The sequence below is a fragment of the Rhizobium sp. 21-4511-3d genome, assembly GCF_053522545.1.
The window spans coordinates 55,441-110,316 of the sequence record NZ_JBNWCF010000019.1 but is presented as its reverse complement, the minus strand read 5'-3'; the positions used below and the strand labels follow the sequence as shown (position 1 = coordinate 110,316).

General features: G+C 61.4%; 51 protein-coding genes, 1 tRNA gene and 3 pseudogenes (1 of these 55 only partly in view). 34 read left to right on the top strand and 21 right to left on the bottom strand.

Features of this window, described 5'->3' with window-relative positions:
• Positions 1 to 13 precede the first annotated feature (13 nt).
• From ACQZ5H_RS29695 to ACQZ5H_RS29650, 10 genes are all read left to right on the top strand, one after another.
• Positions 14 to 90 (top strand) — tRNA-Met (locus ACQZ5H_RS29695).
• Positions 91 to 801: 711 nt separating this feature from the next.
• Positions 802 to 1,794 carry an MsnO8 family LLM class oxidoreductase gene (locus ACQZ5H_RS29690; protein WP_449099849.1) on the top strand — a complete coding sequence of 331 codons (993 nt, stop codon included), beginning with the start codon at positions 802 to 804 and terminating at the stop codon, positions 1,792 to 1,794.
• A gap of 21 nt (positions 1,795 to 1,815) precedes the next feature.
• The gene (locus ACQZ5H_RS29685; RefSeq protein ID WP_449099848.1) at positions 1,816 to 3,165 is read left to right on the top strand and encodes an LLM class flavin-dependent oxidoreductase; all 1,350 of its coding nucleotides are present in this window, start codon (positions 1,816 to 1,818) and stop codon (positions 3,163 to 3,165) included.
• 17 nt (positions 3,166 to 3,182) lie between these two features.
• The gene (locus ACQZ5H_RS29680; RefSeq protein ID WP_449099847.1) at positions 3,183 to 4,382 is read left to right on the top strand and encodes a M20 aminoacylase family protein; all 1,200 of its coding nucleotides are present in this window, start codon (positions 3,183 to 3,185) and stop codon (positions 4,380 to 4,382) included.
• A 7-nt stretch (positions 4,383 to 4,389) separates the two neighbouring features.
• Positions 4,390 to 4,935 carry a GNAT family N-acetyltransferase gene (locus ACQZ5H_RS29675; RefSeq protein ID WP_449099846.1) on the top strand — a complete coding sequence of 182 codons (546 nt, stop codon included), beginning with the start codon at positions 4,390 to 4,392 and terminating at the stop codon, positions 4,933 to 4,935.
• A 19-nt stretch (positions 4,936 to 4,954) separates the two neighbouring features.
• The gene (locus tag ACQZ5H_RS29670; RefSeq protein WP_449099845.1) at positions 4,955 to 6,733 is read left to right on the top strand and encodes an amino acid ABC transporter permease/ATP-binding protein; all 1,779 of its coding nucleotides are present in this window, start codon (positions 4,955 to 4,957) and stop codon (positions 6,731 to 6,733) included.
• A gap of 89 nt (positions 6,734 to 6,822) precedes the next feature.
• A complete protein-coding gene (locus ACQZ5H_RS29665; protein WP_449099844.1) occupies positions 6,823 to 7,767 on the top strand; it encodes an ABC transporter substrate-binding protein in 945 nt (314 codons plus the stop codon).
• Positions 7,768 to 7,879: 112 nt separating this feature from the next.
• Positions 7,880 to 8,770 carry an ABC transporter substrate-binding protein gene (locus ACQZ5H_RS29660; protein WP_449099852.1) on the top strand — a complete coding sequence of 297 codons (891 nt, stop codon included), beginning with the start codon at positions 7,880 to 7,882 and terminating at the stop codon, positions 8,768 to 8,770.
• Between the two features lie 9 nt (positions 8,771 to 8,779).
• Positions 8,780 to 9,853, top strand: coding sequence for an LLM class flavin-dependent oxidoreductase (locus tag ACQZ5H_RS29655; RefSeq protein ID WP_449099843.1), 1,074 nt, complete (start codon positions 8,780 to 8,782; stop codon positions 9,851 to 9,853).
• A gap of 2 nt (positions 9,854 to 9,855) precedes the next feature.
• A complete protein-coding gene (locus tag ACQZ5H_RS29650) occupies positions 9,856 to 10,452 on the top strand; it encodes a DsbA family protein (protein ID WP_449099842.1) in 597 nt (198 codons plus the stop codon).
• Positions 10,453 to 10,561: 109 nt separating this feature from the next.
• Here ACQZ5H_RS29650 and ACQZ5H_RS29645 read toward each other — a convergent pair.
• The 3 genes and pseudogenes from ACQZ5H_RS29645 to ACQZ5H_RS29635 form a co-directional block, all read right to left on the bottom strand.
• Positions 10,562 to 11,054, bottom strand: a pseudogene (locus ACQZ5H_RS29645) (Lrp/AsnC family transcriptional regulator).
• Between the two features lie 3 nt (positions 11,055 to 11,057).
• Complete coding sequence (locus ACQZ5H_RS29640; RefSeq protein ID WP_449099841.1) at positions 11,058 to 12,128, bottom strand: LLM class flavin-dependent oxidoreductase; 1,071 nt, start codon at positions 12,126 to 12,128, stop codon at positions 11,058 to 11,060.
• A gap of 44 nt (positions 12,129 to 12,172) precedes the next feature.
• Positions 12,173 to 13,018 carry an NADPH-dependent oxidoreductase gene (locus tag ACQZ5H_RS29635; RefSeq protein WP_449099840.1) on the bottom strand — a complete coding sequence of 282 codons (846 nt, stop codon included), beginning with the start codon at positions 13,016 to 13,018 and terminating at the stop codon, positions 12,173 to 12,175.
• Positions 13,019 to 13,190: 172 nt separating this feature from the next.
• Between ACQZ5H_RS29635 and ACQZ5H_RS29630 the strand changes: the two genes are divergently transcribed.
• The 5 genes from ACQZ5H_RS29630 to ACQZ5H_RS29610 are packed head-to-tail and all read left to right on the top strand — an operon-like array spanning position 13,191 to position 18,111.
• Positions 13,191 to 14,543, top strand: a complete 1,353-nt coding sequence (locus ACQZ5H_RS29630; protein ID WP_449099839.1) for an LLM class flavin-dependent oxidoreductase — start codon at positions 13,191 to 13,193, stop codon at positions 14,541 to 14,543.
• Between the two features lie 7 nt (positions 14,544 to 14,550).
• A complete protein-coding gene (locus ACQZ5H_RS29625) occupies positions 14,551 to 15,387 on the top strand; it encodes an ABC transporter ATP-binding protein (protein ID WP_112711294.1) in 837 nt (278 codons plus the stop codon).
• A gap of 18 nt (positions 15,388 to 15,405) precedes the next feature.
• Positions 15,406 to 16,482 (top strand): ABC transporter substrate-binding protein, encoded by a 1,077-nt coding sequence (locus ACQZ5H_RS29620; RefSeq protein ID WP_449099838.1) that lies wholly within the window; start codon positions 15,406 to 15,408, stop codon positions 16,480 to 16,482.
• A 36-nt stretch (positions 16,483 to 16,518) separates the two neighbouring features.
• Positions 16,519 to 17,343 carry an ABC transporter permease gene (locus tag ACQZ5H_RS29615; protein WP_449099837.1) on the top strand — a complete coding sequence of 275 codons (825 nt, stop codon included), beginning with the start codon at positions 16,519 to 16,521 and terminating at the stop codon, positions 17,341 to 17,343.
• 3 nt (positions 17,344 to 17,346) lie between these two features.
• On the top strand, positions 17,347 to 18,111 hold the full coding sequence (locus ACQZ5H_RS29610; protein WP_449099836.1) for an ABC transporter permease: 765 nt from the start codon (positions 17,347 to 17,349) through the stop codon (positions 18,109 to 18,111).
• A 58-nt stretch (positions 18,112 to 18,169) separates the two neighbouring features.
• Here the strand turns inward: ACQZ5H_RS29610 and ACQZ5H_RS29605 are convergent, their stop codons facing one another.
• Positions 18,170 to 18,733 (bottom strand): TetR/AcrR family transcriptional regulator, encoded by a 564-nt coding sequence (locus tag ACQZ5H_RS29605; protein WP_449099835.1) that lies wholly within the window; start codon positions 18,731 to 18,733, stop codon positions 18,170 to 18,172.
• Positions 18,734 to 18,845: 112 nt separating this feature from the next.
• Here ACQZ5H_RS29605 and ACQZ5H_RS29600 point away from each other — a divergent pair, with 112 nt between their 5' ends.
• Positions 18,846 to 20,252 (top strand): amidase, encoded by a 1,407-nt coding sequence (locus tag ACQZ5H_RS29600; RefSeq protein ID WP_449099834.1) that lies wholly within the window; start codon positions 18,846 to 18,848, stop codon positions 20,250 to 20,252.
• A gap of 237 nt (positions 20,253 to 20,489) precedes the next feature.
• Entirely contained in the window at positions 20,490 to 21,497 is a 1,008-nt protein-coding gene (locus tag ACQZ5H_RS29595; RefSeq protein WP_449099833.1) for an alpha/beta fold hydrolase, read from the top strand.
• A gap of 46 nt (positions 21,498 to 21,543) precedes the next feature.
• On the opposite strand, the gene ACQZ5H_RS29590 is transcribed toward ACQZ5H_RS29595, so the two are convergent.
• Positions 21,544 to 21,927 carry a tautomerase family protein gene (locus ACQZ5H_RS29590; RefSeq protein ID WP_449099832.1) on the bottom strand — a complete coding sequence of 128 codons (384 nt, stop codon included), beginning with the start codon at positions 21,925 to 21,927 and terminating at the stop codon, positions 21,544 to 21,546.
• Between the two features lie 109 nt (positions 21,928 to 22,036).
• Here ACQZ5H_RS29590 and ACQZ5H_RS29585 point away from each other — a divergent pair, with 109 nt between their 5' ends.
• Positions 22,037 to 22,435 carry a MarR family winged helix-turn-helix transcriptional regulator gene (locus ACQZ5H_RS29585; protein ID WP_449099831.1) on the top strand — a complete coding sequence of 133 codons (399 nt, stop codon included), beginning with the start codon at positions 22,037 to 22,039 and terminating at the stop codon, positions 22,433 to 22,435.
• Positions 22,436 to 22,485: 50 nt separating this feature from the next.
• Here ACQZ5H_RS29585 and ACQZ5H_RS29580 read toward each other — a convergent pair whose 3' ends face one another.
• Entirely contained in the window at positions 22,486 to 23,085 is a 600-nt protein-coding gene (locus ACQZ5H_RS29580) for a TetR/AcrR family transcriptional regulator (RefSeq protein ID WP_449099830.1), read from the bottom strand.
• Between the two features lie 141 nt (positions 23,086 to 23,226).
• On the opposite strand from ACQZ5H_RS29580, the gene ACQZ5H_RS29575 reads away from it, so the two are divergent.
• Entirely contained in the window at positions 23,227 to 24,249 is a 1,023-nt protein-coding gene (locus tag ACQZ5H_RS29575; protein ID WP_449099829.1) for an NADP-dependent oxidoreductase, read from the top strand.
• 42 nt (positions 24,250 to 24,291) lie between these two features.
• The gene (locus ACQZ5H_RS29570; protein WP_449099828.1) at positions 24,292 to 25,878 is read left to right on the top strand and encodes an MFS transporter; all 1,587 of its coding nucleotides are present in this window, start codon (positions 24,292 to 24,294) and stop codon (positions 25,876 to 25,878) included.
• Between the two features lie 169 nt (positions 25,879 to 26,047).
• On the opposite strand, the gene ACQZ5H_RS29565 is transcribed toward ACQZ5H_RS29570, so the two are convergent.
• The 4 genes from ACQZ5H_RS29565 to ACQZ5H_RS29550 form a co-directional block, all read right to left on the bottom strand.
• Entirely contained in the window at positions 26,048 to 26,500 is a 453-nt protein-coding gene (locus tag ACQZ5H_RS29565; RefSeq protein ID WP_449099827.1) for a hypothetical protein, read from the bottom strand.
• A 25-nt stretch (positions 26,501 to 26,525) separates the two neighbouring features.
• A complete protein-coding gene (locus tag ACQZ5H_RS29560; protein ID WP_449099826.1) occupies positions 26,526 to 27,113 on the bottom strand; it encodes a TetR/AcrR family transcriptional regulator in 588 nt (195 codons plus the stop codon).
• Between the two features lie 15 nt (positions 27,114 to 27,128).
• Complete coding sequence (locus ACQZ5H_RS29555; RefSeq protein WP_449099825.1) at positions 27,129 to 28,331, bottom strand: serine hydrolase domain-containing protein; 1,203 nt, start codon at positions 28,329 to 28,331, stop codon at positions 27,129 to 27,131.
• A 351-nt stretch (positions 28,332 to 28,682) separates the two neighbouring features.
• Entirely contained in the window at positions 28,683 to 29,339 is a 657-nt protein-coding gene (locus ACQZ5H_RS29550) for a TetR/AcrR family transcriptional regulator (protein ID WP_449099824.1), read from the bottom strand.
• Positions 29,340 to 29,408: 69 nt separating this feature from the next.
• On the opposite strand from ACQZ5H_RS29550, the gene ACQZ5H_RS29545 reads away from it, so the two are divergent.
• Positions 29,409 to 30,161: an SDR family NAD(P)-dependent oxidoreductase gene (locus tag ACQZ5H_RS29545; protein WP_449099823.1), complete on the top strand. Its 753-nt coding sequence runs from the start codon at positions 29,409 to 29,411 to the stop codon at positions 30,159 to 30,161.
• A 2-nt stretch (positions 30,162 to 30,163) separates the two neighbouring features.
• A pseudogene (locus tag ACQZ5H_RS29540) lies at positions 30,164 to 30,424 on the top strand (hypothetical protein); the annotation flags it as partial.
• Positions 30,425 to 30,497: 73 nt separating this feature from the next.
• On the opposite strand, the gene ACQZ5H_RS29535 reads toward ACQZ5H_RS29540, so the two are convergent.
• Positions 30,498 to 31,532 (bottom strand): LacI family DNA-binding transcriptional regulator, encoded by a 1,035-nt coding sequence (locus ACQZ5H_RS29535; RefSeq protein ID WP_449099822.1) that lies wholly within the window; start codon positions 31,530 to 31,532, stop codon positions 30,498 to 30,500.
• 163 nt (positions 31,533 to 31,695) lie between these two features.
• Between ACQZ5H_RS29535 and ACQZ5H_RS29530 the strand changes: the two genes are divergently transcribed.
• The 11 genes from ACQZ5H_RS29530 to ACQZ5H_RS29480 all read left to right on the top strand — a co-directional run bounded on the left by ACQZ5H_RS29530 (position 31,696) and on the right by ACQZ5H_RS29480 (position 43,526).
• Positions 31,696 to 33,255 carry a sugar ABC transporter ATP-binding protein gene (locus tag ACQZ5H_RS29530; RefSeq protein ID WP_449099821.1) on the top strand — a complete coding sequence of 520 codons (1,560 nt, stop codon included), beginning with the start codon at positions 31,696 to 31,698 and terminating at the stop codon, positions 33,253 to 33,255.
• Positions 33,252 to 34,256 carry an ABC transporter permease gene (locus tag ACQZ5H_RS29525; RefSeq protein WP_449099820.1) on the top strand — a complete coding sequence of 335 codons (1,005 nt, stop codon included), beginning with the start codon at positions 33,252 to 33,254 and terminating at the stop codon, positions 34,254 to 34,256. The genes ACQZ5H_RS29530 and ACQZ5H_RS29525 overlap by 4 nt, the downstream gene beginning before the upstream one ends.
• Positions 34,257 to 34,361: 105 nt before the next feature.
• Positions 34,362 to 35,285, top strand: coding sequence for a sugar ABC transporter substrate-binding protein (locus tag ACQZ5H_RS29520; protein ID WP_449099819.1), 924 nt, complete (start codon positions 34,362 to 34,364; stop codon positions 35,283 to 35,285).
• A 75-nt stretch (positions 35,286 to 35,360) separates the two neighbouring features.
• Positions 35,361 to 36,305, top strand: coding sequence for a sugar phosphate isomerase/epimerase family protein (locus ACQZ5H_RS29515; protein WP_449099818.1), 945 nt, complete (start codon positions 35,361 to 35,363; stop codon positions 36,303 to 36,305).
• Positions 36,306 to 36,328: 23 nt separating this feature from the next.
• Complete coding sequence (locus ACQZ5H_RS29510; protein WP_449099817.1) at positions 36,329 to 37,363, top strand: Gfo/Idh/MocA family protein; 1,035 nt, start codon at positions 36,329 to 36,331, stop codon at positions 37,361 to 37,363.
• Between the two features lie 27 nt (positions 37,364 to 37,390).
• Positions 37,391 to 38,296, top strand: a complete 906-nt coding sequence (locus ACQZ5H_RS29505) for a sugar phosphate isomerase/epimerase family protein (RefSeq protein WP_449099816.1) — start codon at positions 37,391 to 37,393, stop codon at positions 38,294 to 38,296.
• Between the two features lie 21 nt (positions 38,297 to 38,317).
• Positions 38,318 to 39,343: a Gfo/Idh/MocA family oxidoreductase gene (locus ACQZ5H_RS29500; protein WP_449099815.1), complete on the top strand. Its 1,026-nt coding sequence runs from the start codon at positions 38,318 to 38,320 to the stop codon at positions 39,341 to 39,343.
• Between the two features lie 86 nt (positions 39,344 to 39,429).
• Positions 39,430 to 40,353 carry a sugar ABC transporter substrate-binding protein gene (locus ACQZ5H_RS29495; protein ID WP_449099814.1) on the top strand — a complete coding sequence of 308 codons (924 nt, stop codon included), beginning with the start codon at positions 39,430 to 39,432 and terminating at the stop codon, positions 40,351 to 40,353.
• Positions 40,354 to 40,792: 439 nt separating this feature from the next.
• The gene (locus tag ACQZ5H_RS29490) at positions 40,793 to 41,767 is read left to right on the top strand and encodes an aldo/keto reductase (protein ID WP_449099813.1); all 975 of its coding nucleotides are present in this window, start codon (positions 40,793 to 40,795) and stop codon (positions 41,765 to 41,767) included.
• On the top strand, positions 41,764 to 42,453 hold the full coding sequence (locus ACQZ5H_RS29485; RefSeq protein ID WP_449099812.1) for a creatininase family protein: 690 nt from the start codon (positions 41,764 to 41,766) through the stop codon (positions 42,451 to 42,453). The genes ACQZ5H_RS29490 and ACQZ5H_RS29485 overlap by 4 nt, the downstream gene beginning before the upstream one ends.
• A 56-nt stretch (positions 42,454 to 42,509) precedes the next feature.
• The gene (locus tag ACQZ5H_RS29480; protein ID WP_449099811.1) at positions 42,510 to 43,526 is read left to right on the top strand and encodes a sterol desaturase family protein; all 1,017 of its coding nucleotides are present in this window, start codon (positions 42,510 to 42,512) and stop codon (positions 43,524 to 43,526) included.
• Positions 43,527 to 43,602: 76 nt separating this feature from the next.
• On the opposite strand, the gene ACQZ5H_RS29475 is transcribed toward ACQZ5H_RS29480, so the two are convergent.
• The 6 genes from ACQZ5H_RS29475 to ACQZ5H_RS29450 form a co-directional block, all read right to left on the bottom strand.
• Complete coding sequence (locus ACQZ5H_RS29475) at positions 43,603 to 44,781, bottom strand: Gfo/Idh/MocA family protein (RefSeq protein ID WP_449099810.1); 1,179 nt, start codon at positions 44,779 to 44,781, stop codon at positions 43,603 to 43,605.
• A gap of 80 nt (positions 44,782 to 44,861) precedes the next feature.
• Positions 44,862 to 45,836: a substrate-binding domain-containing protein gene (locus ACQZ5H_RS29470; RefSeq protein WP_449099809.1), complete on the bottom strand. Its 975-nt coding sequence runs from the start codon at positions 45,834 to 45,836 to the stop codon at positions 44,862 to 44,864.
• Positions 45,837 to 46,188: 352 nt separating this feature from the next.
• Positions 46,189 to 46,998, bottom strand: a complete 810-nt coding sequence (locus ACQZ5H_RS29465; RefSeq protein ID WP_449099808.1) for an ATP-binding cassette domain-containing protein — start codon at positions 46,996 to 46,998, stop codon at positions 46,189 to 46,191.
• Positions 46,999 to 47,006: 8 nt separating this feature from the next.
• The gene (locus tag ACQZ5H_RS29460) at positions 47,007 to 48,062 is read right to left on the bottom strand and encodes an ABC transporter permease (protein ID WP_449099807.1); all 1,056 of its coding nucleotides are present in this window, start codon (positions 48,060 to 48,062) and stop codon (positions 47,007 to 47,009) included.
• Between the two features lie 112 nt (positions 48,063 to 48,174).
• Positions 48,175 to 49,020 carry a TIM barrel protein gene (locus tag ACQZ5H_RS29455; protein ID WP_449099806.1) on the bottom strand — a complete coding sequence of 282 codons (846 nt, stop codon included), beginning with the start codon at positions 49,018 to 49,020 and terminating at the stop codon, positions 48,175 to 48,177.
• A 28-nt stretch (positions 49,021 to 49,048) separates the two neighbouring features.
• Complete coding sequence (locus ACQZ5H_RS29450; RefSeq protein ID WP_449099805.1) at positions 49,049 to 50,056, bottom strand: Gfo/Idh/MocA family oxidoreductase; 1,008 nt, start codon at positions 50,054 to 50,056, stop codon at positions 49,049 to 49,051.
• Between the two features lie 224 nt (positions 50,057 to 50,280).
• Between ACQZ5H_RS29450 and ACQZ5H_RS29445 the strand changes: the two genes are divergently transcribed.
• Positions 50,281 to 51,324, top strand: coding sequence for a LacI family DNA-binding transcriptional regulator (locus ACQZ5H_RS29445; RefSeq protein ID WP_449099804.1), 1,044 nt, complete (start codon positions 50,281 to 50,283; stop codon positions 51,322 to 51,324).
• Positions 51,325 to 51,405: 81 nt separating this feature from the next.
• Here the strand turns inward: ACQZ5H_RS29445 and ACQZ5H_RS29440 are convergent.
• The 4 genes and pseudogenes from ACQZ5H_RS29440 to ACQZ5H_RS29425 all read right to left on the bottom strand — a co-directional run.
• Positions 51,406 to 52,913, bottom strand: a pseudogene (locus ACQZ5H_RS29440) (tripartite tricarboxylate transporter permease).
• Positions 52,914 to 52,922: 9 nt separating this feature from the next.
• Positions 52,923 to 53,387, bottom strand: coding sequence for a tripartite tricarboxylate transporter TctB family protein (locus ACQZ5H_RS29435; RefSeq protein ID WP_449099803.1), 465 nt, complete (start codon positions 53,385 to 53,387; stop codon positions 52,923 to 52,925).
• Positions 53,387 to 54,343, bottom strand: coding sequence for a tripartite tricarboxylate transporter substrate binding protein (locus ACQZ5H_RS29430; RefSeq protein ID WP_449099802.1), 957 nt, complete (start codon positions 54,341 to 54,343; stop codon positions 53,387 to 53,389). Before ACQZ5H_RS29430 ends, ACQZ5H_RS29435 begins: the two co-directional genes overlap by 1 nt.
• A 79-nt stretch (positions 54,344 to 54,422) precedes the next feature.
• A protein-coding gene (locus ACQZ5H_RS29425; RefSeq protein ID WP_449099801.1) for an RraA family protein crosses the window boundary here: on the bottom strand, positions 54,423 to 54,876 show its 3' portion. The gene runs 230 nt beyond the window's last position; 454 of the gene's 684 nt are visible here — the last part of the coding sequence; the start codon falls outside the window, past its right edge; it ends in the stop codon at positions 54,423 to 54,425.

Below are 54,876 nucleotides of genomic sequence, written 5' to 3'. Positions count from 1 at the left end.
GTTTTGCGCTGGACGCGGGGTGGAGCAGCCCGGTAGCTCGTCAGGCTCATAACCTGAAGGCCGCAGGTTCAAATCCTGCCCCCGCAACCAAATCTCCCCAGAATCCTATCGACCTATCGATGGCGCAAAAGCTTCGCTTTCCCCGGCGATCGTAGCTCATCGTCCTACGGACCATAACCTCAAGGCAGAAGGTTCAAAGCCTCACCCCGAAACCAAATTCTTCCCGACACACATCGCAGCCCGCCATCAGGCGCGTTTTGCGTTTCTGGGCTAGATAAACCGCAGCCTCACTCCTCCCGAAACGCCCAGCTCAACCGATCCGTCAATGGCTGCATCAAGAACGACAGCGCCGTCCGCTCATGTGTGCCGGCATCGTGCTGGTGTGCCTTGGCATCAGACTTCTGTTATCGGTCGGCCCTCCATCGGCGCCATCCCTATGGAGATAAGGCTCAGTTCATCGGCCGCCGCTAGAGGTGCGTGATCGATTTTCGGCGGATGACGTGAATTGCCCCGTGGGAGGTCTACGCTATCTACAGCCACGCTGCGGATAGCGTAGACCTTCGTAGAGATTCGCGCGTGACCGGCCCGGACTTCGGTCGATCCATGCCGCCCACATCTCGATGACCGGTCGAGACCTGACATTCGCAGGCAGCGGTTCCTCCTGCTGAACGGTATCGTCATCCCACCCCCGCAGCACGGTGGTTTTTTCCCCTTGTTCAACTCCAAAGAGAAAGCGGTTCCTTACTGTGTAATTTGTCTACTGATTTTATAGACAATATAGAAATATGACGAGGCACCGTGATGACTTATCTTCTCAGCTTGCTCGACAAGGCCCCGATCGAAGCGGGCGTGAGCGCGACGGAAGCGCTTGCGGCGGCCGTCAAGCTCGCCATTGCGGCGGATGAGCTCGGTTACCACCGATTCTGGGTCGCCGAACATCATAGCATGACTAACCTCGCAAGTTCCGCACCAGAGGTGCTGATCTCCTATCTTCTGGCGCGCACGCGCTCGATCCGCATTGGCTCGGGCGGGGTAATGCTGCAGCACTATAGCGCCTACAAGGTCGCCGAGATTTTCAATGTCCTGTCGTCCCTCGCGCCGGGCAGGGTCGATCTTGGCGTTGGCAAGGCGCCGGGCGGCTTTCCCTATTCGACGCGCGCCTTGCAGGTCGCGGTCGATCCTGCGTTGAAGCCGGGCTTTGCCGAACAGCTCTCCGAGTTGAATGCCTACCTTTCGTTCGAACCGCGCGACGACCAGGCGGTGGCAACGCCGATCCCACCGGTCAAGCCCGAGCGCTTCCTGCTCGGCGCCAGCGTCGACAGCGCTCTGCTTGCCGCGGAGAAGGGGTGGCGGCTGGTCTTTGCCGGACACCTGAACGGCGATCCCGAAAATCTTCGCAAGACCTTCGAGGCCTACGCGCAGGCGACCGGCGGCGATGTTCCGATCCTGGCGCTGGCGGCTTTCGCCGCCGAAAGCGCAGAGCAGGCTAGAGCCCGCGTCGGCGATCTGCGCATCGTCAAGGTGTTCCTGCCGAACGGCCAGACGGTGAATGTCGGCAATGAAGAGCAGGCGGCCGAATATGCCCGGCAGGCCGGTGTTGCCGACTACCGCACCGAGGAAAGGACCCCGAGCGTTCTCCACGGTACCGCACGTCAGGTGCGGGATGCGCTCGACGACCTTCACGCGCGCTACGGCGTCCAGGAATTCGTGCTCGACACGCCGGCCCTGACGCCGGGCGAGCGCCTCGCCTCCATCGAGCTGCTGGCAAAAGAACGCCTTTCACTCGCTGCCTAATTCCCACTCCGGAGACAGATCATGGCTCAGAAACACGTCATTTTCGGCATCATGCTGCAGGGCCCGGGCGGCCACATGAACGCCTGGAAGCATCCGAGCGGTCCGGCGGACGCCTCGACCAACCTCCAGTTCTTCGTCGATACCGCCCGCAAGGCCGAGGATGTCGGCATAGCCTTCGCGTTCGTTGCCGACGGCCTCTACATCAACGAGCAATCGATTCCCCATTTTCTCAACCGCTTCGAGCCGCTGACGATCCTCTCGGCGCTGGCCGCCTCGACATCGAAGATCGGTCTGGTGGGCACGGTATCGACTTCCTACAGCGACCCCTTCACCATCGCCCGGCAGTTCGCGTCGCTCGACCTGATCAGCGGCGGCCGCGCCGGCTGGAACGCCGTCACCTCGCCTCTGGAGGGATCCGGGCGCAATTACGGGCGCGAACATCCCGAACATGAGCTGCGATACGAAATCGCCGAGGAATATATCGACGCGGCCAAGGGCCTTTGGGATTCCTGGGATGACGACGCCTTCATCCGCGATCGCGACAGCGGGCGATATGCCGACTTCGACAAGATGCACCGGCTCGATCACAAGGGGCGGTTCTTCCGGATCGAAGGGCCGCTCAATATCCGCCGCTCGAAACAGGGCCAGCCGGTGGTCTTCCAGGCGGGCGCCTCGGATTCCGGCATCAAGCTCGCCGGCAAGCATGCCGATGCCGTCTTCACCAATGGCGGTCCGATCGAGGATGCGAAGACCTTCTACAAGCAACTGAAGCAGAGCGCGGTCGCCCAGGGGCGCAGCGCCAGAGAGATCGGCGTCTATCCCGGCATCGGCCCGATCGTCGGTGCGACGGTGGAGGAGGCGGAAGCCAAGTATCAGGCGATCCGCGGCCTCGTTACCATCGAAGAGGCCTTGCGCTATCTCGGCCGCTTCTTCGATCACCATGATTTCAGCGTCTATCCGCTGGATGAGCAATTTCCCGAACTCGGCGATATCGGCCGCAACAATTTCCGCGCCACGACCGACCGGATCAAGAAAACGGCGCGCGAGCAGGGGCTGACCTTGCGCCAGGTTGCACTCGATGCAGCCACGCCGCGCACAGCGTTTATCGGCACGGCCGATCATATCGCTGACGAGATCATCCGCTGGATCGATGGTGAAGCCGCCGACGGCTTCATTCTCGGTTTTCCGGTGATTGCCGAAGGCTTCGACGACTTCGCGCATCACGTTCTGCCCATCCTGCAGCGCCGCGGTTATTTCGATCCCAAGCTGAAAGGCGAAACGCTTCGCGATCATCTGGGGCTGCCCTTCCGCACCAGCCGCTATGCCGAACGCGCCGACGATTCCGACCAGCGAAAGGCCGCCAGCGCCTGAGCGCTGGGGGATGTCCGATGAACGCAAGAGTTCAAACACCCCCAGGCCATGACCGCGTCGAGCAGGGGATTGCCTCATTCCTCGACCAATTCGTCGCTCTGCGCCACGATCTTCACCAATATCCGGAGCTTGCGTTTCGCGAGCACCGCACCAGCAAGCTCATCGCCTCGCGTCTCGCCTCGTGGGGCTATGAGGTCGAGCACGGCATTGCCGGGACCGGCATCGTCGCGACCTTGAGGAAGGGACGCGGCAATAAGAAAGTCGCCATTCGCGCCGATATGGATGCGCTGCCGATCGAGGAGGCGACGGGGCTTGCCTATTCGAGCAGCAACCCCGGCGTCATGCATGCCTGCGGACATGACGGGCACACGACCATCCTGCTTGCAGCGGCGCGCTATCTCGCCGAGAGCGGACGGTTCGATGGAACGCTCCGGCTGATCTTCCAGCCAGCCGAGGAGATCGGCGCCGGCGCGCGCAAGATGATTGCGGAGGGGCTGTTCGACCGCTTTCCTGTCGACGCAGTCTTCGGGCTCCACAATTGGCCCGGTGTGCCCTCCGGGCATTTCGGCTTCGTCGCGAATGCGGCCATGGCCTCGGTCGACCAGGCGGTGATCAGGATCGTCGGCAAGGGCGGCCATGGTGCCGAGCCGCATCGCGGTGTCGATCCGGTGCTGGCATCCGCCTCGCTCATCACCGCGCTGCAGAGCGTCGTCTCCCGCAATGTCGATCCGCAGGAGATGGCCGTTGTCACCGTGGGCTCGATCCACGGCGGGTCCGCCTCGAATGTCATCCCTGAAAGCGTCGAGCTGAAGCTCACCATGCGCGCCTATAGCGAGAGCGTTCGCGAAAGGCTGGAGACCCGCATTCCGGCATTGGCTCGCGCACAGACCGAAAGCTTCGGCGCGACGGCTGAAGTCGACTACCGGCGCGGTTTCCCGGCGCTCGTCAACCATCCCGATGAAACGGCATTCGCGAAAAGCGTGGCGCTGAAAGCGTTCGACCGCAGCGCAACCGAGGACGATTTCCGCCCGCGAACGGCGAGCGAGGACTTCGCCTTCATGCTGCAGGAGACGCCGGGAAGCTATCTCTTCGTCGGCAACGGCGACAGCGCGCCGCTGCACAGCGCGCACTACGATTTCAATGACGCCATCATAGCGCCTGCGGCCCGTTACTGGGTGCAGCTCGCCGAAACCTTTCTCTCCAAAGACAACGGGTAACGACGACATGAGCGATACGTTTCTCTACACATCACCGCTTGATCCGCAGGCAAAGCCGCTGATCGACGAACTCATTCATGAATATGACAGCCGTTACGGCAGCTATTTCGATGAGAAGGGCGCGGCAGCCGAGCTCAACCGCTATCCGCCCGAAGCCTTCGCCGCGCCGGACGGCAACTTCGTACTGCTGATCCGCGATGGCGTGACGATCGGCGGCGGCGCCTTCAAGCGCTATGACGAGAGGACCGCCGAGTTCAAGCGCATCTGGACCCGCTCCGACCTGCGACGTCAGGGACTGGCGCGAAAGGTTCTCGTCGAACTTGAGGCGCAGGCGGCCCGCCAGGGCTATCAGCGCGTCTATTTGACGACGGGGTTCAGGCAGCCGGAGGCCGTCGGCCTCTATCTGAGCAACGGTTACACCGCGCTCTTCGACATCAATGTCGACCCTGAATTCTACAAGACGCTGCCGTTCGAAAAGACGATCGCGGCCGCTGCTATGGCGCCGGCGGCAGACATCGACGCAACGCCGCTTCGAGCGGTCGCCAATCTTTGATTTGGGAAGGAACAGGGGCATGGCGCTGACCAGCGAATTTGCGGCTATCGCAAAACACGAGCACAGAGCGGTGGAGACCTCCGATTTCACGCGTTACAAGATCGTTCCGGCACGCCACCCGGCGCGCCTTGCGGGCACGATCTTTGCCGCCGCGGTCATTGCGAGCATCATCTATTCGACGTCCACGAACCCGCGCTGGGGCTGGAATGTGTTTGCCGAGTGGTTCTTCGCTGAGCCGGTGCTGGCCGGCCTTGGCCGAACCCTGCTTCTGACAGCACTCGCCACCGTCTCCGGCTCGATCCTCGGAACCGCGCTGGCACTCGCCCGTGTTTCCCGCTCACCGCTGCTTTCGGGTCTCTCCTGGGGCTATATCTGGCTGCTCCGCTCGATCCCGGTCATCGTGCTGCTGCTCGTTCTCAACAATCTCGGCTATCTCTATGAAACGATCACGATCGGCATCCCCTTCACCGATACGGTCTTTGCGAGCTATCCGACGACGCAGCTTCTGACGCCGTTTGCGGCAGCCTTTCTTGGTCTGACGCTCAATCAGTCGGCCTTCTTCGCCGAAATCGTTCGCGGCGGTATCCTCTCCGTGGACCAGGGCCAGCTTGAGGCGGCCGCCTCGCTCGGCCTCTCGCATCGCCGCCAGGCGTTCCGCATCATCCTGCCGCAGGCGATGCGCTCGATCCTGCCGACAGGGTTCAACGAGGTGATCGGTCTCGCGAAGGCGACCTCGATGGTCTACGTCCTGGCCCTGCCGGAGCTCTTCTACACCGTGCAGGTCATCTATCGCCGCAATCTGGAAGTCATTCCGCTGCTGATGGTCGCGACCGGCTGGTATCTCGTCATCATGACCGTGCTGTCGATCGCGCAGCACTATATCGAGCGGCATTATTCCAAGGGCGCCCTGCGCAATCCGAAGCCCTTGCCGTTCCAGGCCTTCTTCGCACGCTTTGCCCGCCATCCTGCCGCGACTGAGTTTGCGCCTGAAACCGCAGTCGCTCATAGGGGATTTGCCGATGCCGCGGTTCTGCGCGCCGGTGGAGCCATCAGCATCCAGGGAATTTCGAAAAGCTTTGGCTCGCTGAAGGTGCTCGATGGCATCGATCTCAATCTGCCTGCCGGTAGCGTGACTGCCATCCTCGGCCCCTCGGGTTCCGGCAAGTCGACGCTGCTGCGCTCGATCAATCATCTGGAGCGCGTCGACGCCGGTTTCATCGCCGTCGATGGCGAGCTCGTCGGCTACGAGCAGAAGGGCAATCTGCTCTATGAGCTCAAGGAGAACGAAATCCTGAAGCGGCGCGCCGATATCGGCATGGTGTTCCAGAGCTTCAATCTCTTTCCGCATCTGACCGTGCTCGAAAATCTGATCGAGGCACCTATCCAGGTGCGCGGCGCAAAACGCGAGGAAGCGGTCCAGCTGGCTCAGGAGCTGCTCGCCAGGGTCGGGCTCGGCGACAAGATCAATGCCTATCCCCGCCAGCTTTCCGGCGGCCAGCAGCAGCGCGTGGCAATTGCCCGGGCGCTGGCGCTCCGTCCCAAGGTTCTCCTGTTCGACGAGCCGACATCGGCGCTTGATCCCGAGCTCGTCGGCGAAGTGCTCGATGTCATCAAGGAACTCGCGCGGACAGGGACGACGCTTGTCGTCGTCACCCACGAGATCGGCTTTGCCCGCGAGATCGCCGATACCGTGGTCTTCATGGACGGCGGCAAGATCCTGGAGTCCGGCCCGCCATCGAAGATCTTCACCCGGGCCGACCATTCCCGCACCAGAGAGTTTCTCGCCAAGGTGCTCTGAACTTTCCGCAGAAAACGAAATTCCGGCCGCGACGGGCGTCCGGATCGCATGCCAGCAGCCACAATTTAAAGAAGAAATGGAGTAGGGCAATGACATTCAGAAATAGCGCAATCCAGCTGCTCGCCAGCGCCGTAGCGGTGGCAACCATTGGGATCGGCTCCGCGCAGGCTGCCGAGAAGTTCAACTTGAGCCCGGATACCTCGAACCGGATCCGCGCCGAGAAGGATGACGCGGCGATCAAGGCAATCTCTCCGTCCTTCAAGTTCGTCCAGAAGGGCAAGTTCACGGTCGCTATCAACCCTTGGGATCCGCCGGTCGCCACCTACGCAACGGATGCAAAGACCGTCGTCGGTACCGATCCCGAGATCGCGCAGCTACTCGCCGACTCTTTCGGCCTCGATCTCGATCTCGTTCCGGTCGCCTGGGAAGACTGGCCGCTCGGTGTCTCCTCCGGCAAGTACGATGCGGTAATTTCCAACGTCACCGTGACGGAGGAACGCAAGGAGAAGTTCGATTTCTCCACCTATCGCAATGACGTGCTCGGCTTCTACGTGAAGGCCGACAGCAAGATCACCGCGATCAAGGAGCCGAAGGACGTTGCCGGGCTGAAGGTCATCACGGGCGCCGGTACCAATCAGGAAAAGATCATCCTCGAATGGGACCGCGAGAATGTCGCCGCCGGCCTGAAGCCGATCGAGGTGCAGTATTACGATGATCGGGCCGCGGCCGATCTGGCAATCCAGTCCGGCCGCGCCGATGTCGAATTCAATCCGAATGCCACGCTCGCCTACAGCGCCTCGATCAAGGGCTCGACCAAGCTCGTCGGCACCGTCAGCGGCGGCTGGCCGATTGCGGCCGAGATCGCAGTCACGACCAAGAAGGGCGCCGGACTTGCCGACGCGGTCACTCTCGCTCTCAACGACCTCATCAAGAACGGCAAGTATGGCGAAGTGCTGAAGCGCTGGAACCTGACGTCTGAGGCGACGGCAGAATCGAAGACCAACCCGCCGGGACTGCCGAAGAGCGGTTCCTAAGGCTGGCCGTGCGGGCCGGCGCGAGGGATGCGAGCCGGTCCGCACCGTTCATTTCAGGAGATTTAAAATGATGTCTTTTGCTTCCTGGCGCCCGGCGCTGCTTTTGAGCGCGATGATGCTGGCTGCGGCCGGTATGGCGCATGCCGTCGATGAGTTCGATCTGAGCCCCGAGCAACCCGCTCGTGTCCATGCGGTGAAGAACGAAGCGGCGATCGCCTCGATCCCGAAGAGCTTTGCCTTCGTCACGCCGGGCAAGTTTACCGTTGCGATCAGCCCGGGCGGACCACCGCTTGCAACCTATGCCACCGACGCGAAGACGGTCGTCGGCGCCGATCCCGAATATGCCAATGCGATTGCAGAAAGCCTCGGGCTGGAGCTGGAAATCGTACCGGTCGCCTGGATCGACTGGCCGCTTGGTCTCGTCTCGGGCAAGTATGACGCCGTCATCTCCAATGTCGGCGTCACCGAGGAGCGCAAGCAGAAGTTCGACTTCTCGACCTATCGCAAGGGCCTGCATGGCTTCTTCGTGAAGGGTGACAGCGCCATTGCCTCCATCAAGGAGCCGAAGGATGCGGCCGGTCTGCGCATCATCGTCGGTGCTGGGACCAACCAGGAGCGGATCCTGCTGAAATGGAGCGATGAGGACGTTGCCGCCGGCCTGAAGCCGATCGAGCTTCAATATTTCGACGACGAGGCAGCGAGCCTGCTGGCGCTGCAATCCGGTCGCGCCGACGTCATTGTTCAGCCGCATGCGCAGCTCGTCTTCATCGCCGCCCGCGACAAGAACATCAAGCGCGTGGGAACGCTGAGCGCCGGCTGGCCCGATCGTTCCGACGTCGCGATCACGACGCGCAAGGGCAGCGGCATTGCCGATACGCTGACGATCGCCACCAACGGCCTGATCAAGGACGGCACCTACGCCAAGATCCTCGATCATTGGCATCTTTCCGAGGAAGCATTGCCCGCATCCGAGACGAATCCGCCCGGCCTGCCGAAATTCTGAGTTCCAGAGATGACCAGTCATTCCATTGCGATCAAGCATGTCGGGTTCCTGACGCCCGGAAACTATCCCGAAGACGATCCCTATCGCGGGCTCGAAGAGACGCTTCAGCTCCTCGAACATGGCGAGGAGCTTGGCTTCAACAGTGCCTGGGTCAGGCAGCGGCATCTGGAACCGGGCATTTCCTCGGCAACCGCCTTTCTGGCGGCCGCCACCCAGCGGACCGAGAGGATCGAGCTCGGCACGGCGGTCATCCCGATCGGCTACGAAAGCCCATATCGGCTGGCCGAGGATCTCTCGACCGTCGATGTGCTCTCCCGGGGTCGGCTCAATGTCGGCCTGAGCGCGGGACGGCCGCTCCATGCCGATCTGATCGGGCCGCTCGCTTTTGATGGCGCCTGGGAGAGCCATGACTTCTCGCATGCCCGCGTTGTCAGGTTCGCCAACAATCTGAAGGGACACTATCTCGGCGACGAGGAGACGCGGATCAAGACGCCCTTCGGCCCGCAGCGTCCGCGGCTCAATCCCCATGCCAAGGGCCTGATCGACCGCATCTGGTATGGAGGAGGGTCCCTGCGCTCCGCAGCCTGGGCCGGACAGAACGGCTTCAATCTCCTGATCGGCAACGTGACGACGGGCGAGGAGACAGACGAGTTCTTTGTCGCCCAGGGACGCCAGCTCGAGCGCTACAGAAATTCCGGTGGGGCAGGGCGCCGGGTGGCGCTCGGAAGGGTCATCGTTCCCTTCGACAGTGCCAGCCTAGCAACGCGCAAGCGCTACGCTGCCTATGCCGCCGGCCGTCACGAACGGACGCTCACGCCGCAGGGCGAGCGCCGCACCCTCTTTGCTCGCGACCTCGTCGGAACCGCTGACGAAATCCTGGAGACGCTATACGCCGATCCGATCCTGCCCCATGTCGAGGAATTCCGTCTGGAGCTTCCCTATGAATTCATCGACGAGGATTACCGCCAGATTCTACACGACTTCGTGACGCTGATCGGTCCGGAACTCGGTTGGCGCCCCGCCGCGCTTCAGCCATTATCGCCGCGCGCCGGTGACGTGAGATCTTTGAAATCAGGATATTAGCAATGACGAAGTCCCTCGAATATTTCTTCTCCATCGGTTCTCCCTGGTCCTATATCGGCCTCGATGCCTTCGTCGATCTGGCCAAGCGGCACCAGGTGGAGATAGAGCCTTTCCTGACCACCGTGATCGAGGAAAACGGCGGCATCTTCTCGCGCAACCGGCCGGAAATCCGCCGGGCCTACTGGACGAGAGACCTGAGACGCTGGGCGAAGGTGCGCGGCAAGGAAATCTGGCTCGACAAGCGCCCGGAACTCGGTGATCCGACGCCCGCCTCCTTTCTGGTGATCGCAGCCTATCTCGACGGCAAGGATTGGGTGGGTGTCACTCGCGCGTTGCAGACCGCCTATTGGGCGGACGCACGTGATATCGGCAAACCCGAGGTGCGGGCCGAGGTCGTCACCCGAGCCGGTTTCGACGGCGAGGCACTTCTCAAGCGCCAGGGCGACGACGATGTCCAGAAGAAGTGGAGCCGTGACCGCGAACGCGCCCGCAACAGCGGCGTCTTTGGTTTCCCGACATTCATCTATGACGGGGAAACCTATTGGGGTCAGGACAATCTCCCCTTCCTTGAGCGGCACTTCGAGGGTGACCGGCCCTGACGCTCATGTGAAAGGGCACGCAGCGTCTCGCTCCGTCCTTACCCCGAGGCAAGGCCGTCATTGCGCCGGTGGCGGCCGCCGAACGTCACAATGTCGCGTCCAATCGCGGCTAACTCGCGCGTGCCGCCTTGGGATTGTTGATCTGCAGATAAGATAAGGGAAGCTCGGTCGTGAACTTCAGCTCCTGCATGGCAAAGCGCGAGCTGACGTCGCCGATCTCGATCTTCGCCACCAGCCGCTTGTAGAACGCGTCATAGCCTGCGACGTCGGGCACCACGACCCGCATCAGATAGTCGATGTCGCCGCTCATGCGGTAGAACTCGACCACTTCGGCAAAGCTTGTCACCACCTCGGAAAATCGGCGCAGCCATTCCGGCGAATGCGCCTTGACCCGGATGGACACGAAGACGGTGACGGCGGCGTTGATTTTCGCCGCGTCGAGCAGGGCGACCCGCCGGCGGATGACCTTTTCTTCCTCCAGCTTCTGAACCCTTCGCCAGCAGGGCGTGTTCGAAATGCCGACTGATTTGGCAAGCTCCGGCCCCGGGGATGTCGGCGTCGCTCTGCAGCTGCGCCAGGATTTTGCGATCGACCCGATCCATCTCTCAACCCCTCAGGAGCGGCAGCAGCTTGTCTCCCTGCCGTTTGATCTCGGCAAGGTAGGGCGTATCCGAGAGCACGAAATGCGTGATGCCGAGGTCGCGGTATTTGCGCAGCGACGAGGCGACATCTTCGGCCGAGCCGACCAGCCATGTCGTTCCCGCGCCGCCGCCGCCGAATTTGCCGGGAGCGGTATAGAGGTTGTCGTCGAGCACATCGCCGCGCTCGTGCAGTTCCAGCAGGCGGCGTTGGCCGACGGCGACAGAGCCACGATGGTCCTGCCAGCTGCCGCCCTGATTTGCCGCCATGGCGGCAACCTTCTTTTCGGCATCCGCCCAGGCTTCCTCGCGCGTCTCCCGCACGAGCGTGGTGATCCTCAGGCCAAACTCCAGCGGTGCAAGATCGCGGTCGAGATCGCGGCTCAGCCGCTTCAGCCTGTCGATGCGTTCCCTGACGCCATCGAGCGGTTCGCCCCAGAAGAGCTGCACATCCGCCTCGGTCGCGGCGACCTTTTCGGCCGGCTCCGAAGCGCCGCCGAAATAGAGCTTGGGGTGGCGACGGTTGGCATTTCCGGCGATGCGCGGCTGGACGGTCGAGCCCTCGAGCCGGAAATGCTCGCCTGCGGAGGTGACGTTTTCTTCCGTCCAGAGGCGGCGCACGAGGCGCATGAATTCCTTCGTGCGCGCATAGCGATGAGCCTGATCGCCCTCGCTGTCGCCATAGGCGGCAAGATTGTCCTGCCCGGAGACGATATTGACGCGGACCCGGCCGCCGCTGAGGTGGTCGAGCGTTGCGGCCGCAGAAGCGAAGTTCGCCGGGCGCCAGTAGCCTGGCCGAATGGCGACCAGCGGCTCGAAGGTCTTGGTGCGCGCTGCCAGCGCCGTGGCAACCGTGAACGTATCCGGCCGCCCCCAACCGGTGCCGATCAGCGCGCCTTTCCAGCCGTGATCCTCGAGTGCCTGCGCATGTTCCGACAGCGTCTCCAGGCTGTTGTGATCGACGATGGCGCTGTCGCCGCGGTGACCGGCCTTGATGTCGTTCGGGATGTACCAGAGAAATTCGGAGCTGTTGGTCATGCCTGTGCCTGCTGATCGATTTGCTGAATGAAGGGGAAGGGCGCTTACCTGAGCGCGAAGCCGAGCTTTCGGATGATGCCCTTCAGAACGTGACGGCCTTTCAGGGCTGCGACGGTGCCGATGCGGTTGCTGACCTGTTCGGTCCAGTCGATCCGCGGCATGGCCTGTTCCGCCTGGAAGGTTCCAAGCGCATGGTTATAGGCGTCGAGAGCAGGCCGGTGTGCACCGGGATCGTAGCGATCGCGATGGAGGATCGCTGCCTGGCCAAGCCGCGGCTTCACATCTGCGGGCCTGCCCGGATCGGGATAGCCGACCGTCAAGCCGAAGACCGGGAACACGCCTTCGGGTAGACCGAGCGCGCGCGCCACGCTTTCCGGGTCATTGCGGATGGCGCCGATATAGCAGGTGCCGAGGCCGAGGGATTCGAGCGCCACGACGGCATTCTGCGCAGCAAGAGCGGCATCGATGACACCGAGGAGAAAACTCTCGGTATAATCGAGACCTTCGGCCGTGCCGCCCCGCGTCTCAGCGATGTCACGCGGGCGGGCGAGATCGGCGAGCCAGACCAGAAGAAGCGGCGCCCCGGCAATCTGTCGCTGATTGCCGGCAACGGCATTCAGGCGATCCCTGATGTTCTTGTCTTCGACGGCGATCACGCTCCAGGCCTGGAGGTTCGATGAACTCGGCGCCGATTGAGCCGCGGCGACGGCAAGTTCGATCACTTGCGCGGGCACGGATTGCGGGAGATAGTCGCGGACGCTGCGGTGCGACAGGATTGCGTCGAGCGCCTCGTTCCATTGTCCGGACAGCCTCTTATCGCTGCGATACCGGCTCTTTACGAGCGCGGTCAGTCTGTCTTTCTGTGGCGCAATGGGCGCTGACAACGTCATTCATATCTCCTTGGGCGCGATGCGGGCCGCACCGGTGAGCCGAAAACATGCCTGCTCGCGCGCAGCCTTTCCAATTACAAAAGTTCCTTCAGCGGCTTCGAAATAGAATATAATTTCTATAGATATTATTTTTTTAATCCTAGCCTGACTGCTCCTTCGAACGGAGCTCGAAATGGCTGAACGATCGCAACTCAGGCTCGGGGCCTTTCTCTACCCGACCGGACACCACATCGCCGCCTGGCGTCATCCGGATGCGCAGGCCGATGCCGGCTCCAACTTCGCCCATTACGTGGAACTGGCGCAGCTCGCCGAGCGCGGCAAGTTCGACCTGATCTTCATGGCCGATGGCGTCGGCACGCGGGGCACCGATATCGAGGCCTTGAGCCGCACCGCGACGCGCTATGTTGCGCAGTTCGAACCGATCACGCTGCTGTCAGCGCTGGCGGCGGTCACCCGCAATATCGGCTTCGTCGCGACCGCCTCGACATCCTATAACGAGCCCTATCATATCGCCCGCAAATTCGCCTCGCTCGACCATATCAGCGGCGGCCGGGCAGGATGGAACCTCGTCACCTCGTCCAGTGAGCACGAAGCGCACAATTTCGGCCGCGACGAGCATTATGCCCATGGTGAGCGCTACGAGCGCGCCGAGGAATTCGCCGATGTCGTGACCGGGCTGTGGGATACCTGGGAAGAGGGCGCCTTCCCGCGCGACAAGCAGAGCGGTCTCTATTTCGATCCCGACAAGCAGCATGTCCTCAATCACAAGGGCAAGTTCTTCAAGGTTCGCGGGCCGCTGAACGTTGCCCGTTCGCCCCAGGGACATCCTGTGCTCGTTCAGGCGGGCTCTTCGGAGCCCGGCAAAGAACTTGCGGCGCGCACCGCCGAAGTCGTCTTTACGGCGCATCAGACGTTCGAGGAAGCCCGCACCTTCTACGCCGATCTCAAGGGGCGCCTGCGCAAATACGGCCGTCACGCCGATGATCTGAAGGTCATGCCCGGCATCTTTCCCGTCGTCGGCCGTACGATCGCCGAGGCGGAAGAGAAGTTCGAACAGATCCAGGAACTGATCCATCCGGTCGTCGGCCTGGCTTTGCTGAGCGGCATGACCGGCGGCGTCGATCTCTCCGCCCATCCCCTCGACGGGCCGGTTCCGGCGCTGCCGGAGACCAATGCCAGCAAGAGCCGCCAGCGCCTGCTGCTCGATCTTGCCCATCGTGAGAACCTGACGATCCGCCAGCTTTATCTCAGGATCGCCGGGGCGCGCGGTCACCGGCAGATCGTCGGCACGCCGGCGCAGATCGCCGACGAGATGCAACACTGGTTCACGGGCGGAGCCGCCGATGGCTTCAACATCATGCCGCCGCATCTGCCCGTCGGTCTTCGCGATTTCGTCGATCTCGTGCTGCCGGAACTGCGCCGCCGCGGCCTGTTCCGCAACGAATATGAAGGCACGACGCTGCGCCAGAATCTGGGGCTGCGCACACCGCAGCATCCGGCATCCGCCCCTCTTGCCGCCGAGTAGGATCACCATGAGCATCGCCCATCTCCAAGCCGACCACATCACCCGCCGCTTCAAGATCGGCAACGATACGCTGACTGCCCTCGACGATGTCAGCGTCGATGTCGCCAAGGGCGAATTCGTCACCATCGTTGGCGCCAGCGGCTGCGGAAAATCGACGCTGCTGCGGCTGCTTGCCGGTCTCGACGTCACCACCGCCGGGCGCATCCGCCACGGTGGCGCCGAGGTTCACGAGCCGAGCCTCGACCGCGGCATCGTCTTTCAGGAGCCGCGGCTCTTTCCCTGGCTGACGGTCGAGCAGAATGTCGCCCTCGGTCTCCTGAACACCAGGCTGCCGAAGGCCCGCAAGGCCGAACTCGTGCGCGAGCATCTCGAGCTCGTCGGTCTTGGCGGCTTTGCCACCGTCTATCCGCATCAGCTTTCCGGCGGCATGGCGCAGCGCGCCGGCATCGCGCGCGGGCTGGTCAACCGTCCGAATGTGCTGCTGCTCGACGAACCCTTCGGCGCGCTCGACGCGATCACCAAGGCGCGCTTGCAGGACGAGCTTCAGGACATCTGGGCCAAGGAAGGCATCACCATGGTGCTTGTCACCCACGATGTCGAAGAGGCGGTCTATCTCGGCGACAGGGTGGTGGTGATGTCGCCGCGCCCCGGCCGGGTGCGCGAGATCATTCCGGTTACGATCGACCGCCCGCGCCGGCGCACGTCTGCGGAGATCGCCGCAGTGCGCGACCGCGTTCTCAACAGCCTGCATGCCACCGGCGAAGTCGCCGCTCCCGCAGCCCCGCGCCCGCTGCGCGCGCCCGAACAGGATCGCCCGCGGCCGGCGATCGCCATTGCACGATAAGCATCAACGGAGACAATCATGAAACGCATCACCTTTACCCGCCTGGCCGCCGGCCTCGCCATTCTGCTTGCGGCGACGGCAACATCGGCACGCGCCGAGGATCAGCTCGTCATCCATGTCGGCTATGCCGCGATCGGCATCGACAACCGGCCCTATTCGGAAGGCACGTCGGCCGCGACCGCGCGGGCCGGCGAATTCCTGGAGAAGGAATTTGCCAATGATCCGAACATCAAGATCGAGTGGACCTTCTTCAAGGGCGCCGGTCCCGCCGTCAACGAGGGCTTCGCCAACGACCAGCTCGACTTCGCCTATCAGGGCGACCTGCCGGCGCTGATCGGCCGCGCCACCGGTTTGAAGACCAAGTATCTGCTGGCAAGCGGCGCACGCAAGCCGCTCTATCTCGCCGTTGCCAAGGATTCCGGCATCAAGTCGATCGAGGACCTGAAGGGCCGCAAGATCGCGCTGCAGCGCGGCACCAACGGCCACCTGGCGGCGATCAAGATCCTGGAAGCGCATGGCTTGACCGAACGCGATGTCCAGGTCGTCAATCTCGATAGTGCTGGCACCGTTGCAGCTTTGACCAGCAAGGATATCGACGCCGCCTTCGGCGATACGCAGCTGATCAACCTTGCGGCCAAGGGTGCGGCCGACGTCATCTACACGACGAAGGGCGACGATCCGCGCTTCGGCCGAAACGCCGGCATCATCGGCCGCGAGGCCTTCATCGATGCCCATCCGGAAATCACCCAGCGCGTCGTCGACGCCTTCGTCAAGGCCGCCAAGTGGTCGTCCGACGAGCCGAACCGCGCGGCGCTCTTCGAGCTCTGGCACAAGTCCGGCACGGCAATCCCGATCCTCGAGGAGTATTTCAAGGACGATACGCTGGCCTACCGCAATTCGCCGCTGATCGATGATCTCCTCGTGTCGCAATACACGGAGCAGGCGGCCAAGAGCAAGGAATTCGGCCTGATCCGCCGCGATGTCGATCTCAAGGGCTGGTTCGAACCGAAATATCTCGACAACGCGATCGAGCGTCTCGGCTTCAAGAACTTCTGGCAGGCCTATGGCGCCGACGGCAAGCCCGTCGCGTCGTGATCTTGCTGACCGAACGGCCTGAGTGAAAGACCTGGGATGGCAATCGATATCGAGTTCGAAGGACAGGCGCGGCGGCGCAATTGGTCGCAGCATGCGGCCGTTCGCTGGATCCGACGGGGAGAGGCATTCCTCTTCCCGGTCGGTCTGATCGCACTCTGGTGGATCGCTTCGGCGCGCGGCTGGCTGCCGGAACAGATCCTGCCGGCGCCCGCCTATGTCGTCGCGACCGGGCGGGACATGATCTCGACCGGCGAATTGTTCTACCATGCCGGCGTCAGCCTGCGCCGCGTCGTCTTCGGCTTCGCGATAGGGGCCTCTCTCGGCATGGTCCTTGGAATTGCCATGGGGCTTTCCCGGCGGTTCGAGGATTATGTCAAACCGGTCTTTCTCGCTTTTGCACAGATCCCGACGCTCGGCTGGATCCCGCTTCTGATGCTGCTCGTCGGTATCGAGGAAACGCTGAAGATCATCATCATCGCCAAGGGCGCTCTGGTGCCGGTAACGCTGAACACCTTCTCGGGCATTCGCAGCGTTCCGGCCAAATATCTGGAGGTCGGGCGGGCATTGCGCTTCAGCCGCTGGCAGACGCTGCGGCTGATCATCCTCCCAAGCGCCGTGCCGTCTATCTTCACCGGTGTCCGCTACGGCCTGACGCATGCCTGGACGTCGCTTGTCGGCGTCGAACTCCTGGCCTCTTCGGAGGGGCTCGGATACCTGCTCGTCTGGGGCCGCCAGATGTTCTGGCTCGATACCGTCATCATCGCCATGGTCGTCATCGGCATTATCGGTTTCGCCATGGATCGCGGACTGGAAGCATCCGAGGTGCTGATCCGGCGCTGGAAACGGCAGGCGGAGGACTGAGAGATGGAAGAGACTTCAAACTTCGTCCGCATCCGCCGGGGATTGACGCTGCCGCTTCTGCTGCTTGTCGCATGGGAGGCCTCGAGCCGCTTCGGTCTGGTCGATATCCGCTTCCTGCCGCCGATCGAGGACGTCATCCTGACGGCCAAGCAGGAGATCATCGACAACGGCTTGGTCGGCCAGCTCGGCTCGAGCCTGCTGCGCAATATCGCGGGCTTCCTGATCGGCGCCGTCCTCGGCATCGGTTTCGGCACGCTGCTCGCCGTCGTCAACATCGCCGACCGGCTGATCATGCCGACCTTCAACGGCATCAAGCAGATCTCGCTGCTTGCCTGGATCCCGCTGATCTCCGTCTGGTTCGGCTTCGGCGAGCAGGCAAAGATCGTCTTCGTGGCGCTTGCCGCCTTCATTCCGATTGCGCTCAACACGCATGACGGCATCAAGGATGCGCCGCGCGAACTGGTCGAGGTCGGCCGTGCGCTGCGCTTCAATTCCTGGCAGCGCATCAGCCGGATCTATCTCCCGGTCGCGCTGCCGTCGATCGCGACCGGCATCCACCTCGGCCTGATCTATTCCTGGCTCGCAACTGTCGGCGCCGAATATTTTCTCGCCGTCGGTCCCGGTATCGGCGGCCTCGTCATCGCCGGCCGCGAGCGCTTCGACATGGCCCTCGTCATGGTCGGCGTCATCATCCTCGGTATCGTCGGTTTTGCGTTCAATCGGCTGGCGGGGGCTGCGGAACGGCGTCTGCTGCGGTGGCGGGAGTGATGAAATACCAGTTTGAAAGCGGCGTTGATCGCTGCGGTCGGCCGCGGCCCGCGCATATTCAGGCCGGCAGAAGGCCTGCGGCCCGGTAGCTGTCGATCAGCGTGTCGTAAAGGGAGATATCGGCGCGGCTTCTCGCCATGAGCTGTGCGCCCGCCACTGCCGCAAACACGGCTTTGGCGCGTGCCTCACCTGTTTCTTCATCGACGGTGCCCGACGCGAGCAATGCCTTTTTCAGCCAGGCGACGTTGACGTCTGCGAAGACCTGCACCTCTTCCTTCACCTGGTCCGGCAGGTCGTCGTATTCGGCTCCCATGAAACTGCACAGACACATGCGGTTCTCGTTTTCGAGTGCCCGCCGGAAAGTCACCGGGAAAAAGCGCAGGCGCTCGTCCGGGTCGGAATTTTCATCCCAGATCTTTTCGAGATCGGCAGCCGCATCTTCCCAATATCGTTTTGCGACCGCGGTGGCGAGTTCGGCCTTGCTTGGGAAGTGATAATAGAGGCTGGCGGCCTTGATACCGACCTCGGCGGCCAGATCGCGCATGCTGAGGCCGCCGTATCCATGGGCTTGAGCCGCCTTCTTGGCTGCCTCCATGATGTCTTCACGCGCATTCGTACCCATTTTCTCGGCCTTTCTGGTCGCGCCCAGTTAATCGAAAAAAGGGGGTTGACCAAGGAAAACTTTGCTTCAATCCGTATCTAACTAACGTTAGTTAGTCAAATGGAGCAGGAAGATGCAACAGGAAAAACTCTATTATACCGACGCCACGAAGCTGGCCGAACTGATCCGCACCAAGCAGGTCTCGCCCGTCGAAGTCGTCAAGGCGCATCTCGATCGCATCGAGGCCGTCAATCCCAAGATCAATGCCATCGTCACGATGGCCGACGGTGCGCTCGAGGCTGCAAAGAAGGCTGAGGCCGCGGTCATGTCAGGCGAAAAGCTCGGCGCGCTGCATGGCGTGCCGTTCACCGTCAAGGACAGCATCGATACCGCTGGCGTTCTCACGCAGCGCGGTTCGCCGATCTTCAAGGGACGTGTGCCCGACACCGACGCCACCGCCGTTGCCCGCGTCAAGGCTGCCGGAGGTATCCTGATCGCCAAGACCAATCCGCCCGAGTTCGCCACCTCGATCGAGACCGACAACCTCCTGACCGGCCAGACCAACAACCCCTGGAATCTCGACTACACACCAGGCGGTTCGAGTGGCGGCGAGTCTGCTGCGGTCGCAGCCGGCATGTCCCCGCTGGGTATCGGCAGCGACCTGTCGATCTCGACTCGCGGCCCGGCCGCCCACACGGGTATCGTCGGCCTCAAGGCAACGCATGGCCGCGTGCCTTTGACCGGGCACTGGCCGCGTGCCCCGCGCCGCCTCTGGCACATTGGCCCGATGGCTCGCAGCGTGCGTGACGTGGCGCTGGCCTATTCGATCATTGCCGGTCCTGATGGTGCCGACGGCTTCTCCACCGTTCCGCCGACTGTCGATCTCGGTGCGCTGCAGATCCGTCCGCTGCGCGTAGGCTGGATCGCCGACAACGGCTTCTTCGGGCCGATCGACCCCGAGGTCGCCGCAACGGTAAAGGCCGCGGCGCAGGCGCTGGCTGCCGTCGGGGCCGAGGTCGAGGAGGTCGATCTGCCGCTTCTGCGCGACACCGATACCGTCACCGTCCTGTGGCAGCTTCATCAGATGGAAGCCGCTCCCGGCTTTGCCGCAGCCGTCGCCGGTCACGAGGATCTGGTGTTCCGCCATGCCAAGCTGGTCCTCGACGGCGCCGACACGCCGATCAAGGACTTCGTCGCCCATGAGCAGACGGTAGAGCGCCTGCGCGACGAATTCGCTGGCTACTTCCAGCGCTATGACGTGCTGCTTGCGCCTGTCACGCCGTTCCCGGCGACAAAACACGGCCTAGACGATGTGATCGTGGACGGAAAGGCCTGGTCGCCATTCCAGGTCATGAACGGAACCTCACCCTTCAGCCTGACCGGTCTGCCGGCGATGACCCTGCGGTTTGGAACCAGCAGCAATGGCCTGCCGATCGGCGTTCAGCTGTCGTCCGCCTGGTACGCGGAGTCGACGATGTTCGACGCGGCCGCGCGCCTGGAGGCGGTAAGCCAGGTTCGCAACCTCTATCCGTCTCTCTGACATCAAGGCACCCGGGAGCCTGCTTCCGGGTGCCTCACGTCGCGCGCGGCCCTGCGCGAAGAACAAGAACAACATCTCCCTCGTGCTTCCGGCCCGAGCTGTTGTCCAGGACCCCTGGCGGCTCCAGGCGCGGCAATCGGCACCTCCCGAGCGGTGAGGCCATCCAATGCACCGTCTTCTCTTCATGAAAGCCAGAATCCAAATTCACCCTGCTATCCCCCTCAGGAGATCCGACAGATGACTGGAAAGACAGACCTCGACCGCCGCACCTTACTGCGCGCCATTACTGCTGCCTCGGGCATCGCGCTGACCGCAGCCGTATCGGCAATGCCTGCTTCGGCGCAGACAGGCAAGACACAGGCGGTAGCCGACCCCTACGACTTCGAGCCGGTCGAGGTCAAAACCAGGGACAACACCATTTTCTTGAGGCGTTACGGCAGTGGATCGCCGGTGCTTCTGGTCCATGGTTTCCCGCGATCCAGCCTGATGTGGCGCTTCGTGGCGCCGCTGCTTGCGAAAAATCATACCGTTATCGCCGTCGATCTTCGCGGCTATGGGCAAAGCGGCATTCCGGTATCGACAGACGATCATTTCGCTTATTCGAAACGGGCGATGGCAAACGAACTCGTGGAAGTCATGGACAAGCTCGGCTTCTCGAAATTCGACGTCGTCGGCCATGATCGCGGTGCGCGCGTCTCCTATCGCATGGCGCTCGATCATCCCGAAAAGGTCCAGCGCCTGGCCGTGCTCGACGCGATCCCGATTTCGGAGGGATGGGGTCATGCCGACGCAAGATTTGCGCTCGCATACTGGCCCTGGACCCTTCTTGCCCAGAAGGCGCCTCTGCCGGAGCGATATCTCGCAGGTGATCCCGACGCGATCTTCGACAACACGTTCGGCGCCGGCTCGTTCGGTCCGGACGTCAGAGCAGAATATACCGCGACCTATCACGATAAGGCACGCATCCATGCCGTATGCGAGGAATTTCGTGCCGCTGCCTCGATCGATATCGAGCATGACAAAAAGGACCAGGAAGCATCTCACCGTATTTCCTGTCCGGTGCTGCATTTGTGGGGCTCCGGTGGGCCTCTCGATAGCTTCTATGCAAAGGACGGAGGCCCTCTCGCCATCTGGCGCAAGTGGGCCGACAACGTCGAAGGTCAGGCAATGAGGGGCGGCCATTTCTTCCCGGAGGAAAATCCCGATGAGACGGCGCAGCTGCTGATCAAATTCCTCGCTGCCTGATCAAAGCGGGTGGGCCGGCGTTGATCGATTTTCGGGCGGCCATTGGTCAGGCGTATTGGGCAATGCCGTTGCCGAAGGACCAGTTTTCCTTCCTGACCTCGACAAGGTTGACCACGAGGTCTTCACGGCGAAGGCCGACGCGCGCGTTGAGGCCGTCGGCGAGCGCCTTGTAGAAGGCCTGCTTGGCTTCGACAGTGCGGCCTTCATTCAGCGTGACCTGCACGATCAGCGCGTCAGCGCTGCGCTCGATGCCGAGATATGTCGGGTCGGCGACAAGGCCGGAACCGGGCTTGTGTTCGGAAATGACCTGAAAGCGATCGTTCTCGGGCACCTTCAGTTCCGAGACCATGGTTTCATAGACGACATCGCCAACTGTCTTGCCATAGCCGGCAGGCTTGCCGGCGGGGATGTCGATACGGGCTATAGGCATGAGGCGTTTCCTTTGTTTGGGGTACATACCCATAATTATGAGGGTATATACCCCATTGTCAAGCGACGCAGCCGGGAGTATTGACGTTCTAACCTTGGAAGCGACGGATATGGAAAACCAGACCTGCTATTGCACGACGATGCGAAAGGCCACCCGGCGCCTGACGGCGATTTATGATGAGGCCTTGGCACCTGCCGGGATCTCCCTGGCGCAGCTCAGCTTGATGCGGAATATCGCGCGCGCTGAGCGCATCACCGTTGGGGATCTCGGCCGGCTGATCGAGCTTGACCGCTCGACGACCGGACGCAATGTGCGTGTTCTCGCGAAGATGGGATTGGCCGCTTTGCTTCCAAGCGACGATGGCCGCGAGACGATCATTACCGTATCGGAAGAGGGCAGGCGCGTTCTGGATGAAGCCGCGCCGCTCTGGGAAACGGCACAGCGCGGTGTCGAAGCCAAGCTGGGACTTAACGCCGAACTGCTCCTCGAAATGGTCGGGCAGTTATAGAAAGGCGACGGCTCTATTGCCGTTTCCCCGCGCTCCGTCCTCGAGCTCAGTCAAGCCGGCCAGGCAATTAGCGCCCTGTCGATCACCTGTTGAAGCTGCGCCCTGCTTGCGCCCGCCTGTGCATCCATGGCCAATCCAGTCGCAAGAACAAGAACATAGCGGGCAAGCTCTTCCGCGTCGGCATCCGCAGGCAGGTCGCCGGCGATAACTGCTTCCCGAAGCCGGGTGATCAGGCGGCCTCGCCGCAAGGCGCGAAGCTCCGTCTGCCTTTGTAGCAGCGCCTCAGCGGTCTGCGCTCCCGACATCGAGCATTTTATGGCCAGGCAGCCGAGCGGGTGCGACGGATCGGTATAGATGTCAGCGAGACGGCCGAGCATCCCCTCGACAACCCGGCGCGATGTGGGCTCCCTCAAAGCGGCCTCGGCGGCACCGAGATAAGTGTCGTAGTAGCGCTCGAGTACGATCCGAAACAGACCGTCCTTGCTGCCGAAGGCGAAATAGAAGCTCGGCGGTTTGCAGCCGATCGTGCGCGTCAGGTCGGCCAGGGAAGTCCGGTCATATCCGTGTTCCCAAAACAGCGCCGTCGCCTTCGAGATCGCCTCGTCGATGTCGAATTCCCTTTGCCGCGCCATTGCGAACTGTCCTTCCATTCATTCTCAAATATATTGATCGCTACAGAAAAATCTTGACGCGAGCGGATGCTGTAAATATAGCGATCACTATTAAATTCTGCAATGCCCATGGGCAATGCCGTATTGTCTCCTCGCAGCATCTGACCAACGGAGAAAACTGTGACGACCTCTCCATCGACCAACAGGCGTTTTGTTCTCGAAAAGCGGCCGGAAACCACGACCAGTGTGGCGACTGCGGATCTCTTCCGCCTGGAGACCGTCGGGATACCGGAACTGCAGGAAGGGCAGTTTCTCGTCGAAAACCACTGGATGTCGCTCGACCCCTGGATCAGGGGCACCATGAACGACAGTCGTAGCTATCAGTCGTCGGTCGGCTTGGGCGAGGTCATGCGTGCCCTCTGCGCGGGGCGGGTGATCGCTTCCCGCCATCCGGACTATCCGGCCGGGACACCTGTCTCGGGCATGTTGGGATGGCAGGAATATGCCGCTAGCGACGGCAGCAAGATCCGCAAGGTTCCTCGCGGTGCGCCACTCGAGCTCGCGCTGAATATTCTCGGCATCAACGGGCAGACAGCCTGGTTCGGCATTCACGATATCGGCAAACCGAAGGCCGGCGAAACGGCGGTCGTCACGGCCGCTGCCGGCGGCGTCGGCAGCATTGCCGTCCAGTTGCTGAAGGCTGCCGGCTGCCGCGTCATCGGTCTTGCGGGCGACGACGAGAAATGCGCATGGGTCAAGTCGCTCGGAGCCGCCGAGTGTATCAACTACAAGACGACGGATATCGCCGCAGCATTGCACGAATTCTGTCCGGACCGCGTCGATGTCGTCTTCGACAATGTCGGCGGCGCGATGCTGGATGAACTTCTCTTACATCTCAACACCGGCGCCCGGATCGTGCTCAGCGGTGCGCTTGCCCGCTACAACGCAACGCCGGAGCCCCTGGCCAACTGGTTCCAGCTCCACATCAACCGGGCGACGATGAAGGGATATATTTTCCTCGACCACTTCGACCGGTTCGATGAAGCGGATGCCGATCTCATGGGTCGATGGGAGCAGGGTGACCTGCAGTACCGCGAGCACATCATCGATGGCCTGGAAAATGCACCCGATGCGCTGCGCAAACTGTTCGACGGCACCAATCGCGGCAAGCTCCTTGTGAAGATCAAACCGGACGCTTCCTGACACCGGAGCCGTCATCGGTATCGCCAACCCCCAGAGGCACCAATGCAAACACAGATACAAACGCCACCGCGCCGATCGGAAGAGAGAAGGAAGTTTCTCGTTCTGCTGACAGCAGGGTTCTCTTCATCGCTGATCATGCTGGATTCGAACATCGTTGCGGTGTCCCTACCGTCGATTGCCAAGACACTTGGTGCGACTTTCACCGAAATCGAATGGGTGGTCAGCGCCTACGTGCTGGCATTCGCCGCGCTTCTGCTGGCGGCCGGTTCCTATGCTGACCGCCACGGCCGCAAGCTCGCGATGCTTGCGGGTCTGGCTATTTTCACAGTCTCTTCGGCATTTTGCGGACTGGCCACATCGGCACTGATGCTAAACCTCGCCAGGGCGGTTCAGGGCGTTGGAGCGAGCCTCCTCCTGACGGCCTCGCTGGCTGTTATCAATCATACGTTCGCAGGCGCGGAACGCGCACGGGCCTATGCATTCTGGGGTGCCTGCCTCGGCATCGCCATCACCAGCGGACCGATCATCGGCGGCGTCATTACCGATTTCTTCGGCTGGCGCTGGGCATTCCTGATCAACCTGCCGATCTGCGCGGCCCTCTTCGTCGCAGCCTGGATGGTCGTCGAAGAATCGAGCGACCATGAAGCCAAGAAACTGGATTTTCCCGGTATCATCACCTTCAGCGCCGGTCTGTTCCTGCTGATCTGGGCCTCGATCGATGGCAATACTCTCGGCTGGTTCAGCAGCGCCATCCTGTTTCGCCTCTTGGGAGCCGCCGTTTTCCTGGTCGCCTTCTATTGGATCGAAACGAAGGAGGAGCGTCCGATGGTCGATTTCGGATTGTTCCGTCAGCCGACTTTTCTGGGCTCCGCTTTTGCGATGCTCGGATACGCGATCGGTGCACAGGTCCTGATCTTCTTCCTGCCGTTGTTTCTTCAAAACTCCTATGGACTTGCGCCAGCCGTCGCAGGGCTTGCCATGCTGCCCTTCGCGCTGCCGATGTTCCTGACACCGCGTTTCGGCGCCGGTCTGGCATCGCAATATTCGGGACGCGCCTTGCTGACCCTTGGGCTTTCGGTCACGACTCTCGGCGACCTTCTCCTCCATCTTTTTGCCGAAAGCGGCGTCTCCTATCCTCTATTTGCGGTCGCCATGGTGGTTGCGGGCGCGGGGGCAGGGCTCCTGAACAGTGAAACGGCGAAAGTCATGCAGGGAGCGGTGCCGCCCCAACGCGCAGGTATGGCATCCGGCATTTCAGCAACGACGCGCTTCGTCGGCTTGTTGTTTGGCGTCGCAGGACTTGGCGCTGTCCTCTCACATGGCGTGAACACCCGCTTCGTCTCGGCTGACGCGGTCAGTGGAATGGAGCCCGGCCTTCTTGCCCAGGCTGCCAAGAGGGTCGCATCAGGTGATCTCGACGGCGTCATCGCTATGCTCGGCGAAGACGCGCGCGAGGCGATTCACTCTGCCGCACAGAGCGCCTTCGCTGGCGGTTTTGGCGACGCGAGCCTGATTGCAGCAATCGCCGCGGCATTCTTCGGTGTCCTGACCTTTTCGCTTGTGCGTGCCGCAGACACCGCGCCGAACAAGAGTGCCAAGGGCGAGGAACTGGCACCGGCCATGGAATAAATCACAACCCGGCGCGGAGATATCAGCGCCGGGGCGTCCTCGTTGCGAAGTACCGTCTGGCTAGGCCGGGCCCTCGCAGATGCTCTCGATTGCATCCCGCGCTTGGCGCGCGCGACAGGGCATGCGGCCGCCGGCCGGCCCGAGCTTGTTGAAACTAGGAGGAAGCCGTCTACGGTCGATCAAGCCACCGCGCCGCGGCATCACCGCTATTTTCCGGGCTCGTATTGAAAGCAATCGGCGTTCCGGGCGACAGAAGAATGATCGTGTTCACGATCTTCTCGAACAGAAGCAGATTGCCGGCCGGAATACGGATCCCGGCCCCGACGACGATACAGTCCCATTTCTCGGTGAGGGATTTCGCAACATCGGCTTCGACGCTGTCGGGATGAACCGCGCAAAGTCCGGGTTCCCAACCGCGCTCGCGCATGTCAGCCACTGTTGCCCGTATTCCCGCCGCAACTTTCTCATTCGTCAGTCCAATGGGGAACGATGGATCGCTCAGATCGACTGCCTCCGGACGCACTCCGATCAATAGAACTCGTGGCATCGATTTCATCTCCGTCTTGTCATTTCCGGCAGAAAGGATCGTCGCTTGGACAGGAAAATGATGCATCGCAGTCATCGGGCTATTGCAGCAGGCGGCGCTGTCAGGCCCGTGCGACACCGGATATCAAAGCCAATGCACCTTCCATCGCCCGGTCGAAATAGGAATAGTCCTGATAGGCTTTAGCAAGGATTCCCCCGCCCTGTATCAGGGCGAGCAGGGAGATCGAAAGCGTCTCTGTATCGAGATCAGGAGGAAGCGTTCCCTCCTCCTTCGCCTTGTGAAGTGACTGCGCGAGGTTTGTCCGCACAGCATCGAAATACGCCGTCACCGGACGGCGTATTTCCTCGCTTTCGATCGACGTCTCGTTGACCAGGCGGCCGAAGCGGCAGCCGCGGCGCCCGTCTCTTTTCAGAAAAAGGTACTGCCGGACTGCGTCGAGTGGCGCAGCATCGGTCGAAAAAAAGTCGTTGGTGCTCGCCACGTCCTCTTTGGCAAGATCGCACAATGCTTCCCCAGCTATCGCAAGCTTCGACGGAAAGTGGTGGTAGAGACTACCCGGTCTTGCCCCGCTCCGATCCTGAATATCGCGTGGAGACATCGCCTCATAGCCGACGTCCCATAGCAGTTCCTTCGTCGCATCCAGAAGCTGATCGCGTTTAGAAGGCTTTGGCACGTGCAATCCTTTCATGGCTTTCCGCCACCCTTAGCTTTTTCCCAACGCTTTATAGAGCGCGCGCTCGAACTCGGCAAAGAGCGCAACCACTCTTTCATCGTAGAACGGCCAGAGTTGGGTAAACAGTGCGCCTGTGACCTTCGAGACCGGATCGACCCAGTAATGCGTGTTCAACGCGCCGGCCCAGGCGGCACTTCCTGCGCTGCGCCCGCCGGGCACCGGCTCTTCGTTGATATCGAACGACAATCCCCATTTGTGCGGCTTGCCTGGGAAGAGATCGAAATCCTTCGACATCACATGGGCGACGGATTTCATCTCGCCAGCGCTCAAATCGCCGATCTGGTTCGTCATCATGGCGGCGACCGTTTCCGGCTTCAGGATTTGAATGCCGTCGAGAGCGCCGCCGTTCACCAGCATCTGCAGGAACAGCATATAGTCCTTCGGCGTGCTATAGAGGCCAGCGCCGCCGGAGAAGAATTCCGGGCGTTGCGGTGGTTCCCAGGGGCTGAGCTGCAGACTGCCATCGCTCTGGCGCGCGACCGCGGTTGCGAGCCGGCGCCGGTGTTCGGTGCCGATAAGGAAGCCGCTGTCTCTCATGCCCAGCGGCAGGAAGATCTTTTCGCGGAAATAGATTTCAAGTGATTGATTGGTGACGGCTTCGACCAGCTTGCCGACCCAGTCGGACGACATGCCGTATTTCCATCTTTCACCGGGTTCGAATTCCATCGGAACGGTGAACGCGGAATTCTTGCCGGCGAAGATGATCGGTATTCCCGTTGCCTGTTCGTAGCGGGTGAGCTCTTCGCTCCAGAGAGAATAGGTATAGCCCGACGTATGGTTCAGCAGCTGACGAACGGTCGCACTCTTCTTGGCGGAGCGCAGGCGAGGTGATCCATCAGCGTCGAACCCTTCGAGTATTTGAGGAGACGCCATTTCCGGAAGAAAATCCGAGGCAGGCTGGTCCAGATGCAGGAGCCCCTGTTCTACGAGCTGCATGCAGGCGACCGCCGTGACCGCCTTGGTCATCGATGCGACCCAGAAGACCGTGTCGGTCAGCATTGGCGCCCCGACCGAAATATCGGTCGTCCCGAATGCGCCTTCGTAGACCAGGCCATCTGATGTTGCGCCTGCCGCGACAACGCCGGCAACATCACCGGAACGGACGGCTTTGCGGAGCAGTTCGTTGACCGCCTCGAAGGCCGGGGCGGCTTGTTCATTTATTTCGTTCGCCACGAATGAATTCCTCATGAAAAGTGAGTGTTTTGATATGAATGATCGTCGCAGTAACATTTGAGCTACTAGTATGTCAAATTGCTAGGCGCCCTGCTGCTCATGCGAATGCGTGGTCGAAAAATGTCGTGAAAGTCAGCGGCCGGCTCAAATGCCCATCGGGGTAGGCGGTAGATGGCCATCACAAGCCAGCCGGGCGTTACTCATATTGTATGGGTGAGCGGCATCGTGCCGATCACACGGCAGTCTTCCCTGGGCAGATGCCTAGCCAACGTCGGCCTGCGGTGCTGCCATTTCAGGTCGCATGAGGGCGCGAAATGATCGCCGCTGATAGCAGCGGCAGCTGGCTTGTGATCATTTGGAACCGATTTCCTTGCTTTCAGCGGCCGCGTTGCCGCCGGCGGGCCAACCCAGTAGCGCCAGTTCGGCCGACGCGCGGAGTTCTGCCTCGGACATGCCCTCGGCAGCCTGCACGGCGAGGCCGTTGAACGCCATCTGGAGATAACGGGCAAGAGCCGCAGGATCGGCAGAAAGTGGAAGGTCGCCCGAGGCCTGCGCGCGCTCAAGCCGTTTTGTCAGCAACTCCCGTGTAACGCTTCGCTGGGCCCAGACCGTGAGCGGGACATCCCCGTTCCCCGCACCCGCTGACAATGCGGATTGGATGAGCAGGCAGCCACGCGGCTCATCCGGCGCCACCAGCCATTCGATCGCGCCGAAAAGCATTCTCTCGGCCATCTGACGCGCGCTTTTGGCATTCAGCACGGAGTCTTTGTGGGTGGCACGGCGCTCGCGATAGCGATTGAGAACCGCCTCGAAGAGACCGCGCTTGCACCCGAAAGCGCCGTAGATGCTGGGCGAATTCAGCCCCATCGCTTTCGTCAGCTCCGCCATTGAGGCGCCCTCGTATCCATGCTTCCAGAACACGTCCATTGCACGGTCGAGTACGACATCTTCATCGAACACGCGGGGTCTGGCCATCGCGATCTTCCCCAAATCAATTTTAGTGATCATTACATAATTCGCTTGCGCAGTCCATCGCGGCATGATTACGTAATAATCATCACAAAATGGAGAATGCAGATGGGTACGTCCCTGAAGGGTAAAGTAGCGGTCATCACCGGTGGTGGCGAAGGTATCGGCCTGTCGTCGGCGCGGCGAATGGTTGAGGAGGGAGCGTCGGTGTTTATCATTGGCCGTCGCCAAGCCATCCTTGATGCCGCCGTCGCCGGCATAGGCGGCGATATTGTCGCAATCGCAGCCGACGTTTCGAAAGTCGCTGATCTGGAACGCGTCTACAACACGGTCCGGGCCTCCAAGGGCAAGATCGACATCCTTGTCGCCAACGCGGGCGTTCAAACCCGTGAAGCGCTCGGCTCTATCACCGAGGAGGGCATCGACAGCCAGATCGCCATCAATTTCAAGGGCGTGATCTTTACGGTCCAGCTGGCTCTGCCACTGCTCGTCGATGGAGCATCGGTAATCCTGACCGGATCAGGCGCCGCGGTGAAAGGCATTCCGAACCGCACGGTCTATTCGGCGACCAAGGCAGCGATCCGAAGCTTCGCGCGCACCTGGGCAAATGAGCTGAAGGGACGCGGCATTCGTGTCAACACCGTCAGCCCGGGCCCGATCCTTACGCCCCTTTTGGAGCAGACCTTTGCCGATCCGAAGGTCAAGGAAACCTATATGGCGACGGTGGTTGCCGCGGTTCCGCTTGGGCGCGCCGGAGAGGCCGATGAGATCGGTGGTGTCGTTGCTTTCCTCGCCTCCGACGCTGCGAGCTATATCAACGGAGCCGACATTCAGGCCGACGGCGGCTTCGCGCAGGTTTGACGGTGGGTCTATTCGTCGCCGGAAAGCGCGATGAAGCCCACGACCTCTTCGACGCTCACCTGCCGATCAGCCGCTGCCAACAACAGCTCGGCGCCGGCCTGGCAGTCCGCAAGCACGTGCTGGAGCGCCGCGGTGTGATCACCACGGATGCCCAGCACAAGACTGCCCAGATGCTATCCGCGACGGCGAAGGCGGAGGTCGACTATCTACTGGCTCGCGTTGGCAGGCGGGCAAGCGGGCAGCGCTGTAAGTCTGGGTGGTAGATTGAGCGATGCATCCGCGGCAGCTCGGCTGGCGCGGATGGAGGCGATCAAGCGTTTCGCAGCCGCCGGCGCCTTAAATATTCGCCGCCGTATAAATCTCAAACGGAAGAATATGCTGCGACACTGTCGGTGTCCGGTGCGTGTCGAGCGCTTCTGCCATGGCGCGCACAAGCGTGTCTGCCAGCAGGCGGGCGGGATGGGAGAGGACGACCTTGATCAGGCCTTCGGCGAGGCCCGCGCGCGTTTCGTGCGTCAGCTCGTGCGCGACCACCATAAGGCGTCTGGCGGCCGGGCTGCCGTCTTCGCGCAGCGCGCGCATGACGCCGGTGACGCCGCCGCCGGCGACGTAGAGGCCGACCCAATTGGATTCGCTTTTGAGAAGGCGCTGCGTCAGCTCGTAGGCGATCTGCGGTTCCTCCTGCGTGCCCAGGGTCTCCATCATCTGGAATTCCCTGTTGCTCTCGCGGAAGTAGGACCGGAACCCCATTTCGCAAAGCTCCTGCGAGAGGTAGCGGTGACTGCCGACGAAGACGGCGACCTTGCCGGGGCTGGCGTTGACGTTGTCGATGAACCACGCGGCCGTCCGGCCCTTCTTGACGCAGTCGTTGCCGACATAGCCGGCGCGGCCGGGCGCGGTCAGGTCCGAGATCATCGTGAAGACCGGAATTCCCTCGCCTTCGAGGCCATCCACGGCGTGATTGATCTGCGGATGATCGGAGGTGATGACGCCGATCGCGTCGGCATCCCGGCTCATCGCGAGCAACGCATCGGCTGTATTTTCAGGGGCGAGCTCGTCCACGAAACGGACGATCGCGCGCCCATGCGCGTCCGGATAGCCTTCCACCGCCTTTGTCAGAACCTCCGCCCACATCTGGTAGAGCTTGCGATGCGACTGCTTCAGCAGGAAACCGAACTTGATGACCGGCTTGTCGTTCTCCAGCCTTTTGCGGATCGCCGTCACCCCATGGAAGCCGATGCGTTCTGCTGCCTGCAGCACGCGCTCGGCTGTCTGAGGGCGAACGGGATCGCGTCCGTTCAGGACGCGGTCGACGGTGGAAACGCCGACATTGGCTGCCTTTGCAAGGTCTGTGATCGTCGGCCTGCTCATCGAAACCTCCCATAATTTGAAATACATTCTGAGAGGTTTTGGGAGAAACGTCTAGCGCGAAATTGACAGAAACCGGTCATTTGTGGTGATTTTCGCAGCGCTCGAGGAAACAGCTAGAAACGAAAAATGCCGACAAGCGGCGATGTTTTGGGAGGAGAGGCGTATGCCTGCGGCCAACGAATTGGTGCGCCCTGCGGAACGCGGGAGCGTCGCGAACGACACCGCCGTTCTTGAGATGCGCAACATCACCAAGGCATTTCCCGGCGTGCTGGCGCTTGACGGCATGAACCTCAAGGTCCGGGCCGGAACGGTCCATGTCCTCGTTGGCGAAAACGGCGCGGGCAAGTCGACGCTGATGAAGATCCTCAGTGGAACCTACACGATCGACAGCGGCGAGATCATCTTCAAGGGCGATCCCCTCAGCGGGCAGGACACGTCGGCGGCGCTGGAGCGGGGGATCTCGATGATCCACCAGGAACTCAGCCCGGTCCTCGACATGACGATTGCCGAAAACATCTTTCTCGGCCGGGAACCTGCGATGTCGGACAAGGGCTTCCTGTCGCGCTTCGTCGATTTCACCCGAATGAACGCTGATACCAAGGCGTTGCTCGACCGGCTTGGCCTGAAATACTCGCCCGAAACGAGAATGCGCGATCTCTCTATCGCCGCCATGCAGCTGATCGAGATCGTCAAGGCGATATCGCGTGAGGCATCGCTGGTGATCATGGACGAGCCGACGTCGGCGATCAGCGATACCGAGGTCGCCATGCTGTTCAGTCAGATCGCCGACCTCAAGGCTGCGGGCGTCGCGATCATCTACATCACCCACAAAATGGATGAGATCTTCCAGATCGCCGATGACATTACCGTCATGCGCGACGGGCAGTTCATCGCGGCAGCACCGGCAAGCGAATATGACGAAACCAAGCTGATCTCGCAGATGGTCGGGCGCACGATCTCCAGCATCTTCCCGAAGGAGGAGGTGCCGATTGGCGACGTCGTGCTCTCCGTCGATAGTCTTTCCCGCGAAGGCGCTTTCGCGAATGTCAGTTTCAACGTCCGCGCCGGCGAAATCGTCGGTCTGTCCGGCTTGATCGGAGCCGGCCGCACGGAGGTTGCGCGGGTGATTTTCGGCCTCGACGCTGCAACCAGCGGATCGATCGCTCTTAACGGGGTGCCGCTGCGACTGAAGTCGCCAGCTGATGCCATCAGGAACGGTATCGCCATGGTCTCGGAGGACCGCAAGGCCGAGGGCCTCGTGCTCTGCCGCTCCGTCGGCGAGAACATTTCGCTGGCAAACCTGAAGAAATTCACCGCCGGGCTTTTTGTCAGCGAACGCCAGGAAGAGAGCGCCGCGCAGCGGATGATCAAGATGCTCCAGATCAAGACGCCCGATACCGCGATGATCGTCGAGAACCTCAGCGGCGGCAACCAGCAGAAGATTGTCATCGCAAAATGGCTGCTGGGCGATCTCAAGCTTCTCATTCTCGATGAACCGACACGCGGTATCGACGTCGGTTCGAAATCCGAAATCCATCGCCTGATGACCGACTTCGCCCGCCAGGGCCTGGCGATCATCATGATCTCATCGGAGCTGCCTGAAATTCTCGGAATGAGCGACCGTGTGGTCGTCATGGCAGAGGGCAGGGTCGCAGGCGAACTGACAAGACGCGAGGCGAACCAGGAAAGCATCATGCGCCTTGCAACGGGAGGACACTCATGAACACCGAACCGATGGCCGCGACAGCGCCTGCAAAAGCACCCGTGAAATCCGGCGGTATCGATTTTGCCGCGATCTATCGCAAATACGGGACGATCCTGATCTTCGTCGGCATCTGTGTTCTGGCATCGTTGCTGAGCCCGACATTCCTCACCGAAGCGAATCTGACCAATGTCCTGCGCCAGGTCGTCGTCGTCAGCCTGCTCGCCTGCGGCGTCACCTTCATCATTATCCTCGGTCATATCGATGTGTCGCTCGGATCGGTCCTGGCACTTTGCGGCGTGATCTCGGCAAGCGTGATGGCGATGACCGGCAGCATCATTCTGGCTGTCGTCGCGGGTGTGGCCGTCGGCATCATTACCGGCGTCATCAACGGCTTCGTCATCACCTTCTTCCGCATCCCATCCTTCATCATGACGCTGGCCATGACGACGGTCGCCCGCGGAGCGGTACTTCTCTACACAGGAGGTTCGCCTGTCACCGGTCTTGGCGATTTCAAGGTCATCGGGCAGGGCTCGCTCGGGCCGGTGCCGATCTCGGTTCTCATTCTTGCCGTGCTTGTCGTTGTCTCCTGGATCCTGCTCAACAAGACCAAGTTCGGCCGTTATGTCTACGCCGTAGGCGGCAATGAGCGGGCAGCGCGCGCCTCGGGCATCAATCCTGACAGCATCATCGTCAAGGCGTTCATCTTCAACGGCATTCTCTGTGCCGTCGCCGGTATCGTCCTGATGTCGCGTATCAATTCCGGCCAGCCGGCAGGCGGCGTCGGCTATGAGTTCGACGCGATCACGGCCGTTGTCGTCGGCGGTACGAGCCTGATGGGGGGGACCGGGACGATCACCGGCACGGTTATCGGCGCGATGATCATCGGTGTCATCAACAACATCCTCAACCTCATGAATGTCAGCTCCTACTGGCAGCAGATCATCAAGGGACTGATCATTGCGGTCGCCGTCATCCTTGATGTTTGGACGAAATCGGCCCGCACCAAGAAGAAGGCCTGATCAATACAGTCACGTTCGGGACAGACGCGCCCGCGCGAAGGACGAACTCGTGTGTCGGCGCATGTGCGCCAGGAAATTCTGAACCATCAACGGGAGGAGACCCAGATGAAACTTATTGCCAAGCTTGCACTCGCCTGCGCCGTATCTGCCGCCGCACTTTCGGCCTCCAGCGCCTTCGCAGCCGACAAATTTGTCGTCGGCTATGCCAACATGGCCGATACCGACGTCTTCGTCATGGCGCGCAAGAACGCCTTTATCGATGCTGCGAAGGCCGATCCCGATGTCGAGATCAAGTTCACCGATGCCAACAATGACGCCAGCAAGCAGCTTGACCAGATCGATAACCTGATCGCTCAGAAGGTCAACGTCATCGTTGTCGTTCCGGTCGACTACGAAGGTATCGTCCCCGGCGTCGAAAAGGCCAATGAAGCCGGTATCCCGGTCGTTGCTCTCGGCATCCAGTCTGCTGGCGGCAAGTACACCTTCGTCGGCTCGAAGAACATCGACGCCGGCAAGATGCAGGCCGAATACATGAAGGCCAACCTGCCGAAGGATGCGCAGATTCTCTACCTGCAGGGCACGCCGGGTCTCTATCACTCGCAGGAGCGCCTGAAGGGCTTCCAGGACAATCTTGGCCGTCCTGACGTGAAGATCCTCGCGACCCTGTCCGGCAACTACGACCGCGCGGAAGGCATGAAGGTCACCGAAGACTGGATCCAGAGCTTCCCGAAGTTCGACGCCATCATCGCCGCCAATGACCAGATGGCGCTGGGCGCTCGTGAGGCGCTGCAGGGCGCCGACCGCCTGAAGGGCGTGATGATCTCCGGCGTCGATGGCGTGCCGGATGCTTTGAACGCGATCAAGGCTGGCGAGATGTCGCAGACGATCTTCCAGAATGCCGCCGGTCAGGCGAAGGCCGCCTTCGAAGTCGTCGACGGCATCAAGAAGGGCGAGACGCCACCGGCCGAGAAGCTCGTGCCGTTCGAGTCCATCACCAAAGACAATGTCGACCAGTACATGAAGAAGTAATTCCTCCCGAGACGCGTGCCGGAGCCGCGGCCCCGGCACGCACCCCAATGCAATGAATATCCTGGAGCTCATGAGATGATGCGCTTAAGCCTGGTGACCGACATCCTCGGATACCTTCCCTTCGAAGAGATGCTCGACACGGTGTCGAAGCTCGGGTTCGAATCCGTTGAACTCGGCTGCGGAAACTGGTCGAAAGCTCCGCATTTGCGCCTTGATGAGCTCCTTGGCAGCGAGCAGGCTCGCACCGATTTTCTGACGGCCCTCGAACGCCGCGGCCTCACCATCTCGGCGCTGAATTGCTCGGGCAACCAGCTTCACCCGGGACCAAGCGGCGCGGAACATCGCGCAGTGGTCGAGAAGACTTTCCGGCTTGCCGAAAAGCTCGGGGTGAAAACCGTCGTGATGATGTCCGGCTGCCCCGGCGGGACGCCGAAGGATGAGCTGCCGAACTGGATCACCCACGTCATCCTGCCTGAGCAGGTCGAAGCCCTCGACTATCAGTGGAACGGCGTGCTGATCCCGTATTTCCAGAAGGCGGCTGTCCTTGCGAAGGACTGCGGCATTCGCGTCGCGATCGAGAACCTCGGCGCCACGATGATCCACAATCCGGCCAACATGCTGCGGCTGCGCGAACATGTTGATCCCGTCATCGGCATGAACTTCGACCCCAGCCATCACATGTGGATGGGCGGCGACCCGATCGCGGCGGTACGGCTGCTCGGTGACGCCATTCATTACATGCATGCCAAAGACGTCCGCCTCGAACGCACGCTCGCGGAAGCCAATGGCCTGATCGACACCTATTGGATCAACGACATCGCAAAGCGCTCGTGGAACTACGTCGCGCTCGGGCACGGGCACGATGTCCAATGGTGGAAGGAGTTCTTCGCAGTCGCCAGGATGGTTGGCTACGATGGTCCGGTCAGCCTCGAAATGGAAGACGCAGGGATGGATCCTCTCCTTGGCGTCAAGAAATCACTCACGACACTGAAGCTCGCGCTTCCACGCGACTTCGACTGAACGCCCCCATCAGGAAAACGAACATGACCCTCAAGATCGGTGTTATCGGAACTGGCGCTATCGGCCAGGAGCACATCCATCGGCTCCACAACAAGCTCGTCGGCTCGACTGTGGTCGCCGTCAATGACATCAACAGGGCTCAGGCAGAAGAAGTGGCCAGACGCCTGACCCCCGCCGCCAAAGTATTCGAGAGCGGTCACGATCTTGTTGCCGATCCGAACGTCGATGCCATCGTTGTGACCTCCTGGGGGCCGACGCACGAGGAATTCGTGCTGGCCTCGATCGCAGCAGGGAAGCCCGTGTTCTGCGAGAAGCCGCTTGCGACCACTGCAGAGGCTTGCCTGAATATCGTCAATGCCGAGATCGCCAGCGGACGCCATCTCGTTCAGGTCGGTTTCATGCGCCGTTACGACAAAAGCTATCGGCTCCTCAAGGAGCAGATCACCAACGGCAATCTCGGCGAACCGCTGTTGGTTCACTGCGCGCACCGCAATCCGAGCGTTCCTGACGTGTATGCGGGCGACATGGCGATTACCGACTCCTTCCCGCACGAGATCGACGTGCTGCGCTGGCTGCTCGACGACGACTATGTCTCGGCACAGGTGATCATGCCGCGCAAGACGAAGCACACCCGCAAGGATCTCGACGATCCCCACATGATCCTGCTCGAGACGAAGAAGGGCATCCGGATCGATGTCGAAGTCTTCGTAAACTGCCCTTACGGCTACGACATCCAGTGCCAGGTCGTTGGCGAAGACGGCATCGGTTATCTGCCGGAACCAATGAGCGTGCTGACGCGCAAGGACGCCAGGCTCAGCCACGAAATCCTCCAGGATTGGAAGCTGCGCTTCATCGACAGCTACGATGTCGAGCTTCAGGAATGGATCGAGTCCGTGCAGGCTGGCGTTGTCCGCGGACCTACTGCCTGGGATGGCTATTTCGCATCGGTCACTGCGGATGCGTGCGTAGAGGCAAAGCATTCCGGCAAGATCGTGCCGATCAAGATCGGTGAACGGCCGTCGTTTTATGCGCCGATCGCGCTGAAGCCTGCCGCTTAACAGAATATCGAAGAGGAGGAAGAAGCCATGAAGATCGCTCTCGACCCGCATATGCATCGGCATCTGCCACTGAACGAACTGTGCCGGAAGGCCGCCGAGCTTGGCTACGAATACATCGAAGTCTCGCCCCGCGACGACCTGCTTCCCTGGTGGGTGCGCCCGCGAGCCCACAAGGAACGCGTCGCGGAGTTCAAGAAGGCGCTGAAGGACCACGGTGTCCAGGTCGCGTCGCTGCTGCCCATGTACCGTTGGGCGAGCCCGCATGAGGACGAGCGCAAGGCCGCGGTCGGCTATTGGAAAGAAGCTATCCAGCTCGCGGTCGATCTCGGCGTCGACACGATGAACTCTGAGTTCGGACGTGGTCCTTCGCCGGACCGCGGTCATCGGTCGAACTGCTGCGGCGGACACTTCACTCACGAGCACAGCGAGGCCGCATGGTGGCGCTCGATCGAGGAACTGGTCCCCGTGTTCGAGAAGGAGGGCGTCACCCTCAACATGGAGCCGCACCCGGAAGACTGGTGCGAGACGCTGCACCCGGCAATCGACATGCTGAAGACGATCGGCTCGAAGAACGTCAAGTTCCTCTATTGCGCGCCGCATACCTTCTATTTTGGCGATGACATGGCGCAGATGATCCGGGACGCCGGTCCGCTGATCAACCATGTGCATGTTGCTGATACCTATAACCATCGGGCATCATCCGGCCTGCGCTACATCGTCAACCCGCCAGGCGCCAAGGTGACCATCCATCAGCACATGGATATCGGGCAGGGCGAGATAAACTGGGATGTCTTCTTCTCCTCGCTTGCCGAGGCCGGCTTCGACGGCATCGTGACGGCCTGCGTTTTCGGCTGGGAGGATCGTGCGGATGCCTCGGGACGCTATATGCGGTCCGAGATCCAGAAATATGTCGACAAGTATTGGAAGAAGTAGCTCAGCAAGGAGGTGTCGGAAATGCGTATCGGACTTGTGGGATACGGCACCGGGGGCAGACATTTCCACGCCCCCTATATTGCCGCGGCAAACGGGATTGAACTTGCGGGTGTCGTGGCGCGGGCGCCGCAGACCATCGCGCGTGTCCGGGAGGACATGCCCGATGTGCCGGTCTACGCAAGCCAGGCCGATATGATCAAAGCCGGCGGCATCGACGCGGTTACCATCACAACGCCTCCGCAAACGCGCCGTGAGCTCGTGCTCGAAGCCATCGCAGCCGGGCTCCATGTCGTGGCGGATAAACCCTTCGCGCCGAGTGCGGCGGTGGCACGCGAACTTGGCGAGGCTGCAAAGAGCGCGGGCGTCGTCCTAGCGGTCTATCACAACAGGCGCTTCGATGCCGACGTCCTCACTCTGAAGAAGGTCATCGAAACAGGCGAACTCGGGCAGCTTTGGCGTGTTCATTCACGCATGGAGCTCGATGAACCGTCGACACTCGAGGGGGGACCGACGGGCGGTCTGCTGCGCGACCTCGGAAGTCATCTTGTCGATCAGATGCTCTGGCTGCTCGGTCCTGTGAAAAGCGTTTCCGCTTATCTGGACATGGCCAATACCGCAGATGGGCCAACCGACGCTGGGTTCGTTCTCAATCTGCAGCATGTCTCTGGTGTCCATTCCCACCTGTCCGCAAGCAAGTTGAACAGGCTGGTCGTGCGCGAATTCCGTGCCTATGGCGAGAATGGAAGCTTCGTTTCATCGGGAACCGACGTCCAGGCGCAAGCGATTTTCGCGGGTAGGCGCCCGGCTGATGATCTCGACGCCTGGGGCTACGAGGCGCCCGATCGCTGGGGGCGGCTTCGAACCGAAGGCCGCGACGAAAGCGTCCCGTCCGAGCAGGGCCGCTACCACGCCTATTACGAAGCCTTCCTGCGCGCGGTGAACGGTGAAGGTCCGCCGCCCGTGACTGTCGAGGAGGCAACGGCAACCTTGGCCGTGCTCGACGCTGCAAGGCTTTCTGCGCAAGCGGGACGGACAATCGACGTCTGACCGGGGTGTGAGATGTCGCTGGGGAGACGCTTCGGCGTTTGGGATTTCGCTTCGTGTATCCACACGAAGCCTTATTGGAGGACTGTATGAAAAGACTTTTGTTAGCGGCGAGCGTCTGCCTGCTATCGGTTCCGGCCTTTGCGGAAACGAAAATTGCCGTGACGATGACCTCGTTCGACAACCCGTTTCTGACCATCCTGCTCAACGGCATGAAGTCGGAGGCTGACAAGGACAAATCGATCGAACTTCTGACAGAGGATGCGCAGCTTGATCCTTCGAAGCAGCTCAATCAGGTCCAGAATTTCATTGCCAATGGCGTCAACGCGATCATCGTCAACGCCGTCGATGGCGATGCGACGGTTGCGATTACCAAGGCCGCAGCCGAAGCGAAGATCCCGCTTGTCTATGTGAACCATCCTCCAGCCGAACTGGAGTCCGGTCTGCCTGAGAACACCGCCTTCGTCGGTTCCAATGAACTCGATTCCGGCACGATGGAAGCCGAAGCGGCCTGCAAGCTGATGGGCGGCAAGGGCAAGGCCGTGGTGCTCATGGGACCTCTCGAAAATCACGCCGCGCTGGTGCGCACCAAGGACGTCGAGACGGTCTTCCAGAAGCCGGAATGCAAGATCGAGATTCTGGAAAAGCAGACTGCAAACTGGAGCCGGACCGAGGCGCAGGATCTCGTTTCGTCATGGCTGACCGCCGGTATCGAGTTCGAAGCGATCATCGCCAACAATGACGAAATGGCGATCGGTGCCGCACAGGCATTGAAATCCGCTGGTGTCGACATGACCAAGGTCGTGATTGCCGGTATCGACGCCACGCCTGATGGTCTCGCCGCGATGAAGGCCGGCGATATCGACATCACGGTCTTCCAGAATGCGACCAAGCAGGGTGAGGTCGCCGTGCAGACGGCTGCCAAGCTTGCGTCCGGGCAGAGCGTCGATCGGGCACTCTGGGTGCCATTCGAGCTTGTGACGCCTGACAATATGGCCAACTACGCGAAGTAACTGCGCAGAGGGCCGGCCGTACCGCGGCCGGCCCTGGTGCCCGAAGTCTGAAAGCCAGACATTGGTGATGATGCAATTCGATCATCCAAAGACCGTACGGGCCCGAGATCTTCAACTACGATCTCCCTGGGTCAAATGAGCCCAAGACGCGAACGCGCGCTGTGATCGGTTGCCGCCCCGGCAACACCTCCACGTTGACCGCTCCGCCAGCAGCCGATCTCCCGAGCAGCGCCGTGCCCCCGGTCTAGTCGACCGGGGGCTTTTCGCGTTGAGGAGGCGGTTCCGGTGATTGAAATCGATCAGTCCTTCATGCCTTCCAGCCGCCGCCGCGTGGTAGTTCCAAGACTGTCCAAGGGTCTGGCGCCGATCCTGGATTCTGCCCTTCGCGGGTCCTGAGGCGCTCTGAACATGACCCGGTTGTTGCTGTGGGAGGACACAGGTGCAATATCGCGAATTCGGCCGAACCGGCTGGAAAGTTTCCGAAATCGGCTTTGGTGGTTGGCAGCTTGGCGGCGCTTGGGGCGACGTCGACGACGATGCCTCGATCAAGACGCTTCTCCATGCATTCGAGCGCGGCATCAACTTCGTCGACACCGCTGAGCTCTATGGCTCCGGGCATTCGGAAGAAGTGATCGGCCGGGCGCTGCGTCAGTGGAAGGGTGGAAAAATCTACGTCGCCACCAAGGTCCAGCCGACGGTCTGGCCTGATCCGAAGGACCGGAACCCTCAGATACGCGGCCGCTTTCCGGCATGGCATCTCCGCGAAAATGTCGACAACTCGCTGAAGCGCCTCGGCGTCGAGCGGATCGACCTTTACCAGCTGCATTCCTGGTGTCCTGCCGGGCACGTCGAACTCGACTGGCTGGAGACGCTCAACGATCTGCGCGCGCAAGGCAAGATCGATCAGATCGGCATATCCCTGCGCGACAACGAGCCTGAAGAGGGCGTTGACGCGGCAAGGCTTGGCCTGGTGGCATCCCAGCAGGTGATCTTCAACATGTTCGAGCAGCCGGCTCGCGAGCGCCTGTTTCCGGCCGCAAAGGAGACCGGAACGGCGATCATTGCACGCGTGCCGCTCGATAGCGGCTCGCTCAGCGGCCGCTGGAATGCCGATACCTATGCCGGCTGGAAGCCCGGCTCGCAGCAGCACGACATGTTCAAGGGCGAGCGCTTCGCGGAGACGCTGAAGCGTGTTGAAGCGCTGAAGGCGGAGATCGGCGAGGGGCATGGCGGATTGGCTGATGTCGCCATGCGATACGTGCTGTCGCACGATGCCGTCAGCGTCATCATTCCCGGCATGAGCTCGGTCCGCCACGTCGACATGAACATCGACTGTTCGGATGGACGCCGTCTTCCTGAAGAGCTGATCGAGCGTCTGCGCTCACATACCTGGGTCAGGAACTACTACCGATGACACAGGCGATCGAACTGCTTCGGCCATCGCAAATCCGGGCAGAGCTTGAGGTCCGGTCTCTTGTCTATCTGCCACTCGGTACCATCGAATGGCACTGCGAACATCTGCCGGTCGGCCTCGATGGGTTGACGGCCTATGGCATCTGCAGCAGCGCAGCGAAGAAGACCCGCGGGATTGTATGGCCGACGCTTTATTACGGTACCGGCGGCGATCACGGCGAATATCCCTGGACCATTATGATGGAGGAGGCGGCGGAGCTCGAAGCGCTGTTGCGCAAGACGCTCGTCAGGCTCGCTGCGCTTGGTGTTAGCCGCGCTGTGTTGTTCTCCGGGCATTTCGCCGAGGGGCAGCTCGATATGATCGACCGGCTGGCTGCCGAGACCAATGAAAGGCTCGGACTTTCCGTCGTGGCTACCGCCGTCAATCGCTTCGAGATTGCCGGCTTCGCGCCCGATCATGCCGGGCGATTCGAGACGACGCTTCTCGCGGGATTGCACCGGGAGACGATCGACCTCGGTGCCCTGCCGGATCTCGAGGCCGGTGACGATGAGCGTGATCGTCATGATCCAGCAAGCCCGCTCTGGGGCGTGATCGGCGCTGATCCGCGCAAGGCGAACCTTTCTGACGGTTCACGTCTCGTCGAGGAGATCGCCACGCGGCTGGCTGCTCTGGCGATCGAGACATGACGAAGAACGACACGGGCCGTGCAAGGCATGCGCAGCTTGAGACGAGGGAGAGAGACATGAACGATCTTGATTTTGGTACGCGCGACAAGCGCGGTGACTGGCGTCCGAAAGACCCGCTGAAGGTCGGGCCGCTTCTCGATTTTCCATGGAGCCCCATACGGGTTCTGAAATGGCTGCCGGAATATTTCCTCCCGTGGAACCTGATCTTCATGGCCGTCGGCGCAGCGTTCTGGTTTTATCTGACGCCGAGCCGCGAGACGCTGCAGACGCTGAGCTGGGAGTGGCCGCTTCTGCTGTTGCTCCGCAATTCCGCGCTGATCCTGGCACTCTATGGTGCGCTCGAGCTGCATCTCTATGTCCGGCGCGGGCAGAAGAACCGTTTCAAGTTCAATGGCAAGTTTCCGGCCGACCAGCCGTCCAACGTCTTCTGGTTCAAGAGCCAGGCGATCGACAATGCGCTGCGCACGTTCGGCACCGGACTGCCGATCTGGACGGCCTATGAAGTGCTAATGCTCTGGTGCTGGGCGAATGGATATGGTCCATGGGTCGTCCTCGGCGACAATCCCATCTGGCTTGCGGCCTTCGCGCTCGTTCTGCCGCTGATCCATGAAGTGCATTTCTTCGCCATCCACCGGCTGATCCATGTGCCGGTCCTCTACAAATGGGTTCATTCGGTGCATCACAACTCGGTCAATCCGAGCCCCTGGTCGGCGCTTTCGATGCACCCTGTCGAGCATCTGCTCTATTGGTCGGATATCCTGATCCATCTGGTCATACCTTCCCATCCGCTGCTCGTTCTTTACCACCTGCAGATCACCGGCACGGGTGCGGTGATCGGCCATATCGGCTTCGACAAGGTGGAGGCGGGCAAGGAAGGAGCCGTGGATACGCATGCCTATGCCCACTATCTCCACCACAAGTATTTCGAGGTGAATTATGCCGACGGCATGCTGCCGATCGACAAGTGGATCGGCACCTGGCATGACGGGACCAAGGAAGGCGACCGCCAGATGGAGGAGCGCTACAAAAAGAAGGTCGAGAAGATGAACCGCGGCGCGACCGAGCAGAGTTAATTCTCCCCGGCACCCCTCTCGAAATGAAGAAGGCCGCGATCAACGCGGCCTTTTTGTTGTGCTTCTACAGGTCGCCTCAGCGTTTGCCTTTGAAGTCGATCCACGCCGCATTCGATGCAGACGAAGCCAGGCATGCATCGATGAAATGCATCCCTTCGACGCCGTCATCGACCGTTGCATAGACGGGATCGGCCAGGCGGGAAGGCTGGCCGGCCTGTTTGTTCCGGATCGCTCCCGCGGCATCGCGATAGACGTTGCCGAAAGCCTCGAAATATCCTTCCGGGTGCCCTGCAGGAATCCGGCTCAGGCGCTCTGCATTCGGGGATGTGCCTGCCGCAGCTCGCTGAATGATCTGGCGCGGTTTTCCAAGCGGTGACTGGAGCAGGGCATCGGGATCCATCTGCGCCCATTCGAGAGCGCCACGCGAACCGAAAATGCGGATCCTGAGACCGTTCTCCGGCCCGAGCGCGATGCCGCTGACCCAGAGGATGCCGCGTGCACCGCCGGCAAATCTCAGAAGGACTTGCGCATGATCGTCGACCCTTCTGCCTTCCACAAGCGATGCCAAATCGGCGGAGAGCTCTTCGAGCTGCAGCCCGGAGACCGTGCGCGCGAGGTGCCAGGCATGCGTCCCGATGTCGGCGATGACGCCGGCCCCCGCCTGGGCGGGATCGGTGCGCCAGGATGCCTGCTTGTTGGACGTCTTCTCGACCGCCTCCGTCATCCAGCCAGAGGGGTATTCGACCTGCACTGAGCGGATCTCGCCGAGCTCGCCTGCGGCAACCATCTGCCTCGCCTGCCGGACCATGGCGTAGGCTGAGTAATTATGAGTCAGGAAAAACATCTTGTCTGATGCATCGACCGCGCCTTTCAGTGCAATGGCCTCATCGAGCGATGCCGTCAGCGGCTTGTCGCAAATCACGTGAATTCCGGCTGCGAGGAATGCCTTTGCGGCCGGCGCATGCAGGTGATTGGGCGTGACGATAGAGACGACTTCGATGCCATCCTCCCGTCCCGCTTCTGCCTTCGCCATCTCGCTGAAATCGCCATAGCAGCGCTCCGGATCGATGCCGAGATCGGCGCCGGAGGCTTTCGATGTCCCGGCATTGGACGAGAAAGCGCCCGCACAGAGCACGTAGTTTCCATCAAGCCTTGCGGCAAGCCGATGCGGGCCGCCGATCAGCGAACCTCGGCCGCCGCCCACCATTCCGAGCCTCAAGGGCCGCTGCGTTACGGGATTGCTGCTACCATCCATCGTCGTCCTCCTTTGCGATATGGCAGAAATAAAAAAGCTGCCCTGCGCAATGCAGAGCAGCTCTGGGATGACCAGGTTTCTTAGCGAACGCCGGCTTCGACACCCTTCAGGGTCGCTTCGACATTCGATGCATCGACTATTGCCGGACCGGTCAGGATCGGAACGGTGGGCGATTCCATCGCGTAATCGACATAGGAGGCGAGCATGAAGACCGCGAGATAGCCCTGCAGATAGCCCTGCTGGTCTACCGCGAACATCTGGGTTCCCGCCTTGATGCGGTCCAGCATCGCCTTGTCGGTATTGAAGGAGCCGAGCTTGACGCGCTCGACAGCATTAGCCTGCTGAATCGCGATCGCTGCGCTGTCTGCGTCCTGGTTGCCCATGGTGATGACGGCGTCGATCGTGTCGTCTTTCATCAGCGTTGCCTTGATTGCTTCCGAAACAGCGGTCTTGTCGCCGAAGCTGGTAGCCGGCAGCGGAAGCTGGACGGCCTTCGAGCCCGCCTTGGTGACTTCGTCGACAATGCCCTTGCAGCGCGCTTCAAGATTGGCGGCACCCGGTACCGTGTTCACACAGAGAACGTTCTTCGCCTTGTGCTCGGCCAGATACTTTCCGGCCGCAGCGCCGGCGACATAGTCCTCGGTGCCGATATAGTTGATGCTGCCGAGTTCCTTGGACTTGTCGGTGCCGCCGGAATTGTAAAGCAGGATCGGGATCCCGGCTGCCTTGGCCGCCTTGTAGGCTTCATCCTGTGCGTCCGGCACCCAGTTCGGCGCGGCAATGCCGTCGACGCCCTGGCTGACGGCCGTGCGAATGAGCTGGGCGGCGTCGGGGCCGATATTGTCGTAGGTCTGCAGGGCGAGATAGTTCACCGAACCGCCCCGGGCCTGTACGAGCTTGGCCGCATCATCGATGCCGCGCTTGACGATCGCGAAGAACGGATCGTCCGCCTTGCCGCCGACGATGGCGATGTTGGCCGCACTTGCCGAGATTGCCGTCCCCAGAAGAACGGCAGCAACGACGGTGCCCTTGAGAATGCGTTGAAAATTGATCATCTGTTCCTCCTCCAAAATTCCCTGATGATGGACTGCGGCTGGCTTCAATTGCCCTCTGCCAGCCTGGGTCCCGGAAGCCGCGACATGCGATTTTTCCGGGGCAATTTCCGATGTTCCGCCAGTTTGCCGCGTGGCCAGTTTTCCTCCCCGCCCGAAGCCTTCCGGTTGCTCATGAGGCAAACTTTCATTGAGCACCGGCACAGGTTCAAGTTTGTCGCTGATGGAAAACAATCAGCCGCTAAAATTGCTATCCGGCTGCCATCCAAGCCACGTGAGGGCGGCAAATTCCGTTGTAATACCGGCGCTTTAGAGCCGGTATTACCTGTTGTACTGCTGCGTTCGTCGATTGGCTTTAGGCCACGGCGGATGCGGTCATGACGCGCTGATGCGCCTCGATTTCCGCTTCGAGTTCCGCCATCTGTTCGCCGCCGGCCATCAGGTCGGTGATTTCTTCGCGGGTCCGCTCGCCACGGCGGAAGTCGGCAGCGACCTCGCCACGGATCAGCACTGCGAAGTGATCGCCCACGGTCAATGCGTGAATGACCTGGTGGGTGATGAAGATCACGGCAAGGCCGCGTTTGCGGGCCTCCAGAATGATCCGCAGCACATGCGCTGCCTCCTTGACGCCAAGTGCGGCCGTCGGCTCGTCGAGGATGAGGACGCGGGCCCCGAAATGCACGGCTCGCGCAATCGCCAGCGACTGCCTCTCTCCGCCGGAAAGGCCGCCCACAAGCCGGTCGCCATCATCGATGCGGGTGATGCCGAATTCCTGCACCGCCTTGACGGCGATATCGTTGGCACGGCGCCGGTCGTAGATGGTGAACGGTCCCCAGCGCCTGGTCGGCTCTGCGCCGACGAAGAAGGAGCGGCCGATGCTCATCAGTGGAAACGTGCCGCCGAACTGATGCACGGTCTGGATCCCGCGGTCCGCAGCCTCGCGCGGACTTGCGAATTCGATCGGGGAGCCATCCATGTGGATCTCTCCGGAATTCGGCCGATAGACGCCGGCGAGCGTCTTGATCAGGGTGGATTTGCCGGCACCGTTGTCTCCCAGGAGACAGAGGACTTCGCCGGCATGGACCTTGAGCGAGATGTCATGCAGGACGTCGATCGGGCCGAAGGACTTGTTGACGCCGCGAAGTTCGAGAACGGGTGTGGTCATGGTCAAACTCACTTCTTCGTCTTGAGGGTCAAGGCCATGCGGCGGAAGGTGTTGTTCATTAGCACTGCGCCCAGCAGCATCACGCCGATGATCAGGCTCGACCAGTTGCGGTCGAAATCGGTGAAATAGATGCCCTGGTTGACGATCGCGAAGGTCAGCGTGCCGAAGAAGATGCCGACGATCGAACCGAACCCGCCCGTCAGCAGGACGCCGCCAACGACCACCGCGATGATCGAATTGAAGATGTAGGTCATCCCGGCCGATACCTGGGCGGAGTTGAAGAGGATCGCCTGGCACATGCCGACGAAGGAGGCGCTGACCGATGAGAGCACGAAGAGGACGACCGTCAGCTTTTCCGTCGGAATGCCTGCATTGCGGGCGCTGACGCGGTCGCCACCCATCGCGAAGATCCAGTTTCCATAGCGCGAAAAGTGGACGAAGAAGATGTAGACGACGGTGAGACCGAGCCACCATAGAATGATGTTCTGGAAGGTGCCGCCGATGAACTGGCCGAACAGGAACTTTGCGATTGGGTCGGCATTGACGGGAACGCTTGTCGTCCCCGTGACCAGGACGGAGAGGCCGAGGACGATGCCCTGCATCGCAAAGAGTGTGCCGAGCGTGATGATCAGGGACGGTACGGCAGTGCGGATCGCGATATAGCCGTTGATGAGGCCAACCACGAGGCCGACGGCCAGCGAACCGAGAATACCGACCCAGATCGGCAGATCGTAGTGCCCGGAGAGGATCGCGACCGTCATCGATCCGGCCGGAACCATGGCTCCAACAGAGATATCGAGTTCGCCAGCGATCATCAGCAGGCCGACGGGAATGGCGATGATGCCGAGGTTGCAGGCGACATTCAGCCAGCTTGCGGCGCCCGCAGGCGCTAGAAACTTGATGCTCCCGAACACGACGAAGAACACGAGGACGGCGATCAACCCCAGGAGAGCCCCCGCTTCCGGGCGTCGCAATAGGTTCGAGAACGTTGAGCCGCGAGGTGAAGGCTGTGCTTTCCCTCCTGCGATCTGCTGCCCTACCGAAAGGGTCGTCTGGTTGGCCATGGGATATCCTCCTCCCCAATATGAGGGTTTCGGACAGCCATCCGAAACGCGCTCTTCAGTGCCGGGCGTCAAGGCCCTCGATATCGCCGACCCTCGGGGCCGGCTGTTGTTGTCATGCTATTTCGTTCGCCACCGCTTCGCGGATGAACGCGATGCTCTGCCGAAGATGGTTTTCGAGATCCGGGTCGGCATGCACCGATGCTGCGAAGGGTTCGAAAGAGTAGGTGCCCTGATAGCCAAGCGCCTGGAGCGCGCGAAGCTGCGCGATATTGCCGAGACGGTCGCGCTCGTTGACGAGAATGCGATGGCCGTCCTGCATCGCATCCGGCGTCACGGTGTTGTCGACGACGCCGGAGATGTGGACGATTCCGGTCATCCCGGGGAAATACTCGCTCTCGCCTGCCAGGAAGTGATGGAAAGTGTCATGGACGAGCCGGAAGTGATCATTGCCGCCGACATCCGCGATCGCATCGACCGCCTCACGCTTTAGACGAAGCGACGATGTCGTAAACCCGAGCGGCTCGACAAGTGCCTTCAACCCGGCCGACCGCACCAGCGGCAGGACTTCCGACAGAGCATGGCGAAGGTCAGCCAGCCGCTTTTCATCCGGCTCCTGCCGGCCGTCATTGCTCGGGATCAGGCTGATGGTCTGAGCACCGGCTGCCTTGGCCTGCTCGATCAACAGCTCGACTTTGTCCTTCATTGCCGGGGACCAGCGATTGAACCCGTAGGCCTCAGACAGACCGAGAAGCGTCATGTGATGATCGCGGGCATAGGCACCGATTGCGGCGGGTGCTTCCGCGTCGAAGAAGGCCCGCGTCGTCAGGCCTTTGTCGGCAAGATCATTGCGCAACTCGACACCGGTGCAGCCGAGCTTTGCGGCCAGATCGATGAAGGCGCGGCTGCTGAGCCTCGGGGCGGTGATATGGTTGAGTGCAAATCTGATAGCTGACGTCACGTGGTTTCTCCTTGAAATGCTGCGGAGGCTAACGGTAAAGTGCCGGCTTCTCCGGTGTGTCGATCTCCACCCGTGTCTTCTCCGAAAGCGCCTTCAAGGCCGTTTGGGCAACGATCGTTGCATAATATCCATCCCATGCGCTTGCGGCGGAAGGGGAGAGCCGGCCGGTTCTGACGAAATCGATGAAAGCTTTGTTTTGCAGACGATAGGCTTCCGAAAACCGTGGCCTCCAGTCTTCCGGATAGCGCTCCAGCGACGAGAGGGCACTGTTGTAGCGGGCGGTCACCGGCGCGCTCAGCGATACCGAACCGGCGTCGCCGACCAGCTCGCCGCGGATGTCGTAGCCATAGGACGCGTTGTTGTGGACCTCGATACTGGCAAGCTGCCCTGAGGTGGTCTCGAGTACCATGAGAACGAAGGCTCCAGTCGCGGATGCGTCCGATGCTCCCGGCTGAAAGACGGTGATCGCCCTGTAATCGGTGCCGAGGACCGACCTGATGATGTCGAACTCATGTGGCGCAGCGTTGGTGATCGACATTTGTCCGGTGAAATTCGCCGGCACGCGCACGCTTCGGTGACAGTTGTGCATGATCAGCGGATGGCCAATCCTGCCGCCGGTCAGCGCCGCACGCATGGCCTGATAGGAGGGATCGAAGCGCCGCATGAAGCCGAGCTGCACCATTTGCGTGCCACGCGCCATCTCGGCATCGACGATACGTCGACAGTCCTGCAGGCTCTGCGACAACGGCTTCTCGCAGAGAGCGGGCTTGCCTGTCTCTATTGCAGCAAGACAGAGCGGCGCATGCGTTTCGTCCGGGCTGGCGATCAGGATCGCATCGACATCGGCCCGGCGAATGACAGCATAGGGGTCGGTGGAGACGTCGGCCGCGCCAAGTTCGTCCGCAACCGATCTTGCTCGATCGAGTGACGCATCGCAGACCACTTGCAGCTGTGCTCCGCCGATATCTGCAGCGATGATGCGTGCGTGGTCGGCCCCCATGATGCCTGCGCCAATGACCGCGACCCGAACAGACATTTTCTCTCCCGCCATGATGCGGCACTCCCGGGCCGGATCATCCATGCGCCCTCGGACGCAGTTCTCCTCTGATGGAATATCGATACAGAAATGGAATAAACATTTCAGCGGCGTGGCTGATTGATTTCAATCAGCGGGCATGTACTGATCCGCCTGAGAGTTTGGCCAAGGTAGAGGTCGGGTCTTCGGGAGTGGACCCTGGCTCATTCGGGAGGAAGGAGCGGATGTCTGAGGGTAAGCGCACGAAGATCACGCTTGCGGAGGTCGCCGAGAGGGCCGGTGTCGGCACTGCAACGGTTGATCGCGTGTTGAACGATCGCGGCAATGTCAGCGAGGACGTCAGCAAGCGCGTGCTGCAGGCAGCGCGCGAGCTTGGCATCCGCAGGCTGCTGCCGCAGACCCATCGCAAGATGATCAGGATCGACGTCATCCTCGCGCGGCCAGAATTGCCGCTGATCGCCCGCATGGGCTTCGAATTCCGGCGGCTTGCCGCCAGCATCGACCGCTCGATCGTCATTCACCGGACCATCCTCGAAGACGAGCGGCCCGAGACGATAGCGAAGGCATTGAGCCGGACGACCTGCGATGCCGTTGTCTCCTACATGCCCGATCATCCGCTGGTTCATGAGGCGGTCGATGGCCTCTTTGCCAAAAACGTCCCCGTCGTCACCGTCATTTCCGACATCCGCGGTTCAAGCCGTATCGGCTACGCCGGCACCGATCACTACAAGGCGGGCCGGTCGGCTGGATATTTCCTGACCAGGATGAGCCGCGCCGCCGGCCCGGTCATCATCCTATGCAACCATCTCGGATTTCAGTCGCATGCAGACCGCGTGCGCGGGATAAAGGACTTTCTCGACAACAGCAGCGAGGCGTGGGACATCGCCGAGATCGTCGAAGGGCTCGACGACCGGGACAAATCCGAACTCGGATTGCGCGCCGCCTTCAGGAAATACCCCGGTGCCGTTGCTATCTACAATGTCGGCGCCGCCAACATCGCCGTCGCCAACGCCATCCGCGCCAACCTCTTGGCCGCCCGCCCGGTCTTCGTCGGCCACGAACTCACCCAGAACACCGCCGCATTCCTCCGCGAAGGCCTGATGTCGATCGCCATCGACCAGAGCCCTGAACGGCAAGTCTGGAAAGCCGTCAACCTCATCCTCCGCCACTTCTCCTACGGCGACGGAAAATCGCCATTGCCACTGGAGACCGAGGTGCCGACGGTGCTCTATGGACCGGAGAACATCCCGGAGCCGCTACCGTTTTGACGGCGAAGGATATTGAGGACGGCGGGGATGGAATGACATATCTCGGTGCGTTCAGCCGCTGGATTTGTACCTTCCCGCCGATCAGGCTTCTTCGTCCTGAAACGCCTCCTCGCGCGTGCGGCGGAACGACGGGAGGATCATCATGACAAGCAGGCCGGCGGTTGCGAGCAGCAGGACGAGGCTGATCGGGTGCTGGATGAAGACCATCGGGTCGCCTTGGGATATCACCATAGCGCGGCGGATGTTGGTCTCGAGCAGGGGGCCGAGGACGAAACCGAGGAGTAGCGGGCCGGCTTCGCATTTTGCCTTGCGGAATGCGTAGCCGAGTAGGCCGAAGCCTGCAGCGAGGACGACGTCGAAGATGCGGTTGTTGATGCTGTAGACGCCGACGCAGCAGAACAGCAGGATGGCCGGATAGAGCAGGCGGTAGGGAACGGTCAGGAGTTTGACCCAGACGCTGATCAGCGGCAGGTTGATGATGACGAGCATCAGGTTGCCGACCCACATGCTGGCAACGAGGCCCCAGAAGATTTCCGGCTGTGTCTGAAGGACTGTCGGACCGGGTGTGATGCCGTGGATGATGAAGGCGCTCAGCATCATCGCCATCATGTTGTTCGAGGGTATCCCGAGCGTCAGCAGCGGAATGAATGATGATTGCGCGCCGGCATTGTTTGCCGCTTCCGGTCCGGCGACGCCCTCGACTGCGCCATTTCCGAATTCCGACGGGTTCTTGGAGACCTTCTTCTCGACCGAATAGGCGCAGAAGGAGGCAAGCGTTGCACCGCCCCCGGCAGAATGCCGAGGAATGTGCCGACGCCGGTGCCGCGCAGCACCGCTGGCCAGGCACGGCGGAAATCCTCGCGCGTCGGCCAGAGGCTGGAGAACTTGCTGACGAGGACACCGCGGGCTTCGACATTCTCCAGATTTTCGATGATCTCGGCAAAGCCGAAGAGGCCGATGGCGATGACCACGAAATCGATGCCATCGAAGAGTTCGACGGCGTTGAAGGTCAGGCGCTCTTCGCCGGAATTTGCATCTATGCCGACCATGCCGAGCAGCAGGCCGAGAAGGATCATGCCGATCGCCTTCAGCACCGGGCCGCGGGCCAGGATTGTGGCTGCGAGCAGGCCGAAAAGCATCAGGGCCACATATTCGGCAGGCCCGAAGGAAAGTGCGAAGGACGAGAGGGTCGGCCCGGCAATCGCAATGCCGAAGGTGGCAACCGTGCCGGCGAAGAAGGATCCGAGTGCTGCGACGGCGAGAGGCGATCCCGCTCGCCCGTTCTGCGCCATTCGGTATCCGTCAATCGCCGTGACCACCGAAGAGGCCTCGCCCGGCAGATTGACGAGGATCGCCGTGGTCGAGCCGCCATATTGGGCGCCGTAATAGATGCCGGCGAGCATGATGAGGCCGGCCAGCGGCGGCAGATAGAAGGTGATCGGCAGCAGCACGGCGATCGTCGCCGTCGGACCGATACCGGGTAGAACGCCGATCAGGGTTCCGAGAAGGGCTCCGAGCAGACAGAAGCCAAGGTTTGTCGGGGTCAGCGCTTCGCTGAAACCCAATACGAGGAGATTGACGAATTCCATGTCCAAGCCTCAGAACGGCCAGATGGGCATCTGAACACCCAGTCCGACGATGAACACCAGAGCTCCGAATGCTGTCAGCGCGGCGGTCAGCAGGATGACTTCGCGCAGCTTTGAATCGCTGTCGGCAATGCTGCCAACGAGAAGCAGCCAGACGGAGGCGGCGACAAAACCGAAGAATTCGGCGATGAAGGCAAAGCCGACCACCGCCGCGAGAATGATCGCGAGCGGGCGAAGCTTCGGCCTCGCGATATCCTCGCGCGGACGGAAGAACCCGGTGCCGCCGATGACGACGCCGACGGCAATCAGCAGCCACGAAACGATCTTCGGGAGGTAGCCCGGTCCCATGGCCGAGGCGGTGCCGAGCGTCAGGTCCCGCCCGGCCCAGAGGCCGAGCGTACCAAAACCCACGAAGATGATGGCTGTCATCAGGTCCGGGCGGTCGCCCGTTTCGGATGACTTTCGTGGATCCGCCATCAGTTCTGCTCCTTGGTCATTTTCCAGATCGCGTTGAGGCGCTCGGCGCGCACCGGCAGTTCCTTGTTCCAGTCGTCGGATGACTTGTAGGAAATCGGCAGGGACTGCTGCTTGGCCTGGGCGAGGAATTCGGGCTGTTCGAGCGCCTTGCGGACCGCGTCGGAGAGCTTCGTGCGGATTTCCGCCGGGACGTCGCAGCCAATGGCAAGGCCGCGCTCGGAGCTCATCAGAACGTCGTATCCCTGTTCCTTCGCCGTCGGCAGATCGGGGAGAATGGTTGAGCGCTGTTCGGCGAACTGGCCGAGCATCTTGAAGCCGGACTTTTCACCGCCTGCATATTCCCCGACATTGATGCCCGTCGCCATGATATGGCCGCCGAGCAGTGCCGTGCGGGCCTCGTTCGCGCCGTTGAAGGTCACCGGCGTCAGCTTGATGCCCGCGGCCTTTTCGAGCTGCAGAAGAGCGAGATGCTCGTCGGTGCCGAGGCCGGTCGTACCGATCGTCACGGCGCCGGGATTGGCCTTTGCATATTCCACGAGGTCCTTCAGAGAATTGAAGGGCGAGTTTGCCTGAACGATGAAGGCGCCCGGATCCTCGACGATTCTCGCTAGCGGGCAGAGTTTCTTGGTGTCGAAGCGCACCTTGCGATCCATCTGCATCGTCAGATAGCCAGGAGTGTTGAGCGACGAGAGCGTATAGCCATCGGCCTTTGCCTGCGTCAGCGCCGTATAGGCGATTTCACCGGAGGCGCCCGGCCGGTTGAGAATGGTGATCTTGGCGCCGAGCTCTTTCTCGACATAGGGCGCGAGCGCCCTGTGCATCACGTCGGTTCCGCCGCCGGGGGCGAAGGCGACAATCAGTTCGATCGGCCGGTCGGCCGGCCATTCCGCATGCGCGGTGCCAACGCCGAAGACGAACGATGCGGCCAGGGCCGAATTACGGAAAAATTGCTTCATGATATCCTCCCTTTGATAGCAATTTCACAGTCTGTGGTGATCCGCCCATGATCCTCCTCAGGACGGCCACGCGATGATTTCAGCCTGGTTGCGGCAAGGTGCAGCCGGCTTTTGCGAGAGCTTCGTTGAACCAGGTCGGGTTATGGGTTCCGGCCCTGATGCTCTCGATCTGTTTCGTCTCCGCCGCGTGCTTGGCAACGGTGCGGTCATAGACCTCGGCCACGTCGTCGATCGGGATTGTGACAATGCCGTCTGCATCGCCGACCACGAGGTCACCCGGCATGACGACCATTCCGCCGATGGCGATCGGGCAGTTGATCTCGCCGGGGCCGTTCTTGTAGGGGCCGCGATGCGTGATGCCAACCGCGTATGACGGAAGATTCATCTCAAGAAAAGCATCTGCGTCGCGGATGGCGCCGTTGATGATGAAGCCGGCGACGCCGCGGCGGCGCGCGTGATCCAGCATCATCTCTCCCATCAGCGCGTTCGTCACATCGCCGCCTGCATCGACGACGATGACATCGCCATCGATG

Coding starts and splice junctions, on each gene's coding strand:
- ACQZ5H_RS29435 (WP_449099803.1), bottom strand. CDS start 53,387: ATGGCGGATCCACGAAAGTCATCCGAAACGGGCGACCGCCCGGACCTG.
- ACQZ5H_RS29450 (WP_449099805.1), bottom strand. CDS start 50,056: ATGTCTGTTCGGGTCGCGGTCATTGGCGCAGGCATCATGGGGGCCGAC.
- ACQZ5H_RS29500 (WP_449099815.1), top strand. CDS start 38,318: ATGCGTATCGGACTTGTGGGATACGGCACCGGGGGCAGACATTTCCAC.
- ACQZ5H_RS29520 (WP_449099819.1), top strand. CDS start 34,362: ATGAAACTTATTGCCAAGCTTGCACTCGCCTGCGCCGTATCTGCCGCC.
- ACQZ5H_RS29475 (WP_449099810.1), bottom strand. CDS start 44,781: ATGGATGGTAGCAGCAATCCCGTAACGCAGCGGCCCTTGAGGCTCGGA.
- ACQZ5H_RS29480 (WP_449099811.1), top strand. CDS start 42,510: ATGAACGATCTTGATTTTGGTACGCGCGACAAGCGCGGTGACTGGCGT.
- ACQZ5H_RS29565 (WP_449099827.1), bottom strand. CDS start 26,500: ATGACTGCGATGCATCATTTTCCTGTCCAAGCGACGATCCTTTCTGCC.
- ACQZ5H_RS29630 (WP_449099839.1), top strand. CDS start 13,191: ATGGCTGAACGATCGCAACTCAGGCTCGGGGCCTTTCTCTACCCGACC.
- ACQZ5H_RS29510 (WP_449099817.1), top strand. CDS start 36,329: ATGACCCTCAAGATCGGTGTTATCGGAACTGGCGCTATCGGCCAGGAG.
- ACQZ5H_RS29660 (WP_449099852.1), top strand. CDS start 7,880: ATGATGCTGGCTGCGGCCGGTATGGCGCATGCCGTCGATGAGTTCGAT.
- ACQZ5H_RS29545 (WP_449099823.1), top strand. CDS start 29,409: ATGGGTACGTCCCTGAAGGGTAAAGTAGCGGTCATCACCGGTGGTGGC.
- ACQZ5H_RS29590 (WP_449099832.1), bottom strand. CDS start 21,927: ATGCCTATAGCCCGTATCGACATCCCCGCCGGCAAGCCTGCCGGCTAT.
- ACQZ5H_RS29585 (WP_449099831.1), top strand. CDS start 22,037: ATGGAAAACCAGACCTGCTATTGCACGACGATGCGAAAGGCCACCCGG.
- ACQZ5H_RS29495 (WP_449099814.1), top strand. CDS start 39,430: ATGAAAAGACTTTTGTTAGCGGCGAGCGTCTGCCTGCTATCGGTTCCG.
- ACQZ5H_RS29505 (WP_449099816.1), top strand. CDS start 37,391: ATGAAGATCGCTCTCGACCCGCATATGCATCGGCATCTGCCACTGAAC.
- ACQZ5H_RS29560 (WP_449099826.1), bottom strand. CDS start 27,113: ATGAAAGGATTGCACGTGCCAAAGCCTTCTAAACGCGATCAGCTTCTG.
- ACQZ5H_RS29650 (WP_449099842.1), top strand. CDS start 9,856: ATGACGAAGTCCCTCGAATATTTCTTCTCCATCGGTTCTCCCTGGTCC.
- ACQZ5H_RS29430 (WP_449099802.1), bottom strand. CDS start 54,343: ATGAAGCAATTTTTCCGTAATTCGGCCCTGGCCGCATCGTTCGTCTTC.
- ACQZ5H_RS29610 (WP_449099836.1), top strand. CDS start 17,347: ATGGAAGAGACTTCAAACTTCGTCCGCATCCGCCGGGGATTGACGCTG.
- ACQZ5H_RS29530 (WP_449099821.1), top strand. CDS start 31,696: ATGCCTGCGGCCAACGAATTGGTGCGCCCTGCGGAACGCGGGAGCGTC.
- ACQZ5H_RS29525 (WP_449099820.1), top strand. CDS start 33,252: ATGAACACCGAACCGATGGCCGCGACAGCGCCTGCAAAAGCACCCGTG.
- ACQZ5H_RS29580 (WP_449099830.1), bottom strand. CDS start 23,085: ATGGAAGGACAGTTCGCAATGGCGCGGCAAAGGGAATTCGACATCGAC.
- ACQZ5H_RS29640 (WP_449099841.1), bottom strand. CDS start 12,128: ATGACCAACAGCTCCGAATTTCTCTGGTACATCCCGAACGACATCAAG.
- ACQZ5H_RS29460 (WP_449099807.1), bottom strand. CDS start 48,062: ATGGCCAACCAGACGACCCTTTCGGTAGGGCAGCAGATCGCAGGAGGG.
- ACQZ5H_RS29615 (WP_449099837.1), top strand. CDS start 16,519: ATGGCAATCGATATCGAGTTCGAAGGACAGGCGCGGCGGCGCAATTGG.
- ACQZ5H_RS29655 (WP_449099843.1), top strand. CDS start 8,780: ATGACCAGTCATTCCATTGCGATCAAGCATGTCGGGTTCCTGACGCCC.
- ACQZ5H_RS29685 (WP_449099848.1), top strand. CDS start 1,816: ATGGCTCAGAAACACGTCATTTTCGGCATCATGCTGCAGGGCCCGGGC.
- ACQZ5H_RS29550 (WP_449099824.1), bottom strand. CDS start 29,339: ATGATCACTAAAATTGATTTGGGGAAGATCGCGATGGCCAGACCCCGC.
- ACQZ5H_RS29665 (WP_449099844.1), top strand. CDS start 6,823: ATGACATTCAGAAATAGCGCAATCCAGCTGCTCGCCAGCGCCGTAGCG.
- ACQZ5H_RS29485 (WP_449099812.1), top strand. CDS start 41,764: ATGACACAGGCGATCGAACTGCTTCGGCCATCGCAAATCCGGGCAGAG.
- ACQZ5H_RS29470 (WP_449099809.1), bottom strand. CDS start 45,836: ATGATCAATTTTCAACGCATTCTCAAGGGCACCGTCGTTGCTGCCGTT.
- ACQZ5H_RS29570 (WP_449099828.1), top strand. CDS start 24,292: ATGCAAACACAGATACAAACGCCACCGCGCCGATCGGAAGAGAGAAGG.
- ACQZ5H_RS29605 (WP_449099835.1), bottom strand. CDS start 18,733: ATGGGTACGAATGCGCGTGAAGACATCATGGAGGCAGCCAAGAAGGCG.
- ACQZ5H_RS29635 (WP_449099840.1), bottom strand. CDS start 13,018: ATGACGTTGTCAGCGCCCATTGCGCCACAGAAAGACAGACTGACCGCG.
- ACQZ5H_RS29465 (WP_449099808.1), bottom strand. CDS start 46,998: ATGACCACACCCGTTCTCGAACTTCGCGGCGTCAACAAGTCCTTCGGC.
- ACQZ5H_RS29515 (WP_449099818.1), top strand. CDS start 35,361: ATGATGCGCTTAAGCCTGGTGACCGACATCCTCGGATACCTTCCCTTC.
- ACQZ5H_RS29535 (WP_449099822.1), bottom strand. CDS start 31,532: ATGAGCAGGCCGACGATCACAGACCTTGCAAAGGCAGCCAATGTCGGC.
- ACQZ5H_RS29600 (WP_449099834.1), top strand. CDS start 18,846: ATGCAACAGGAAAAACTCTATTATACCGACGCCACGAAGCTGGCCGAA.
- ACQZ5H_RS29625 (WP_112711294.1), top strand. CDS start 14,551: ATGAGCATCGCCCATCTCCAAGCCGACCACATCACCCGCCGCTTCAAG.
- ACQZ5H_RS29595 (WP_449099833.1), top strand. CDS start 20,490: ATGACTGGAAAGACAGACCTCGACCGCCGCACCTTACTGCGCGCCATT.
- ACQZ5H_RS29690 (WP_449099849.1), top strand. CDS start 802: ATGACTTATCTTCTCAGCTTGCTCGACAAGGCCCCGATCGAAGCGGGC.
- ACQZ5H_RS29680 (WP_449099847.1), top strand. CDS start 3,183: ATGAACGCAAGAGTTCAAACACCCCCAGGCCATGACCGCGTCGAGCAG.
- ACQZ5H_RS29670 (WP_449099845.1), top strand. CDS start 4,955: ATGGCGCTGACCAGCGAATTTGCGGCTATCGCAAAACACGAGCACAGA.
- ACQZ5H_RS29620 (WP_449099838.1), top strand. CDS start 15,406: ATGAAACGCATCACCTTTACCCGCCTGGCCGCCGGCCTCGCCATTCTG.
- ACQZ5H_RS29675 (WP_449099846.1), top strand. CDS start 4,390: ATGAGCGATACGTTTCTCTACACATCACCGCTTGATCCGCAGGCAAAG.
- ACQZ5H_RS29445 (WP_449099804.1), top strand. CDS start 50,281: ATGTCTGAGGGTAAGCGCACGAAGATCACGCTTGCGGAGGTCGCCGAG.